The following is a 55712-nucleotide window of genomic DNA, read 5'->3' as shown; positions in this document are numbered from 1 at the left end:
CTCGACCGTACTCGGCAGCACCGAGGAAGAGGCCCGCAGGCGGCGCGAGACGCTCGACGAGATCCTTCCCGACGCCTACGCGCGACGGCGCCTCGCGGGCCAGCTCGGCTTCTCCCTGGAGGGTCTGTCGGACGACGAACCCATCCCGCGCGAGCTGCTGGTCGAGCCGGACCGGGCCGGTGGCTCGCAGACCTTCTACCGGGTCGTGAAAGCCATCATCGACAAGGAGAATCCCACGCTCGGCCGGCTGCTGCGCAAACTGAGCGGCGGTGGCGGCCACCGGATCGTGGTCGGCACTCCGGAGCAGGTCGCCGACGACATCGAGCTGTGGTTCCGGCAGGGTGCGGCCGACGGCTTCAACGTCATGCCCGATGTGCTGCCGTCCGGATTCGACGACTTCGCCGACCAGCTGATTCCCGAGTTGCGGCGTCGCGGTCTCTTCCGCCGTGAGTACGACGACACCACACTGCGCGGCCACCTCGGCCTCGGGACGCCCGGTCCGCCGCGCCCGTCCTACGTGTCCGCCGCACCCGGAGCCACCCGCTAGGCCAGGAGGGCCGGAACATCTCATGACCAGAACCATCGTCCTCGACCTCGCGGTCGGATCCTCCCGCTCCGCCGCCGACGCGATCGAGATCGCCGCGGTGGCCCGTGATACGGGCGTCACCGCGGTGCGCCTCCTCGACGGCGATCCGGATGACGTACTCGACACCACGGTGGTCGCCGCCCACCTGGCCGGCCGATTCCCCGAGTCGCACTGGATCGTCGACGCTCCGACGACACACAACGCGCCGTACAACCTCGCCCGCCGGGTGCTGTCACTGGACCGGGCCACCGGGGGCCGCACCGGCCTGGCCCTGCGAGCGGGAGACGGTGACGAGGTCAGTGAGGCGACGGTGCCCGACCGGACGGCCACGGCGCGGCACCGGCGGTGGGCCGAATACGCGGGTGTCCTGACCGGTCTGTGGGAGAGCTTTCCCGCCGCGGCGTTGCTCGGCGACCAGGCCACCGGCGTCTTCGCGGAGGACACTCTCATCAAGCCGATCGACCACGACGGCCGGTTCTACCGCGTGGCGGGGCCACTCGACGGACCGTCCTCACCGCAGGGGCGGCCGGTGCTCGTCGCCGACGCCCGCGACGATCTGGACTGGGCCGATGTCGTGGCCCTGGCCGATGCCGTCGTCATCTCCCGGGCCCAGGCCCCGGAGGCGGTCGCACGGCTGGCCGAGGCGTTCGAGCGCGTCGGCCGGCGGCGCGCGGACATCGCGGTGCTCGGCCGGGTCGAGCTGCCGGCGGACGACACCACCGCGGAGCGGACCGCCGCCCGGTTGGCCGACTGGGCCGAGCGGTACGGCTTCGACGGGCTGGAACTCGTCCCGACGGGTGACCACGACCGCCTTCTCGCCCTGCTGCGAGCACTCGTGCCACGTCTCGGGCCCTCCGACGGAGCGACCCTGCGCGCCGCGCTCGGCCTGCCCGAACCGATCGGAGCCGGTTCATGACCTGGACGCTCCACGCCACCGGCCGGGCCACAGACCCGGCCGCCCCGCCGACCGTGGCGGGCATCCGCGCCGCGATCGCGCCGGTCCTCGCGGAGCTGGCCGCGACCGCCCGCCGCCGTGAAGATACCCGGGACCACCCGTTCGGGCAGGTACGCGCGCTGGCCGAGGCACGGTTGCTGCTGATCGGTATTCCCTCCGAGGACGGCGGCGCGGGCGGGACACCGCGCGATGTCGCCGAGGTGGTCATCGACCTCGCGCGGGCCGATTCCAGCGTCGCCCAGGCACTGCGGTCGAGCTTTCTCATCGCCAACCGCGTCGCCGTACGCCGTGACCTGCCCCACCGGGAGCGCTCACTGGAGCGACTGCGACACGGCGACCTCTTCGCCGGCACCGGCAATGAGCGAACCGGCGGCGCGAGCGGCTCCGTGGCCACCACTCTCCGCCGTGACGGCTCCGGCTATGTGCTCAACGGCACCAAGTACTACAGCACCGGCGGCCTGTACGCCGCATGGTTCGGCGGCACCGCGGTCGACGAGAACGGCGACATCGTCCAGTTCACCGTTCCCACCGATCGGGAAGGCGTCGAACGGCTCGACGACTTCGACGCCGTCGGCCAGCGCCTCACGGCCAGCGGAACCACCCGGCTGACCGACGTCCGCGTCACCGATGACGAACTCGTCCGCATCGACAGGAACGAGCTGCGCAATCCGTGGCTGGGATCATTCGCCCAGCTCTACCTGGCCTCGATCCAGGCCGGTATCGCCGCCGCGGCGCTCGACGACGCGGTCTGGTTCGGCCGGGAGAAGGCCCGCCCGATCAAGCACAGCACGGCGGGCAGAACCATCGACGACCCGTATGTCCGGCATGTCGTCGGTCAGATGGCGGCCCGCGCACACGCCGCCCGCGGTTCCGTCGTCCTCGCGGCCGAGACACTGGAGCGGGTCCGGCACACCCCGGACGACGAGGTCCGCACGGCCGGCGCGACCGCGGCCATCGCCGTCGCCCAGGCGCAGTACATCGCCATCGAGTCGGCTCTCAAGGCGGGGGAACTGCTCTTCGACGTCGGCGGGGGCTCCGCGACCGACCGGGAGTACGCCTTCGACCGGCACTGGCGCAACGCCCGGACCGTCGCCAACCACAATCCCCGGGACTGGAAGGCAGCCGTGGTCGGCGCCTACCACCTGGCCGGTGAGGAACCACCGACCACCGGGCTCTTCTGAAACCACACCCGGCCCGCGACCCCTACCCAGTCTTCCGACGTCCACGAAAGGACACCCGTTCATGCCGGCCTTCGGACCCTTCGAAACCACTCACCACGCGGCGGACGACCGCTACACGAAGCAGGAGTACCGCCGTACCGGTGACTCGGGCCTCGACCTGCCCGCCTTCTCCTTCGGCCTCTGGCAGAAGTTCGGGACCGACTACCCCTACGAAACCCAGCGCGAGATCGTGCTGCACGCCTTCGACCTCGGAATCACCCATTTCGACAACGCCAACCGCTACGGCCCGCCGCACCGCGCCGCGGAGAAGTTCTTCGGGACGGTGCTGAGGAAGGACCTCGCACCCCACCGGGACGAGCTGATCCTGTCGACCAAGGCCGGCAACCCGATCGGCCCGAGCCCCTACCACAAGGGGGGCTCGCGCAAGTCGCTGCTGACCTCGCTCGACCACAGCCTGTGTGACCTCGGCACGGACTACGTCGACATCTTCTACAGCCACAGCCCCGACCTCGCCACCCCGCTGGAGGAGACGGTCGGCGCGCTGGTCACCGCGGTCCGGTCCGGCAAGGCGCTCTACGCCGGAATCTCCAACTACACCCCGGAGCGCGCCCATGAAGCGGCCGAGTCGCTCCGCCAGGAAGGGGTTCCGCTGCTGGTGCACCAGCCGCGGTACTCGATCTTCGATCGTCGCCCGGAAATCAACGGTCTGCTCAAGCTGGCCGCCGAGGACGGCTTCGGCCTCGTCGTCTACAGCCCGCTGGCCCAGGGGCTGCTGACCAACAAGTACCTCGACGGCGCGATCCCCCCGGGCGCCCGAGCCCGGAACAGCGCCTTCCTGTCGGCCGACGACATCGACGACACCTACCGCGAACGAGCCACGGCGCTCCATGAGATCGCCCAGCGGCGCGGACAGTCACTGGCGCAGCTCGCGCTGCAATGGGTGCTGCGGCAGCCGCAGGTGACCAGTGCGCTCATCGGCGCGAGCTCGACCTGGCAGCTGGACCACAACACCCGAGCGCTGGACTTCCCACCGCTGACCGATGAGGAACTCGCGCTCATCGACCGGCACGGCGTCCACGGGACCGGCGTCCGTGTCTGAGGGGACCTCCGAGCGTACCGGGGCGGTCGGAGCCGGAGTGGCGGACGGCCGCCCCTTCCGGCTCGCCTTCCTGCTCCACCTCGACTCGGACCTCGCCCCCGCCTCGGCCTACCGACAGGCCATCGAGCTGTTCGTCGCCGCCGAGCGACTCGGCTACGACTCGGGCTGGGTGATACACCGCCACTTCCGCCAAGGCAACGAGCATGTCTCCGCCCCACTGGTCCTGCTGGCCGCGATCGCCGAGCACACCACCCGCATCCGGCTCGGCACCGGTGTGCTCGTCCTGCCGCTCGCCGACCCGCTGGCCGTTGCCGAGGACGCGGCCGTGCTGGATGAGCTCAGCGGCGGGCGGGTGGAACTGGGCGTCGGCTCGGGGCCGTTCCCCACGGCCTGGGAGGCGTTCGGCCGCAGCCTCGATGACAAGCGGACCCTCTTCGACCGGAACGTGGCGAAACTCCATGAGGTCCTGGAGGGCCACCCGGTGAACACCGTCGGAGAGGTGCTGCACCCTCCGGGCACCGGAGTGCGGCAGCGGGTGTGGCAGGCGACCACGAGCGACCCGGGGCGGGCCGTCGACGCGGCGATCGCGGCCGCCGGGGCCGGCGACGGGTTGCAGCTTTCCCGGGCCGGCGACTGGACCGGCCGGCAGACCGTCGAGCAGCAGGCGGCTGTCGTCGCCGCGTATCGCGAAGCCGCGGCCGCAGCCGGGTACGAACCGCGTGTCCAGGTCTCGCGCGCGGTCTATCCGCACCCCGACAGCGCCGGTGCCCTCCGCGCTGTCGCCCCCGGTGTACGCCGCTGGCAGTCATGGGCGTCCAGGCGCCGTGCTGACACCGAGGCCGGCGTCGAGGAGTACCTCGAGCGCGACCGGGCACTGCTCGGGCCGGCCGGGGCGATCGCCGAATCCCTCGCCGCCGACCCGTCCCTCGCCGGAGCCACCGACCTGCTCGTCAGCTTCGTCCCCGGCGTGCCGGGGTTCGACGAGCACATCCGGCTGCTCACCGCCACCGCGCGGGAGGTCGCACCGCTGCTCGGATGGCATCCGCTTCAGGAGCCGTGCGCCACCGTGTCCGAACCACCGATCCCCCGGAGGGGAGCCCCGCGGCCGTGACCGGCTTTCACCTCAACCTCTCACTCCTGACCCCTGGCCACTTCCGCCAGGCGTGGCGACTGCCGCATGCCGATCCGCTGACCTACTTGGACGTCGACCACTTCAGCCGACTCGCGAAGGCCGCCGAGGACGCCAAGATCGACGCGGTCTTCCTCGGCGACGGTCCCGCTCTGGGAGCCGGTATCGAGCACGCACCGGACACGGGACTGGACCCGCTGATCCTGCTGGCCCATCTGTCCGGGAACACCGAACGTATCGGATTCATCATCACCAGTTCGACGACCTACAACTCGCCCTACAACCTCGCGCGCCGCTTCAACGCGCTGGATCATGTGAGCAAGGGACGCGCCGCGGTGAACATCGTGACCACCGGAACCACCGCGGCCGCGGCGAACTTCGGTCTGGAGGATCACCCGGACAAACCCACGCGATACCGCCGGGCCCATGAGTTCCTCGATGTGGTGACACGGCTGTGGGACGCGTGGGAGCCGGGAGCCGTCACCGGCGACAAGACGAACGGCAGATACGCCGACCCGAGCCGGATCCGCCCCATCGACCACCGCGGCGAGTTCTTCTCGGTTCGCGGCCCACTGCCCGTACCCGCCGGACCCCAGGGACGACCCGTGATCGTCCAGGCCGGAGGCTCGGAAGGCGGGCTGGGACTCGCGGGTGACTTCGCCGATGTCGTCTTCACCGTGGCGCAGACCCAGCCGAAGGCGGTCGCCTTCCGCGATGACATCCGCCGGCGCGCCACGGCGGCCGGGCGGCGACCGGATGATGTCAAGGTCTCACTCGGCGTGGTCGTCCTCGTGGCCGAGACCGAGGACGAGGCCCGGCGACGGGAGCGGGAGCTGTATGGAACGCTCCCGCTGGAGAGGCTCGCGGCGGCCGTGGTCACCGGTCTCGGTCTGCCCGCGGACAGGTTCGGGCCCGACGACACCATCACGATCGACGATCTCCCGGACGCTCCTGCGGAGGGGGCGTTCTCCGTCGGCTTCACCCTCTCGACGCGCGCCCTGATCGCCGAGCGCCCCCGCACACCGCGGGAACTCGTCCAGCGGTCGGCCGGTGGAGCGGGCCATCGGCTCCTGGTCGGCTCCGCGACACAGGTCGCCGACGACCTCGAGGACTGGTTCCGCGGGGGCGCGGCCGACGGCTTCACCATCATGCCGGCCGACTCCGCCGTGGACTTCGAGAACTTCACGCGCCTGGTGGTCCCGATCTTGCAGGCACGTGGACTCTTCCGGAAGGAGTATCCCACCGGCACACTTCGCGAACGCTTCGGGCTCCCATGGCCGCGGCACGCCCGCGCCGCCGCCGAGCGGCCGGACCCTCGCGCGCAGCGGCTCACCGAATTCGGCTGACTCGCCCCGGCGTCCGAGACCTGCGCCGGGGTGCCCGCCTACCGTCAGAACAGCTTCCGCAGGATCAGCTCCAGGGAGAACTCCACGTGTTCGCGTGCGGTCGTCGCCGCCTGTTCGGCGTCACGGGCGCATACCGCCGTGATGAGCTCGTCGTGCTGCCGGGAGGAGCGGGCGAGCTCATCGGGGCTGTAGAGGGCCGCCAGCCGGGTGTTGAAGTGGAACAGACGGTTGGCCCGGATCGCCGCCAGCAGCCGGAGGTTGCCCGATGCCGCGTTGATCGCGTCGTGGAAGCTGTCGTTGTTGCGGGCGCGGTCGTTCAGTACCGCCGGGTCGTGGGCGGTCATCCTCGGCCGCCAGCCCTCGATCACCTTGAGCTGTTCCGGTGTGGCTCGTCGGCCGGCCAGGCGGGCGGCGTGGCTTTCGAGCCCGCACCTGACCTCGTACAGCTGGACGATCTCGTCCTGGGTGTGCTCATGGACGATCCAGCGCCGTCGATGGGAGTCGATGAGCCCGTCCGCCTCCAGCCGCTGCATGCTCTCGCGCACCGGCGTACGGGAGACACCCAGCCGGGCGGCGATCTCGTCTTCGACCAGCGCGGCGTTGGGCCGCAGCACACCGGCGGTGATCTCGCGGCGCAGCGTCCAGTACACCTCCTCCGAGCGCCGGGTACGCGGGCGGGGCGGCGGAGCGGCGTCCCGTGCGCGGCCCTCGGCGGGCGCGCGCTCCACGGGTTCCGACTGCGCTGGATTCTGGGTCATCCGTTCCGATTCCTCATCGCCTGGGGACTGGTGTGCGGCGGCTCTAGTAAACCGGTCGTTCACCGGTGCCCGCCCGGCCCGTGTCCCAGGCGGGCACCGGAGGAGTGTGGTCGATCAGGTGCGGGACCTCGATGTCGAGGTAGAGCGGACCGCCGTCCTCGTGGAAGGAGCGCAGCCTCCGGGTCAGTTCGGGCAGTGACCGGACACGGTGGGCCCGCATTCCGCAGGCCCGCGCCACGCCGACCGCGTCGATGGTGCCGGGATCGACGCCGAAGTAACGCCGTCCGGTGTACAGATGCTGGAGCATCTTGATCCAGCCGAGGCTGTGGTTGGTGAACTGTAGGTGCACGATGGGCAGTCGCAGCCGCACGGATGTCTCCAGCTCGCCACAGGCCATGGCGAAACTGCCGTCGGCGGCCAGCCCGGCGAACTGGCCCTTCTTCGCGGCGTCCGCGAAGACGTCGATCCCCTTGGACAGATCCGCCTCACCACCGCCTTTGAGCTTGTTGACGACGGGCACGGCGTTGACGGCGAAGGCGGGGGCGTCCCAGGTGGTCACCTTGGAGCGGTACTCGGGCTTGAACAGATCGAGCCAGGACTTCGGGGGACTCTTGACGACGTTGGTGTTGTAAAGGATGCCCATGGCGTCCATCACCGTGTACACCCCCAAGCCGTCATCGCGGCGGAACTCCGGCAGCACCTTGGCCGCGTTGGGGACCAGTTTGGAGTCCACCGGGGCCCACAGGCCCTCGGCGGCCCCCTGGGCGAAGCTCTGGGCGTTGAAGAAGCCGAGGTTCAGCAGGGGCCGGTGCGCGTTGACCTGTACCGAGGAGACGAGTTTCGGGAAGGTCTCGGCATTGGTGCCCTCGATGTACCGGACCGTGACGCCGTATCTCTTCGCGAAGGCGTCCCCGACCTCCTTCGGCACCTCCCCCTGGGCCCCGGCCCAGCGGAACATGGTCAGCCGGGTCCCGCCGCCGGACGAGCCCCCGGGCGCGCCACAGGCGCTGAGGAGCCCTCCACCCAGGAGGGCCAGTCCGGCCGCTCCGGTGGACCGCAGAGCGTCACGGCGACTCACATGGTGCGTCATAGGGCTCTTCTTCCTCAGGTGCGATGCGTCCGGGCTTTCCTCCCGTGAAGTGCTCCCGATACTGCTTCGCATGCGAAGTCGGATGCAAGGGGCGGAAGATTTGTTCACGCGCCTGCAATAGAACAAGCCGTATGACCGGATCCCCGTCCCTCGGAGTCGTCGGCCTGCTCAGGAATCCGAGACGATTCGTCTCGGATGCTGATACGCTATTGTCTCGCGCGACACGCTCGTACAGTCTTCTCCCCATGTCGAGTCACCGCGTCCCCGTGCACGCCGGCTTCCGCCTGGCGCTCATCGGTGTGCACGCACACGCGGTGTCCGACGTCGACTGTCGCTGAGCCACGGGCTCGAAGAGGCGCTGCCCGCCTCGCGTCGTCATCCCACCGAGCCCGATCCGGCGCAACACTTCTCTCGCCCGTCGGTGCGGTTCGCGCGCTCAGCGCCCTTCCTCAGCTGTTTCCGCTGCCTTCCGACGGCGCCCTCCGCCCCGAAAGGCATCCATTCCCCATGCGTGAACCCAGACCGTTCGCCCAGCGCGCCGCCGTGGCCGCCGTCAGCCTGGTCCTCCTCGGAGGGGTCGCGGCCTGCTCCGGGCCGCAGGACGGCGGTGCGAGTTCCGGAGGGGGCGACGGGAAGGCGGCCAAGGGCGGCAAGCTCACCGTGCTCAACTCCGAGGCCCAGTCGGACTTCGACCCGGCCCGCCTCTACACCTCCGGCGGAGGCAACATCCCCTCGCTGGTCTTCCGTACGCTGACCACCCGCAACCGGGCGGCCGGTGCCGCCGGCACGAAGGTGGTCCCCGACCTCGCCACGGGCCTCGGCACCCCCAGCAAGAACGCCACGGTGTGGACGTACACACTCAAGAAGGGGCTGAAGTTCGAGGACGGCTCCGCCATCACCTCCGCCGACATCAAGTACGGCGTGGAGCGGTCCTTCGCCGCCGAACTCTCCGGCGGGGCCCCGTACCTGCGCGACTGGCTGATAGGCGGCGACACCTACCAGGGCCCCTACAAGTCCGGCAAGGGCAAGAAGACGCTCGACTCCATCGAGACGCCGGACGATCGGACCATCGTCTTCAAGCTGAAGAAACCCGTCGGCGACTTCCCCTACCTGGCGACCCAGACCCAGTTCGCGCCCGTGCCCCGGGACAAGGACACCGGCACCACCTACGAGAAACACCCCATCTCCTCCGGACCGTACGAGGTCGTCAAGAACACCAACGACGGTGAACGGCTCCAGCTGAAGCGCAATACGCACTGGTCCCAGAAGGTCGACGACCAGCGCAAGGCATACCCGGACACCATCGATGTGCGCTCCGGGCTCGACCCGGCGGTCATCAACCAGCGGCTGTCGACCAGTTCGGGCGACGACACCGCGGCCATCACCACGGACACCAACCTCGGCCCCGCCGAACTCGCCCAGATCGGCCAGGACAAGGCCCTGAAGTCACGGGTCGGGATCGGGCACTTCGGCTACACCGACTATCTGGCGTTCAACCCGAAGGTGAAGCCGTTCGACCGGCCCGGGGTACGCCGGGCGATCTCGTACGCGATCGGCCGCAGCAGCGTCATCAACGCCGTGGGCGGCTCCTCCCTCGCCGAGCCCGCCACCACCTTCCTGCCGAACCAGAAGGCATTCGGCTACACGCCCTACGACCACTTCCCGGCAGGCGGGAACGGCAACCCCGCGAAGGCCAAGGAGGAGCTGAGGAAGGCCGGTTACCCGGACGGCCTCACCGTGACCCTCACCCACTCCACCGCCGAGGGCGAGATGGGCCCCAAGGTCGCCGCGGCCGTCCAGCAGTCCCTGGCCAAGGCCGGCATCACGGTGAAGCTCAAGGGCCTGGAGACCAACGCCTACAACGAGAAGCGCTGGGACACCGACGACACCCCGGGGTTCTTCCTGAGCCGCTGGGGCGCCGACTGGCCCGCCGGCTACCCGTTCCTCGCCCCCATCTTCGACGGACGGCAGATCGTCAAGGACGGCGCCAACTTCAACCACGCCCAGCTCGACGACCCCGCGGTCAACAAGGAGATCGACGAGATCAGTGGGCTCACCGACCTGGACGCCGCGGCCGAGCGCTGGGGCGCCCTGGACAAGAAGATCGGTGAGCGGGCCCTCACGGTGCCGCTCTTCCACCCGGTCTACCAGCGCCTGGTCGGCAAGAACATCCAACACGTCGTCATCAGCGACTGGACCGGCGTCCTCGACATCTCGCAGGTGGCGGTCAAGTAATGGCGGTGCAGGACGTGTTGGCACCCGGGGCGGGCGATCCGCCCGCCCCGGGGCCGGCGGCCGGGGCCCGCGGTGTGTGGCGCAGGCTGCGCACCCGGCCCTCGGCCGTCGTCGCGGGCGCGGTGCTCGCCGCGCTGCTCCTGGCCGCACTCGCCGCGCCGCTGCTCACGGCGGTCAGCGGGCAGGACCCGTACACCTACCACGACGAGCTGGTGAACTCCGCGAGCGGCGGCGCACCGCACGGCGCGTTCGGCGGCATCAGCGGCACCCACTGGCTGGGTGTCGAACCCGGCACCGGCCGCGACCTCTTCGCCCGGCTGGTGTACGGCGCCCGGGTGTCGCTGCTCGTGGCGGCGGGGGCGCTGCTGCTCCAGGTGCTGATCGGGGTGAGCGTGGGCCTGGCCGCGGCGCTCGGCAACAGATGGGCGGACCAGGTCCTCAGCCGGATCACGGATGTGATGGTGGCGCTGCCGATGCTGGTCCTGGCGATCGCGCTGACCACCGTGGTACCCGAGGACTTTCCGCGCCCGCTGCTGCTCATCCTGGTCATGGGCGCCCTCAACTGGGGCGGTACCTCCCGGCTGGTACGGGCCCAGACCCTGACCCTGCGCCGCCTCGACTTCGTCGCCGCGGCCCGCCTCGGCGGCTCGGGCCCCCTGCGCGTGGTCCGGCGGGAGATGCTGCCCTCGCTCGCCGCGCCCGTCATCACCCACGCCGCCATCCTCCTCCCGTCCAACATCGTGCTGGAGGCGTCGCTGTCGTTCCTCGGCATCGGCGTGAAGCCGCCCACGCCCGCATGGGGCCAGATGCTGTCGACGGCGACCACATGGTTCCGTGCCGACCCGATGTACGTTCTGCTGCCGTCCGGGCTGCTGTTCGTCACGGTCCTCGCCTTCACCGTGCTCGGCGACGCGGTGCGCACCGCACTCGACCCGCGGGAGGCCAGCCGCCTGCGGGTGGGCACCCGCAAGGAGAAGACCCGTGACTGAACGATTTACGGGCCTGCGCTTCGCGGCGAAGCGCCTGGTGGGTGCCGTGACGGTACTGCTGGTGCTCTCCGTCGTCCTGTACGCCCTCTTCTACCTCGTCCCCGGCGACCCCGCCCAGCTCGCCTGCGGGGAACGCTGCAACCCGGCCCAGGTGGCGCAGGTGCGCGGCCAACTGGGGCTCGACGAACCGGCGTACGCCCAGTATCTGCACTTCCTCCAGGGCGTGTTCGCGGGCCGCGACTACTCGACGGGGACCTCGCTCCAGCACTGCGCCGCGCCCTGCCTGGGGCTGTCCCACCAGAACGACCAGCAGGTCACCGCGTTGATCGTGGCGGGGCTCCCGGCCACCACCTCGCTCGCCATCGGCGCGCTGGTGGTGTGGCTTGCGCTGGGTGTCGGCACCGGTCTGCTGTCCGCGCTGCGCCGCGGCGGGGTGACCGAACGCGTGCTCACCGTCCTCACCCTGGCCGGAACCGGCACCCCCGTCTTCATCCTGGGTCTGTTGCTGCTCATGGCGGTGTGCGCCTATCTGCGGTGGCTGCCGTTCCCGTCGTACGTCCCGCTGTCCCAGGACCCCGAGCAGTGGGCCTGGAACATGCTGCTGCCCTGGCTGACCCTCGGCCTCTTCGAGAGCGCGAAGTACGCCCGGCTCACCCGCTCCGCCACCCTCGAGGTCCTCGCGGAGGACCACATCCGCACCTTCCGCGCCTACGGAGTGAGCGAACGCGCCCTCGTCACCCGGCACGCGCTGCGCGGGGCGCTGCCCCCGGTGATCGCCCTGAGCGCGCTGGACCTGGGGCAGGTGATGGGTGGCGCGATGCTCACCGAGCAGCTCTTCGGCCTCCCGGGCCTGGGCCGGCTCCTCGTCGACAGCGTCCGCTCCGTGGACCTGCCGGTCGTCGTCGGTGTGGTGCTCGTCATCGGGACCGCCGTGGTCATCGCCAACGCCGTCGCGGACGTCCTCTACGCCCTGGCCGACCGAAGGGTGGTCCTGTCATGACACCGCATCAGCCGACGGATCCGGCGGCCGGGACGGCCGAACCCCTGGTCGAGGTCCGGGGACTGACGGTCGACTTCCCCATGGGCGAGGAGACCGTCCGCGCGGTCGACGACCTGTCCTTCCGGCTCACCGCCGGGCAGGCACTCGGCATCGTGGGGGAATCCGGCTCCGGGAAGAGCACGGTCGCCGCGGCGCTGCTGGGCCTGCACCGCGGCACCGGAGCACATCTGACCGGCACCGTACGGGTCGGCGGCATCGATGTGGCGACCGCGCCGGTACGGGAGCTGCGGCGTCTGCGCGGTGGCATCGCCGCCATGGTCTTCCAGGACCCGCTGTCCTCCCTCGACCCCTACCTGCCCATCGGCGACCAGATCGCCGAGGTCCACCGGATTCACACCCCGCAGGTGTCCCGGCGAGACGCCCGGCAACGTGCGATCACCGTGCTGGACCGGGTCGGCATCCCCGACGCGGCACGCCGCTCCCGGTCCCGGCCGCACGAGTTCAGCGGCGGTATGCGGCAGCGCGCACTGATCGCGATGGCGCTCGCCTGCGCGCCGCGGGTGCTGGTGGCCGACGAGCCGACCACCGCCCTGGACGTGACCGTCCAGGCCCAGATCCTCGACCTGCTCCACGACCTGCGCGCGGAGACCGGCATGGGCCTGGTCCTGGTCTCCCACGACCTGGGCGTGGTGGCGAGCAGTGTGGAGGACATGCTGGTCATGAGGGGCGGGCGGGCCGTGGAGCGGGGTCCGGTGGGCACCGTTCTGAAGTTCCCGCGGCAGCCGTACACCCGCGAACTGCTGGCCGCCGTGCCCCGGGTGGAGGCCCGGCGTGCGCCGATGGCCGCCGCGTCCGCCCTCTCGTCCGCGTCCACGGGCGATGTCCTGCTGGAAGCGGCGGAGGTGCGCCGGGAGTTCGGGCGCAGGAAGGACCGCACGGTCGCCGTGGACGGTGTGTCGCTGACCGTGGCGCGAGGCGAGACCCTCGGCATCGTCGGCGAGTCGGGCAGCGGCAAGACCACACTGGGCCGGATGCTGGTCCGCCTGCTGGAACCCAGTGGCGGCTCCGTCCGCTACCGGGGGCACGAGCTGACCGGTGTCCACAGCGACCTTCAGATGGTGTTCCAGGACCCGGTCTCCTCGCTCAACCCACGCCGCGGCATCGGCGAGTCCGTCGCCGACCCGCTGCGCGCGGCGGGGAACCTCACCGACATGGAAATCACCCGGCGAGCGCGGGAACTCCTGGAGCGCGTCGGACTCGACCCGCGCTGGTACCACCGCTATCCGCATGAGTTCAGCGGTGGTCAGCGCCAGCGCGTCGGCATCGCCCGTGCGCTCGCGCCCGGACCGAAGCTCATCGTGTGCGACGAGCCCGTCTCCGCGCTCGACGTCAGCACCCAGGCACAGGTCCTGTCCCTCCTGGCAGAACTCCAACGCGACCTCGGGCTCGCCCTGGTGCTGATCGCCCACGACCTCGCGGTGGTGCGGCAGGCCAGCGACCGGGTGGCGGTCATGCGCCAGGGCACCGTCGTGGAGGAGGGCCCGGCGGACACGGTCTACGACGCCCCCGACAACCCCTACACCAAGGCCCTGCTCGCGGCCGTCCCCGTACTCGACCCGGCAGAGGCCGCACTGCGCCGCGAGGCCCGCCGAAACGGCGGCGGGCTCCTCAGGGCGAGTGCCGGCTAGAAGTGTCCTTCGGAGCGGGGCCACCGCGCCGGGTGGGCCGCCGGGGTGGCCCCGCTCCACGACAACCGCACCCGCCGCGGACCGCCGTCTTCCGGTCTGCTCGGCACCCTCGGCTATCCCACCGGCGCCCACGAGCGGCAACCTCACCGGACGTCGTCAGGATCGGGGCCCGCGCACCGGCTCCACTCCGATGACCTTGCGGTAGACGCGGGCGCCGTCGCCGTAGTCGTCCACGGCGTAGTGCCAGGTCGCCCTGTTGTCCCAGAGCACGAAGTCACCGGCCTGCCAGCCGAAACGGATCGTGTAGTCGGGCGACGAGGCATGCCTGAGCAGATGGTCGAGCAGCACCCTTCCCTCCTGCGCCGTGACACCTGTCAGACCGAGCGCCGAGGTGCTGATGAACAGTCCCTTCCGGCCGGTCTCGGGGTGTTTCAGAACGACCGGATGCTCGGTGGTCTCTTCGACCCCGCGTCGCCTGCTGCCCTGTGCGTAGTTCTCCGCATTGGCGTCGTAGACCGCGTTGACCGATTCGAGCAGCTCCTTGAAGGGCTCGGACAGGTCGTCGTACGCCGCCTGAAGATCGGCCCACAGAGTATGACCGCCCAGCGCGGGCACGACCTCGTACGTCAGCGACTCGATGGCGAAGACCGGGTTCCGCCACAGCCCGCCGATGTGCCAGGTGCTGGCCTTCCCGGTCCGCTGGACGTTGTACGGATAGACCAGCGGATTGGCGGGGTCCTTCACCGCGGTCGGGTGGGCGAAGGGCTCCGCGAAGGCGCGTACGGCCTCGACGTGCTGATCCGGTGTGAGGTGCTGGCCGCGGAACACCAGCACCTTGTGCTCCCGGAACGCCCGGCGCAGATCCTCGGCGGTTCGCTCGTCGACGCCGGTCCTCAGGTCGATGCCGGTCACCTCCGCGCCGAACCGCGGACCTGCCCGCCGTATCTCGAAGCCCGTGGCAGTGGTGGTCATGGTTTCTCCTCAGGTGTTCCAGCGCGCAGTAGCTGTATCTGCGCCGGGTCCGCTGCTGTCGGAAGCCGTTCTTGTACCGCCGCTCGTAGCGTTTCGGATCGACGGTGAAGTTCTCCGGGAAGCGCTCGGGCGGAGTGCCGCCCGCCGGATGGGGTCCGGCGGGCGGCTGGTGTGATCAGGGAAGGCGGGGTACGGCGATCAGGGGGTCACTGCACGATCTTCAGCAGCTTGTTGGGGGAGCCCGAACCGATGCCGGAGAGCGCCCCCGAGGTGGCCCCGTCCACCAGCGCGCTCCCCACCTCGGACGGGGACGCCGTGGTGTGCCCCGAGAGGTAGATCGCCGCGGCGCCCGAGACATGCGGGGCGGCGAAAGAGGTCCCGGAGCCCGTGTAGGTGGCGGTGTCGGAGGTGTTCCAGCCGGCCGTGATGTTCGAGCCCGGGGCGAAGAGGTCCACGCTCGAGCCGTAGTTGGAGTAGCTTGCCCGCGCGTCCGTGTTGGTGGTGGCGCCCACGGTGAGGGCGGTGGGTACCCGGGCGGGGGAGTAGTTCGCGGCGTTGGCGTTGGAATTGCCGGCCGCGATGGAGTAGGTCACCCCGGAAGCGATCGACTTGGTCACCGCGTTGTCGAGGGAGGTACTGGCGCCACCGCCCAGTGACACGTTGGCGACGGACGGGCCCGAGTGGTTGGCGGTGATCCAGTCCACGCCCGCGATGACGCCTGCCGTGGTACCGGATCCGTCATTGCCGAGCACCCGGACGGCCACGATGTTCGCCTTCTTGGCCACGCCATAGGTGCTGCCCGCGACGGTCGTGGCGACGTGCGTGCCGTGGCCGTAGCCGTCCTGCGCGGTGGTGTCGTTGTCCACGAAGTCGTAACCGTACGACGCCCGGCCGCTGAACTGCGCGTGGGTGATCCGCACACCGGTGTCGAGGACGTAGACGGTCACGCCGCCGCCGGCACTGTCCGGATAGGTGTACGTGCCGCTCAGCGGCAGGTTGGACTGGTCGACGCGGTCCAGGCCCCAGGGTGCGTCGGTCTGGGTCGCGTCGGCGTGGACCTGCTGGTCCTGCTCGACGGAGGCGACCGCCGGATCGGCGGCGAGTCTCCGGGCCTCGGCGGGCGCCAGACGCACCGCATAGCCGTTCAGCGCGGCGGTGAAGGTCCGCTTCACCTGGCCGCCGTATCCGGATATGAGGTCCTCGCCCCGGACGGAGGACGCCGTGAAGCCGGCCGTCTTGTTCAGGGTGACGATGTAGCTGCCCGGGACCGCTTCCGCGGCTCCGGCGTTCAGGACCGTGCCTTCGGCCGGTGCGGCGTGGGCGGGGAGCACCGTAACTGCTCCGATGGCCGCCGCGGCGGCCATTCCTGCGGCGATCCGCCGCTTGGTGGTACGCATCACTGCCATCGCGAGGGAGTCCTCCTCGGTCGGTGGCGCGCTGCGGTGCGTGCGCGCTCTGCGGGTTGTGGGGCTTGCGCGTTCGCGGGGAGCGCATGGTCACGCTTCCGGCTCGTCGAGGATTCGCCGGGTCGTGTGCGGGTGGCAATGGATGACATAAACATGACATGCAGCCGTGGCGGTGCGTCATATGGCGTTACGGACGGTAAAATCCGTGTCATCACACGTACATACACGGCGGGTGACAGCCGTTTCATCCTCGCTCCGGGCCGGAGCCTTATCGGGGGGCCGCTGCGGTCGGCGGGAGCGGCGGGCCACGCCGCTCACTGCCCCAGGATCCGGTCGACATCGGCCAACTGTCCGGCGGTGAGCGGCCCCTTCGCGATCGCGCCCGCGTTCTCCTCGGCCTGGAGGACCGTACGGAAGCCGGGGATGGGGATCGTCCGCGGGCTGCGGGCCCAGATCCAGGCGAGGGCGCCCTGTGCGAGGGTGCGACCCTCGCTGGTGAGGATGTCCCGCAGGGCGTCGACCCGCCGGAGCCAGGCCGGGTCCGCGCCCGCGTCCGCGATGAACCCCGGCAGCCAGGCCGGGGGCGCGTTGCGGATGTCCCCGTTCTCCAGGGAACGCCCGGCGGTGTGCTTACCGGTGAGCAATCCCATGGCGAGCGGGCTGCGGTTGATGCTGGCGAGGTCCGACTCCGCGCAGAGCGCCAGGAGTTCGTGCGCGTCCTGGAGGACGTTCAGACGGTGCTGGACGGCCGTGCAGTGCGGGCCCTCGGCGAAGACCGCGGCCCGGGCGGGGTCGTCGGTGCTCCACGCGTACGCGCGGATGAGCCCCTCGCGTACGAGTTCCTCGCAGACGTCGCGGAGTCGGGCGGCCCGTTCGGGGGCGGCGTCGGAGATGTGGAGCTGGTACAGGTCGACGTGGTCCGTGTCCAGGCGCCGCAGTGAGGCGGTCAGGGCGCGGCGTACATGGTCCGGGGAGTCGTCCTGTCCGTGGCGGATCCGGGTCCGCTCGTCGAAGAGATTGCCCCATTTCGTGGCGACGACGACGTCGGCGCGGTGCTTGCCGAGGGCGCGGCCGAGTACGCGTTCGCTGTGGCCGGTGCCGTACACATCGGCGGTGTCGAAGAAGGTGACGCCGAGGTCGAGTGCGCGCCGAATCGCCCGCACCGAATCGTCGTCGTCAACCCTGCCCCAGCCCAGGGGCTCCCCGTCGGCGGACCGCCACTCACCGCCGATGGCCCAGCAGCCGAAGCCGAGGGCGCTCACTTCGATGCCGCTACGGCCCAATGTCCTGTTGTGCGCCGTGGTCTCCATGCCCGTGGACAGTAGGAGCTGGAGCGCGCACGAGGACAAGCCCCATTGCGACACCGGCGCCCGCCCGTCCGGGGCCGGCAACCTCACCCTCGGCGACAAGGCCGTGTCCCCGGCCGTGAGGGCACGCCGTGGTGGGCTTCAGCCGTTCATGACGCGGCGCCAGATCTCCATGGTGGTCGCGGTCGCGTGGGCGAGGTCTTCCCCGGGCGAGCAGGCGGCGCGGTAGAAGGTCCGTTCCGTCATCCAGCACAGGGCGCCCGCCAGCGCCGCGGCTCCGTCGGGGCCGTGCTCATCAGGGATTCCTGCCCGCTTCAGCACCTGGGTCATGGAGCGGGCGAACGCTTCGACCGTGTCGTTCCAGGCGGACCCGATCACCGGGTGCAGCGCGGAGTAGTCGACGGCCGCCCGCATGACGGTGCCGTGCTCGCGCCAGACCCGCTCCACCCCGTGGACGGCCCGTTCCATGACGTCGACGGGTGGGGAGGCGGCATCCTGCGCCGTGCTGTCGGCCTCGGCCCGAATGGTGCGCATGGTGCGCTCGACGAGAGCGGCGAGGACTTCGTGCTTGTTGCCGAAGTAGAAGTAGAGGGAGCCACGTGAGATCCCGGCACCTTTGGCGATCGCCTCGACCGTGAGCTCCTCGAGACTGGTGTGTTCGAGCAGCGCCTCGGCGGCGTCCAGGAGTGCCTGCTCGCGCAGGTCTCCCTTTCTCGGGGCGGCACCGCGCCTTCCCACTGTGGCCTCCCCTGATCGGCTCTTCCGAGCACTGTACTTCCGCCGGACGAGGGACCGGGGCGTGGCCCTCGTCCGGCTCGGTGCACAACGCGCCGCAGGTCAGTTGCCGGTGAGCTGGGCACCGCCGGGGAAGTCGGTCGTCCGGGACAGCTTCTCCCAGCTGCGGATGTCGTCGTCCACCGACTGCCGGGCCGCCGTGATCAGGCGCAGCGCGTCCGAGCCCAGCACGAGGTGGGCGGGCGGCTCGGGGACATCGAGGATGTGCAGCAGCGCCTCGGCGGCCTTCTCCGGGTTGCCGAGCTGATTGCCACTGGCGCTGATCCGCGCCTCGCGGATCGGTGTGAACAGCTCGTCGTAGTCGTCGATGGCGCGTTCCGCGCGGGTCATCGACCGTCCGGCCCAGTCCGTGCGGAACGAGCCGGGCTCGATGGCCGTGACGTGGATACCGAACGCGGCGACCTCCTTACGGATGCTCTCCAGCATCCCCTCCAGGGCGAACTTGCTGCCGCAGTACGCCGACATGCCGGGCACCGCCATCAGACCGCCCATGGAGGTCACCGCCATCAGATGGCCCGCGCGCCGCCTGCGCATATGGGGAAGGACGGCCTGGAGTGTCGCCGCGGCCCCGAACACATTGGTCTCGAACTGCGCCCGGACCGCCGACAGGGGTGTCTCCTCGAAGATCCCCTCCAGGCCGTAGCCCGCGTTGGCGACGGCCACATCGATCGGACCGACGGTCGCCTCGACCTCGTCGACCACGGCGCGTACGGCCTCGTCATCGGTCACATCCAGCCGACGCGCATGGGCGCGTCCCGGCGCCAGGGCCTCGAACGCCGCCATGTCGGCTTCCCGGCGCACGGTGCCGATCACCGTGTGCCCCGACTCCAGTGCTCCCTCGGCGAACGCCCGGCCGAGCCCGCTGCTCACACCGGTGATCAGGAAGGTCTTCATTTTCGTTCACATCCCTTGGCCGCGGCAGGTGCGCCGCGTCTGCGATTCGGCCTCTCTCTTAAAATCTACACCACGTCGATTTTTTTCTGCGTGGCGTAGATCTGGGGTCGCGGGGCAGGGCATGCTTGAGAGCGCACAGATCGAGGGGGCCGGTGTGATCGAGGTGTTACTCACCGGAGTGGGCGCGGCGCGGCCACGACGGCGCGGAGTATGTGCCGCGGGCGTACGGCGCCATCGCGGCCGACGCCGCGCGCGGCCGGACGCCCGCTGAGCGCGGGCCGGGCCGGAACGCGGGGTCAGCCCAGGAGATCCTTGGCCATCAGCTCGAGACGCTCGGCGAATTCGGTGAGTCCGGCCCCGCTGACGTTGCCGAAGCTGGCCCGGAACATCTGGCGGTCGTCGGGCAGGAAGGCGGTGCCCGGTATGACGAGCGTGTCGTAGCGGATGACGAGGTCGCGCACGACCTCGTCGGTGGGGCGCCCGGCGAAGGGGTGGCGGATCCAGCCGAAGAATCCTCCGCTGCTCATCAGCTCGAAACCGCCCGGCCGATCGGCCAGCGCGGTTTCCAGCCGACGTCGCTTGTCCGCGATCTCGTTCGCACGCGCGCGTCGCCATTCCTGGGCCGAGGCCAGCCCGGCCCAGGCGGCCTCCTGCCCGATGCGCGGAGGGCAGATCGCCACACAGTCGAGCAGCTTCATCACCTGGCGGCTCAGCTCCGGCGAGGCGACGACCGCGCCCACCCGGTAGCCGGGAATCGCCAGGTCCTTGGAGAAGCTGTGCAGGCTCACCAGGGTCCGGTCCCAGTCCGGGTCGGCGAACAGCTCGTGTGCCGGTTGCGCGGTGTCGCGGAACGAGCGGTAGGTCTCGTCCAGGATCAGCGCGATGTCGTGCCGCTTCGCCACCTCGTAGAACCCCGCGAGCACATCAGGCGTCAGGGTGACGCCGCTCGGGTTGCCCGGGGTGACCAGCACGATCGCCCGGGTCCGCGGCGTGATGAGCGCTTCGGCCGCCTCCGGGTCGGGCACGAGGTCGGGGCCGGGCTCCAGGTATCGCGGCACGACGCCGTTCATGCGCAGCCACATGTCGTAGTTGAAGTAGTACGGCAGGACTTCGATGACCTCGTCACCCGGCTCGGTGAGCGACTGGGCGACCAGGCAGAACGCCTGATTGCAGCCCGCGGTGACGACCATCTGGCCGGCCCCCACCGGGCTCTGGTACGCGTGGCCGAGGTCGGCGGCGAACGCCTCCCGCAGCCGGGGCAGCCCGGGAGCCGGTACGTAGGCGGCGCCGTTCGGCTCGTGCGCGACCCTGGCGACGTGCTCGTTCATCTCGATCGCGGGCGGGTAGCTCGGCGCGGCCTGGGCCAGATCGAGTAGCGCACGCTCGCCACTGCGGCCCGCCAGCAGGGCGTAGGTCGCGCCCATCGGCGAATCGATCTCGTGCACGGTTCGCGGGCTGAGTCGCACGTCGGCGCTCCTTCACGGGTTGGCGATTTCACGGGCTGGCGATCCGCTGACCGTCGACCACGATGCTATCGGCGCCATGCCGCTCGGCCTCGGCGCGACGGGGGCGCGGTATCGGCGGCCCGACCGGCGGCCGGGCGCCGATACCTGCCACCTCAGGCCGGTGAGCGTATGGCCCCGCCGAGGTGCCGGGCGAAGAACCGGACCGCGCTGTCGGCCTCGAACCTGGGCACCTCCTTGTGCCTGCTCCCGTTGGTGTGCAGCGTCTTCTCCGTCGAGGCGAAGGCGTCGAACAACGCGAGATCGGACGGGCGCGGGATGTGTTCGTCGTCCCCCTGGAGCACGAACTCGACCGGGATGGTGATCCGCTTCGCCGTCTCGGCCAGGGTCTCGTGCCGGAGGACACCGAAGACCGCGGCGGTGATCCTGGGATCGGCCGCCGCCGGCGGCACCCCGATCGCGGTGCCCATGTTCAGGCCGAAGTAGCCGACCGGCCCATCGGCGCCGATCTCCGGCAGCTCCTGGAGGGCGTCCAGGGTCGCCTGCCACTCGGGCACGGCACGCTCGGCCAGGTGGGCGTTGTACCGGACGACGATCGGGCCGACCGGCTCGTCCGCCGCCATCGTCCGCCGGAGCGTGTCGATCTCCCGCTCGTCGACCGCCGTACGCGCCCGGCCGCCGTGGCCGGGCGCGCTGATGGCCACGACGTGGGAACCGCGGTTGGCCACCAGGAGGTCCGCGCGGCCCACCATCCCCGGCGCCTTCTTGTGTGTGCCGCCACCGTGCCCCAGGAGCACCAGGGGCGCGCGATCGGGGCCGGACGCGGGCGACCAGAGCACACGGTGAAGTCGCGTGCTACGACACCGTTGGGCGGCGGTACGACGTTGCCCCACGGCCATCGACCCCGTCCCCTACCCCGCCCAGGCGAAGGTGGCGGTTCCGCTCACCCCCTCGAAGACGACCGTATCGCCCACGCGGTGGGCGCCCCGGCCCGCGTCCCCCGACGGGCGGCCGTCGTGCCAGGCGATCCGGCCGTTCACGGCGATGGTGCGGTCCTTGCCGAGGAGGGGCACCGCGACCCGGCCGGACGTGCCCTCCGGCGCCCGGACGGTGAGGACGAACGAGTCGTCGCCCGCCCCGCGCCGCCACCGTACGGACACCGTGCCCGCCGGCACCGGCACATCGCCCTGCGCCCAGCGCAGGTCGACCGGGTGGGGTTCCACCGCCCATCCGCGGTAGCCGTCGGTGAGCGGCCGGATGCCGAGCACGTTCATCGACAGCGCGGGCACCGCGGTGCTCCAGGCGTGGGCCATACCGACGTGTCCGCCCCAGGTCAGCGAGGTGCCGGGCCGGGGCACGGCCGGTTTCCCGTCGGCGCCTGCCTCCTCCCACGGCGTTCCGGGGCCGTTGCGGACCATGTGGTCCCACGCGGTGCGGATCAGCCCGAGCGCTCCGGCGCCGTCGCCGTGCCGGAACCGGCCCAGGCTCTCCTGGGCCAGCACATACGGGGAGATGTACCGGGTCATGTACGGGTTGTCGGTGTGCCGGGTGGTGAGTGTGCCGTACGGACTACTGAGGTGCGTGTTCAGATAGGCGATGGCGCGGCGGGCCCGTTCGCGGTCGAGCACCCCGAAGGCGAGGGCGGCGGCGTTGGCATCGGCGGTGGGGTCGCGGCGCGGGTCGTCGGTGTTGAGCGTCATGGCCCCGGCCACCGGGTCCCACAGCCTGGCGATGAGCGCGGCCCGGACCCGGTCCGCCCGGTGGTCGAGCGCCGCCGCGGCGTCCCGGTCGCCCGCCACGGACCGTTCGAGCCGGGCGAGTGAGCGCAGGGCCGCGTAGTAGGCGGCGTTGGTGGTGGCGTCGACACCGGCGGCCCGGTCCGGGGTGTGCCAGTTCTGGGCGGCCAGCCCGCCGTAATCGGCGGTCCGGAACAGCCCGCCGTCGGCGTTCGGGGCATGTTCGGCGAAGAACCGCAGGGCGCGGCGTGCGACGGGCAGCAGCGGCTCCACGAAGGCGCGGTCCCCGGTGAAGCGCAGATAGTCGGCCACGCTGACGACCCACAGGAGGGTGAAGCCGTCGAGCCTGACCTTCCCGGCCTCGCCCGGCGGCTCGAACCCCGGCGGAGACCCGTCCGGGGGACCGGGGTTGCCGGGCTCGCACGGCACGTCGATCAGACTGGTGGCCGGAAGCGTGCCGTCGGGCAGCTGCTGGCAGGCGAACAGGTTGATGGTGTCGCGCAGTACGCGGCGGTACGCGCCGCCCTGCTGGTACGCGGCCAGGGCCACGAGCTGGAGGTCGCCCGCGTAGACGGTTCGGTCCCGCTTGGGACCGTCCATGACGACCCACGGCCGGTCCCGCCCCGCGCCGGTACGGCGTCCACGGGCCGTCGACAGGTCCAGGCCGTACGCGCTCGCGTACCAGGCCCGGTTGAGCACCGGGTCGCTGGAGAGGAAGTGCCCGTCGTACGCGCCGGGGAAGGTGGTCTGCCGCACCCGTACGAAGTCCAGGGTGAGCGAGCCGGGTCCGTCCAGCGTGATCGCGATGTACCGCTGGGAGCCGCGCAGACCGGGGCTGCGCAGCACGGTGGGTCCGCGCGGCGGTGCGTGGACGTCCGCCCGTCCGTCGGGATCGTCGTCGGTGCCCAGGGTCCGGCCCTGGTGGAAGAAGCCGCCGGGGTCGGGATCGGCGTCCCCGTCCGGGCCGAGGTACTGGCGCGCCTCCGCGTACGACGCCCTGATCGGCGCGCCCGACGCCCGCCGGATCCCCAACTCGACGTATCCTCCGGCCAGTACGCCGAGGTCGATCACCAGCCGCGCGCCGCGCGGCGCGGTCGTAGCGAGGGTCGCCGCCGCCCCGCCCTCCCGTAACACCCCGTCGGCGCCGGTGACGGTGCCACCGTCTCCCTCGGCCGTCACCGATGTGGGCCGTACGAACGTGCCGGGGACGTCCAGCACTTGCTGTCGCCAGGCCGGGTCCATGGCGACCGGCTTCCGGGACATCGCCACTGCCCGGTCCTGAGGTCCGGCGGCGTGCGTCCCGGGGAGAGCGGCGGCGAGGGTGGCGGCGAGACAGCCGAGAACCACGGTCGAACGAGTCATTCGGTTTGATTTCATTGTTTATGCTGTACGCATACGCTGAGTGGTGGTCAACGTTTGGCGGGGTGATGGCGGATGGAATCCGGCCACGGCGGGGAGGCGGGCGCCGTGCGCGGCCTGGAACTGCTCTGGGGCCTGGGCGAACGCCCCAACCGAGGCCGGCGCCCCGCCTTCACCGTCGACCAGATCGTGCGCACCGCGGTCGGGCTCGCCGACGCGGAAGGGCTCGCCGCCGTCTCCATGCGCCGGATCGCCGAAGCGCTCGGCTGCACCACGATGTCGCTCTACCGCTACGTGCCCGGCAAGGCCGAACTGCTCGACCTCATGACGGACGCCGTGATGGGCGAAGTCCCGCCGGCCGACGCCGCTCCGGGCGACTGGCGGACCAGACTGGAGCTGTCCGCCCGCGCCGACTGGGCCCTCTACCACCGTCATCCGTGGATCCTGCGGCTCCCGGCCGGGCGTCCCGCCCTGGGGCCCAACGGCTTCGCCTGGTACGAATCCGTCCTGCGGGTGCTCACCGCGACCGGTCTGCCCCCGGAGGCGCTGGTCAATGTGTTCGACCTGGTCGACGCGTACGTTCGGGGCGCGGCCCGCGACGCCCTCGACGCGGCCGCCGTCGAGCGCCATTCCGGCCTCACCGACGAGCAGTGGTGGGCCGCCCGCGCCCACTTCTGGGACGCCGTCTTCATCCCGGCCCGCTATCCGGTGGTGGCGAGCCTCCGCGCCGCCGGTGCCCTGCGCCACCCCCGCGACCGGGGCTTCGAGTTCGGCCTCCGGCTCGTGCTGGACAGCATCGAGACGTTCGTCCGGAACCAGCCCCGGCGCCGTGACGGAACGTCGGCACGTTACGAAACTCCCTGCCCGCAGTGCGGCGACCCCATCTCACACTCCAGTCCCACCGGCCGCCCCCGTACCTACTGCTCCGACGCCTGCCGCCAACGCGCCTACCGCGCCCGCCGACCCCGCGACCGCTCTGAGGGGAAGTCCGGCCAGGGGTAGAGGGGAGCGAGGCCGGATCGGAGCGAGGCCGGATCGGATCGCTCCCAAAAGGTCTGTGTTCCCATTTCTGCGCCTATTTCTCTGCTCACCGCTACGCTCGTCCCGTGATGCAGCCGTGGAAAGACCACGTCATCCGTCATCCCCTGTGGGGCGCACTGGAGTTGACATTTGCCTGGCATGCCGTGCTGCTGCTGTTCGCCGAGGTGATCCTGCCTCCACTGGCTCCCTCGTGGTATCCGGACCTCGGCGCCACCCTGGTCAACGCCATCTGCGCCACGGGGGCGTGGCTCGTCCTGTGGCGCTGGGGCTGGCTGCGAGCCTCCACGGTGGCCGCGCTCGGCCGTCCCCGCCGCTGGTGGCCGGCCGCGCCGATGCTGCTGATCGCCTGCTCGTACGCCGTGGCGGGACTCGACGGCAGCGCGACACTTGTCGCCAGCGGCCTCATCTCGCTGCTGTGGGTCGGCGTCAACGAGGAGATCTACAGCCGGGGACTCGTCCAGCAGACCCTCCGCCCACTCGGCCCGGTCCGCGCGGCCATCGGCGTCGCCATCCTCTTCGGAGCGGGACACATCCAGAACTTCCTGTTCTTCGGCGACCCGCTCGACGACACGCTGTGGCAGATGCTGTCCGCCGGCCTCTTCGGCTTCACCTGCGCCGCCCTGCGCTATGCCATCGGCTCGATCTGGCCGATGGCGGTCGTCCACGGACTCGACGACTTCTTCCAGATCCGCTCTCCCGGCGCGGCCCCCGACTGGTGGCAGGCGAGCGTGTACGCCTTCCACGCCGCGTACGGTCTGTGGCTGCTGCGCCGGTACGGGGCCGAGGAGGCCCCCTCACCTGTCGAAACCGTCCCGGCCGACCCTGGTGGGACGCCGCCCGGAACGGAGGCGCGCCGGACCGGGCCGCGCTGAACGGGCCCTGCCCGTATGGCTGTTGGCCCGGCCCGTATGACCGCTCATGAATCAGCGTGTGCGAGCTTCGCCCGACGCACCCGGTGGCGGTATCGCAGCGGTGACTCGCCCACCTCCCGTTTGAACGCGGTGCTGAACGCGCTCACGGACGCGTACCCCAGGGTGGCGGCCAGCGACTCGACGGGATCGTCCCCGTCGCGAAGAGCGCGCTGCGCCAGGAGCATCCGCCAGCGGTTGAGATAGGTGAGCGGCGGCATGCCCGCCACGGCCCGGAAGTGCGTGGCGAACGACGTCCGTGACATCGCCGAGGCGCTCGCCAGCGTCTCCAGCCGCCAGGGTTTCGCCGGTTCGGCGTGCATGAGGCTGAGCGCCGGATGCAGCCGATCGTCGGTGAGGGCCCGTAGCCACCCCGGAGGGAGCTCGGCCTGGTCGATGTAGGCGCGCAACATGTCGAGCAGGAAGAGCTGCCCGTGCTGCCGGATGGCGAACGCGGAGCCGACGCGGTCGCCGGTCAGCTCGTCGAGGAGCGCGTCGAGCCGGTCGCGCAGATGGATCGCGGCGGGGGAGGCCCGGACATGCCCCACCGGTGGCAGCGCCTGGAGCAGCAGGGTCCGGCCGACCGAGTTGAGGGCGATATGGCCGCCCAGGATCACATCCGCTCCGTCGTGGTCGGCATCGTCTTCGCGGATGGACGTGTAGCTTGCCGTTGTCACATCGATGTCGCGGGGCGGCCCGTCGCCGGTGCCTCCCCTCAGCTCCAGCCACGCCCGATTGTTCAGGATGGCCACGTCGCCCGGTACGAGGGCGAGGGGACTCTCGGTGCTGTCGGTGGTCAGCCGGGCCCGGCCGCGCGCCACCGCGATGAACTTCAGGGGGTGGCTGAGGGCGCCACGCGCCACCCAGGACTCGCGGGCCGCGAAACCACTCGTCATCAGTCCCTGGATCTCGATGTGATCGAACACTTCGGAGAGCTGATCGTCGACCATGCTCGTACGATCGAGCAAAAAACTCGAACGCGCAAGTATTCAGAGTACGAGGGGTACCCGCGAGAGTGGCCACATGGATCACAAACAACACCCCCTCGGATCCGGCTTCACCGCGGCCTCGACGGCCCGTGAGGTCCTCGCGGGCATCGATCTGTCCGGTGCCCACGCCGTCGTCACCGGCGGCCACAGCGGACTCGGCCTGGAGACCACCCGGGCACTCGGCGAGGCCGGTGCGTCCGTCACCGTCGGCTCGCGCGACCCGGATGGCGCCGCTGCCGCGCTGGCCGGGATCGAGGGTGCCGAGGTCAGCCGGCTGGACCTGCTCGACCCGACGTCGATCGACGCCTTCGTGGCCCGGTACCTCGACTCCGGCCGCCCGCTCCACATCCTGGTCAACAACGCCGGTCTGCCGCTCGGTGACGGCCCGGTGCGAGACGCACGCGGCTACGAGTCGCAGTTCGCCACCAACCACCTGGGCCACTTCCAGCTGACCCTGGGCCTGCTGCCCGCGCTGCGCGCCGCCCACGGCGCCCGCGTCGTCAACGTGTCATCCGGTGGCCACCGACTCTCCGACATCCGCTGGGACGATCCGCACTTCACCACCGGCTACGACCACTACCTCGCCTACGGCCAGTCCAAGACGGCCAATGTGCTGTTCGCCGTCGAACTCGACCGCCGCTGGGCCCAGGACGGTGTCCGCGGCTACGCCGTGCACCCGGGCGTCGTCGTCGGCACGAAACTGAACAGCTCGGTCGGCGAGGAGCAGCAGCGGGCCATGGGACTGCTCGACGAGTCCGGTCGGCCCATCGTCGACCCGGACCGCGGGCTCAAGAGCCCGCAGCAGGGGGCCGCCACCATCGTGTTCGCGGCGGCAAGCCCACTGCTCGCCGAGATCGGCGGTGTCTACCTCAAGGACAACGACATCTCACCACTGGACGAAGACCCGGCCCCCCTGACCTTCGGCACCGAGCAGGACCCTCCGTCCGACGTCGTACCGCACGCCATCGACCCCCGGTCCGCCCAGCGTCTCTGGGAGGTGAGCGAGGAACTGATCAAGGTACGGGCCCCACTCGCCTGAGGTCGCGGAATCCGGCTCGGCGCATAGCCGTGGCCTGGGCAGACGCCGATGAGAGCGCGGATGTCCTCGACGACGGCGGCTTCGGCGGGCGGCTGCCTACGGTGGGCGGATCAGTTGCGGTGGGGTTCCGCTCACCGCAACTCGTTCCGCATGGACCGCGTACGCGTCACACTGTCGCGGTGACGAATTGCGTCTGGATCTGGACGGACTGGCCGGCTACTGGAAGCTCGAAGTGATTGACTGCCGTCACCTCGTCGGCGTCCTCGATCTGCCATCCGTTCTGCTGGAAGAGTGCCGACCAGGCGTCGCGGGATCGGATCGTGTGCAGGGGACCGGCACCGCTGAACATCACATCGTCCACGGTCGAGACGACGAGGCCGGACTCGAGTCCGGCAGGATGCACTTCGGCGGTGATGGCCAGGGCGCTCCCACTCGCGGCGCGGCTGGAAACCCCGGCGAGGAGGCGCTCGACGCCGCCCGGTTCGAGGAACAGAACAAGATGTTCGGCGATGAAGAGGGTCGGCTGCTGGGCGTCGTGCCCCGCGTGAGCCAAGACCTCGGCGACATCGGCGGTTCCGAAGTCCACTGCGGCCAGGGTGATGTGCGTGGTGTCGGTGTCCATCACTTCGAGCCGACGAGCCTTGTCGGCAACGACGTCAGGCAGATCGAGGTCGAAGAACCGCACACCGGAATGCCGGAACCGCAGAGCGCGGTCATCGTAGCCGGCACCGAGGTTTACGACCTGGAGGATCCCCGCCTCGACAGCGTCCAGCACCAGCTGGTCGAAGTACGGGGCGCGGGGCGCCAACAGTCCCAGTGACAGGGAGATGTCACTGGGCTCGCCGCCCGGCCCGATCGCTTGCAGCCCCTGTACGAGCGTACGCCCGGCGTCGGGGTCGCCCTCGGCGGTGTGCGGTCGTTCGAACTCGACGCGCCCGAGGGCGCACACCACGCGGATCATGGTCAGTGTCCTGTCTGCTTGCGTCTTGATGAGGGCACCTTTACTTGCTGGACGCGCTTGTCCGGGCGGGTTCGAGCGCGCGTCGGCCGATGCCGACACGGTGGGGAACGGGATGTGGTTTTGGCGTCTCGGCCGGGCGCGTCACGAGTCGCCCAGGATCGGCAGATCAGCGGTGATCTTGTCGAGCAGTGTCTGGAGGGCGGCGCGCTCCGACCTGGTGAGCGGCGCGAGGATCGACTCGTCCACAGCGATCATCGCCTCCTCACGTCCAGCCACGAGCTCAATGCCGGCGTCGGTGGCGAAGACGCGTTTGCTGCGTTCATCGCCGTCTTCGAAGCGGCGTTCAACGAGATCCCGCGCTTCGAGCCCACGCAGGACGCCGGAGACATTCGCCGCGGTCGTACGTGTCGCCTGCGCGATGTCGCGCTGGATGGCCCCGGGGCTATCGGCGAGGTAGCTGAGCACAAATGCTTGCTGCATGGTGAGTCCTCGGGAGCGAATCCAATCCTGTCCGGCCCGCACCTGAGCCCAGTTGATGATCTTGAGCTGTTCAAGCGGACGGGTAGGAGCGTGTTCCGGCTGGTCCATGCCTCGACAGTAACAGTTAACGCCTTAATGGTGAACTCCCTAACCGGGTCTCCTCCGTCCTGGGCAAGACCGAGGAATCGTCCCCCCCCGGGCGTCCGCCGCAGCGTGACGCCGCGTCGGACTGGTCGGCTCACATCGAGCGGATCCGTATGAGATGGCGCGGTCGGCCTGGGTGGGGACATACGATCAGCTGCTATGAGCATCACGCGTAGGCCGCTCGGTCACGGTCCGCAGCCTCAGCCCTCTGACGCTGCCCAGCTTGAGACGGACAGCGTCCACCGGGTGAGCGCTGCTGAGGCCGGCATCGAGGCGGCGCCGCTGTACCGGCCCGGTGGGTTGGAACACCTCGCCCAACTGCGCGAGCGTGGCGTGCTCCGCTCGCCGGATCAGCCCGCCTGACTGCTGTGGGCGCGGGCGGCCGGGATGCCCGGTGAAGAGACGATCCGCCGGTCTCAGTCAGCCGTGCGGGCGGACAGCAGCGTCGCGGTCTCGTCCCGCAGTCGCTTCTGCGCGCGAGGATCCCGGCCGGGCTCGGGGCACTCCAGCGGCCGGGCATCGCGTACGGAGAAGTAGCCGCCACTGGTGTGTGCGAACGCGGGGTCGGTGGCCAGCCGAACGATGATGCCGGCCCCCTTGCGCGGGTCACCGATGCGCAGAGTGTTCAAAGCGCGTTGCAGGATCCCGGAGCCGGGCAGGTCACGCCCCAGACCGGTGGCGTTGAAGCCGGGATCACAGCAGTTGACGGTGACCTTCGCGGGATCCAGGTGCCGCGCCAGTTCCTGCGTCCACATGATGGTCATCAGCTTGGTCCGTCCGTACAGGGCCATCGACTCCCGTCGGGTGTAGGGGTCGACGCGGCGCAGGTCCTCGGTCGGCGTGATCGTCTTGGCCTGCCGGGACGCCTCGGAGGCGACGTTGACGATCCGCGCCGGCGCCGACGCGAGAAGCCTGCCGGTCAGTGCGTGGGTCAGTGCGAACGGGCCAAGGTAGTTGACCGCGGTCATCTCCGCGAAGCCTTCGGCGGTGGTGCGCTGGGAGAAGGCGTGCAGCCCGGCGTTGTTGATCAGCACGTCCACCCGCGGATAGTGCGCGGCGATCTCTTCGCCGACCCGATGGGCGTGCGAGATGAGGCTCAGGTCCGCGTGGAAGACGTCGACCGGAGCGTCACCGAGCGCCGCCTCGAGTTCGCTCACGAGCGCGTCGGCCCTGACGCGGGAGCGGGCCACCACGCCGATGCGGTAGCCGCGGCCGGCCAGGTCCAGAGCGGCGATACGGCCCAGGCCGGAGGTGGCTCCGGTGATCAGGGCGACGGGACGGTTCATGACACGCTCCATTCATGAGGTACCTCACTACTTCTTTGTGGGAGGCTACCTGACACCATGAGCGAGCATGAAGCGATCACCGTCGGCGGTGGCCCTGAACAGGTAGGACTGTCCTTTCTCACCGCGGCCTACGGCGTACGGGAAGAAGTGGACAGATCCATGCTGTCGGCCGCGGGACTGTCCCTGTCCCGTACCAAAGTCCTCCAGGTGCTGGCCGCACGCGGCGCACTGCACCAGGCCCAGCTCGCCGATGCCCTCGGTCAGGCACCGCGTTCCGTCACACAGATGGTGGCGGGCCTCGAACGCATCGGCCTGGTTGCCCGCGCCGAGGACGCCGACGACCGCCGCCGCAAAACCGTGTCCCTGACGGACCAAGGCCGCACAACGCTGGCGGCCGCGGAACAGGCAGGAACACACACCCTGCGCCGGCTCTTCGGCTCACTCGACTCGCAGCAGCTGACAAGCCTGAGGGCACTGCTTGCCCACCTCGATGCGGCACTTGAGCGCTGAACCGTCACCTCGGCGTGTTCGCCGCCCGGTCGTGGGCGTCGAACACGCCTGAACGGCCCGAGGTCAGGACAGCGGCTTCGAGGGGGCTGGGGCGCAACTGCGACGCCGCTGCGCTGGAGACCGACACAGCGTCTCGACGCCCGTTCTCGATTGACGGGCAGTGCGTCGACCGGGTTCAGGGCCCGAGGCGTTGGCCGAGATCATCCTCGCGAACCGCACGGTGGACTCGCGTGCTGGCGTCGGCCTGGTCCGGTGGGCTACGCTGCGCGGCGATGAATACCGGGACGGCCTCGCGCCACACACGGATTGGTGACCCGGTGCTCTTCTGAGCGCCGAACGGGCCGATGCGGGCCCGCTGTTCGATCGAGGGCCTGGCGCTGCCGCGCGGGCTCCGCCTCCGTCGCGTTGATCACAGGTTCGACAGATCAACCACGACAGGAGGATTCATGCCCACCAAGACGCTTCGGATTCCCACCGCGGACGGTCAGGCCGACGCATTCGCTGCCCTCCCCGACCACGGCGAGCGGCACCCAGGGGTGCTCATGTACGCGGACGGCTTCGGCATCCGGCCCGTGCTGCGGGAGATGGCCCACGAACTGGCCGGGCACGGCTACTACGTGCTCGTCCCCAACGTCTTCTACCGGCACGGCCCGGCACCGGTGATCGAACTTCCCGAGCACATCGGAGCAGAGACCCGGCCCCAGGTCATGGCCCAGTTGATGCCCTTGATCGAGGCGCACACCGCGGAACGTGTCCTGAGCGACGCCGATGCCTACCTCCGGTTCCTCACCACCCAGCCCGAGGTCGCCGCCGGCCCGGTCGCGGTGACCGGTTACTGCATAGGTGGCCTTCTGGCGATGCGCACCGCCGCGGCCCACCCCGGCCAGGTGGCCGCCGTCGCCGGATTCCACGCCCCCGTGGACACCGACAGGCCCGACCTTCTCGCCAAGCTCACCGCCCAGGTCCACCTCGGCCACGCCGAAAGCGACATGACACCCGAAGCCCTCGGCGAGCTCAACCGGGCCCTGGATGCCGCGGGTGTCGACCACACCTCCGAGATCTACCCCGGCACCAGCCACGGCTTCACCATGTCCGACACCGACGCTTTCAGCGCCTCCGGGCTGAAGCGCCACTGGGACCGCCTGCTTCCCCTCCTGGACCGCACCCTGGCCAACAGCTGAGGCTCCGGCTCGGCCACCGGCGCTGAACCGACCACGGACGACTGGCTGCCCGAGCCGATGCCCCTCGAGGCCCGTCGCCGCGGCGATGGCGGGACCCCGATCTCATGTGAGTGAGAGGGCTGTCGTCGCGTCGTGGCTGCCGCCCAGCGCGCCGAGCGCGGTTCGGACGAGCAGATCGACCTTCGCCTCGGTCTCGTCTCCGGTGGCCGAGGAGGCCAGGGTCGTGGAGTCCGCGGGCAGGTCATGGACCTCGTGGAGAAGGGCCAGATAGACCCGGCGACACCAAGCGGGGTCCACCGCGGTGATCGCTCCTGTGTCGCGCAGGCGGGCGAAGAGCAGGTCGAGGCCGTCGAGAACGGCCGGCGTGATGGCCGCGCTGAGCTGGACGGCGAAGCGGTGGCTGAGCTTGAGGTCGAAAACGATCTCCGTGAGTCGGTGCAGCGCGATAAGGGGCGGCGCGGTCTCCACCCGTGCTTCTGCCAGACCGAGCAGGTAGCGCCGGCTGAGCTGCTCGGCCAGCGCGTCCAGCAGCGCGGTGCGGGAAGCGAACCGTCGGTGGACGGTGGCGCGGGCGAGCCCGGCGGCGTCCGCGATCCGCTCCAGGGACGCGTTGGCGTCCTCGGCGAGCACGGTCTCGGCTGCTTCCAGGATGCGGGCCGTGCTGCGTTCGGCGTCCGCGCGTATCCGCCGGGAAGGGGTGTTCCCGCCCATGCAACCTCCTCCTTCGTCGGAGTGTCACCCTACCCTCGGCGACGGTAAACGAGACATCGATGGCGCAGTTATTGACGAAATGAGGCAGTGGTGTTTCAGTTATGGCGCTTGAGTCTTCTCGCACAGGAGCACGTCATGGATCTTCAGTTCGCGGGCAAGCGCGTCCTGGTCACCGGGGCGAGCAGGGGCATCGGCCTTGCGATCGTTCGGGCGTTCCAGGAGGAAGGGGCCTCGGTGACCGCGACGGCGCGAAGCATCACGCCCGAGCTCGAGGCCACCGGAGCCGCTTTCGTTCCCGCCGACCTCTCCACGGCTGACGGCCCGCAGCGCATGGTCGAGGCCGTCCTGGCCGCCCATCCCAGGCTCGATGTCCTGGTCAACAACGCCGGCGGCGGCGTCGTGCCGGACGAGGCGTTCGGCGATCCGCTCGACGGCGGGGACGACGTCTGGGCGGCCGGGTTCGCGCTCAACTTCGACGCGGCGGTATGGACCATCCGCGCCGCCCTGCCCTCGCTCATCGAGGCCAGGGGCGCCGTGGTCAACATCAGCTCCGACAGCGCCCGCCGGCCGGGGGCGGAGCCGCTGCCCTACACCACCGCCAAGGCGGCCCTCAACGCCTTCACCCGACAGCTCGCCGAGCGCGTGGCGTCCTCCGGGGTACGCGTCAACGCGGTGTCGCCGTCAGCCACGCGCACCAACCTGGTGACGGGTACGGACGGATACATCGCGCAAGTGGCGGACAGGGCGGGTATCGACCACGACATGCTGGTGGCAAGCCTGCCGAAGCAGAACGGGATGCTCACCGAAACCCTGATCGACCCCGCCGAGATCGCCCGGGCGGTGCTTCTGCTGGCCTCCCCGACCATGCCGAGCGCGATCGGCGCGAACTGGTTCGTCGATGCGGGGGCCGTCAAGACCATCTGAACGCGCCACTCAGCTGTGCCGGCGGGCGGATGAGGAGTGGGTGCCGGCTGCCGGTGCATGGTGCTCGGTGCACGGCGCCGACCGCGTGCGGCGCCGTGCGGCTATGCGTCAGCCCTGCTGTCGTACGCCCGCCGGCAGTTCTGGATTTCCTCGCTGTGCTCGACAGTCCAGCTGTAAAGATGCCCGAAAGGCTCCCGCAGGGACTCACCCAGCGCCGTGAGCGAGTATTCGACGCCGACCGGTGAAGTCGGCAGTACTTTCCGCTGAATCATGCCGTTCCGCTCAAGACGGCGCAGTGTCTGAGTGAGGACGCGCTGCGTCACACCTTCCAAGCGGCGCTTCAGCTCGTTGAACCGCATGGGCTGCTCCAGAAGCGCCATGACCATCATCGACCACTTGTCCGCTATCTGGTCGAGGATCGGCCGGCTGGGGCAGTCCGCCCGGAAAACGATGCGTGTTCCCGCGTCAACGCCGTGCGGGTCGGTATCCCTCATGATCCTTGGTTCTCCCAAAGTGCGTTCTTGACGGTCCCAGTGGCGTCGCCGACGGTAGGTATGCATCGCAAACCTACATCCCTATCGATTACTGATGGAGAACCTCTTGACCACCCATGTCTACTCGACCCTGCATATGGGCATCGAAGACGGCGTCGCCCGGATCGTCCTCGACAATCCACCGGTGAACGTGCTCGACGCGACGATGATGCGCGAGCTCCGCACCGCGCTGGACGCCTTGAGGGGCGATTCATCGGTTCGGGTGGTCGTCTTCTCCAGCGCCGACCCGGAGTTCTTCCTCGCGCATGTGGATATGCGGATCGGGGAGAAGATGGACGTTCTGGAGCAGCTCGCCGCGTCGGCTCCGGCGGACGTCAATGTGTTCCAGGCCCTGGGCGAGCTCCTCCGCCATCAGCCCCAGGTGACCATCGTGAAGCTGGCCGGGAAGGCCCGTGGAGGCGGGGCGGAATTCGTAGCCGCGGCGGACATGGCATTCGCCGCTGCCGAGACCGCCGGAATCGGCCAGATCGAAGCACTCATGGGCATCGTCCCCGGCGGAGGCGGAACGCAGTACCTCCGTAACCGCGTGGGCCGCAACCGTGCGCTGGAGGTGGTGCTCACCGCAGACCTGTTTGATGCCGAGACCGCAGCGTCCTACGGCTGGATCAACCGGGCTCTGCCGGCCGACCAACTCGATGATTACGTCGACCGTATCGCCCGCAATATCGCTGCCCTGCCCGATGGTGTCATCGAAGCGGCCAAGCGCGCATTGCCTGCCGAACACATCACGGACGGACTCCTCCGCGAGAACGAGGCGTGGGCCACTCAGATTGCTTTGCCCGCTGTTCAGCATTTGATGGGCCGAGGACTGCGCGACGGGGCGCAGACACCGGCAGGCGAACGCGACCTCGAGGAGCTGATGCGTGCTGCCATGCGCCAATGAGCCGGAACCAGTGGCTGATCTCCCACTTCGTCGATGGTCAGGGTGGCGGTGTGAGCGAAGCCAGTGCGGCGGGAGGCACCGCACCGGCCGCGCTCGAGCCGAGCAGCAGGTCGGTCAGGACATGGGGCTGTGCCTGCTCGCCGGTCGGAGCCGCCGTGGTGATCCGGTCCAGCCGGAAGCCTCGGCCGGCGCGCCGTGTGCGACACCAGGCGATGAGGTACCAGCGGCCTTCGGCGGTGAGCAGTCCGGCCGGTTCCACGATGCGGTTGCTTTCGCGTCCCGCCGCGTCGGTGTAGGACAGCCGTAGCACCGTGTTGTCGGTGAGGGCCTGTTCCACCGCGGCACGGACCTCGGAGTCCGTACGCGTCGGCAGTGCGACGATCCGTGCGGCGAGTTCCCGCGCCGCCGCCGAGGCGGGGCCGGTCATCGAGGCCGCGATCTTCTGGGCCGCGGTGCGGGCCGCACCGGCGTACGGGGCGGAGGCGCCGGCCGCGGCGAGCGCTGCGGTCAGTGCCGCGGCTTCATCGGCGGTGAAGTGGATCGGCGGCAGGGTCATCTTCGGGTCGATCGACCAGCCCCCGCCCCGCCCGGTCGTGGTGCGCACCGGGACACCGGTTTCCATCAGCGCCTGGAGGTCGCGCTGTACCGTGCGGGTGCCGATCTCGAATCGCGCGGCGAGCGTCGCGACCGTCAGCGGCCGTGGCGCCGCCGCGCGCAACTCCTCCACCAGTGCGTAGAGCCGGGCAGTGCGGTTCATCAGGCCGACGCTACCGTCACGCGGTGGCCAGGAAGTCCCGCCCCCGCCGCTGTTCCCGCTCGGTGATGGTGAGGGGGAACAGGGTGAAGCCGTGCATCGCACCGGCGACGACGCCGAGCTGCACAGGAGCGCCTGCCGCCTGCCACCGCTGGGCCAGGAACAGGGAGTCGTCCAGCAGCGGATCCTCGGTGCCGACGACCATACGGGCGGGTGGCAGACCGGTCAGGTTCGCGAACAGGGGCGAGACCTCGGGGTCCCGGCGCTGCTCCGCCTCCATCTGCGGTGTGAACTGCTCATAGTGGCCCCGAAGCGACTCGGTGTTGCTCAGCAGCGGCCGTGGGCCGAACGACCGCTGGCTCGGCGTCATCGACAGGTCGTAGACGCCGAAGAGCAGATGGGCCGCCCGGAACGCGCCGGTGATGCCATGCCGGTCCCGAAGGCGCAGCAGCGTCATGACGCTGAGGTGGGCACCGGCCGATTCACCGCCGATCAGCAGCCGTTCGGTACCGAACTCGGCCACGGCGTGCTCCACCAGCCACCGGGCGGCCGCCTCGCAGTCATCGGGCCCGGCGGGGAACGGGTGTTCCGGGGCAAGCCGGTAATCCACGCTCACCACGGCCAGCCGCGCCTCCACGGCCAGCCGCCAGAGCTTTTCATCCTGGCCGTCCGCGGAGCCGAGCACCCAGCCACCTCCGTGGATGTGCAGATACACACCGTCGATCCGGTCCGGCACGAACGTCCGGACTTTCACCCCGCCCTCGATGACGCGGTCCTGGCCGTGCTCCAGTCGCACCGGTGGGGTGTCGCCGCCCAGCCGGTTACGCCGCAGGAGCGCCGGCGTGGCCGAGCTCGGTGTCTGTTCGCGAGGCGGACGGCTCGCCGCGGCCGCCTCGAATTGCTTGTTGAAGGCCAGGGTCTCGGTGAGGCAGTCCTCATCTGTGATCGTCATACCGTCGACAGTCGCAGCTGCCCGCGACAACATCCTGTCACCCTTTCTCTGTGATCTACGGCACGGTCCGATGGCAGAGCCGGGCGCATGCTCGTCCGTGGCCCCGGGCGCGCCCAGATGCCCCTTGCGCCTGTCGGCGGGACCGCTGTGGGTGCTGAGGGCGACGATGGCGTGTCCGTCCGGCTCGGGTGCCGGCGGTTGCGATTCTGGGCGCATGGAGCGTGGGACGCCGATGGGCCCGTTCGACTACGTCATCGTGGGGGCGGGGAGCGCCGGGAGCGTCCTCGCCGCCCGGCTGACCGAGGAGCCCGGCGTCCGGGTGCTTCTTCTCGAGGCCGGGGGAGCGGACACCAACGAGAACATCAAGGCGCCGGCGGGGCTCGGGCTGCTGTTCCACTCCGAGGTCGACTGGGACTATCGGACCGTCGAGCAGGAGGCGGCCGGGCGGACGTTCTACTGGCCGAGGGGGAAGACACTCGGGGGTTCCTCGTCGACCAACGTCATGCTCTACGCCCGCGGCACCACCGGAGCACCATCAACGACGTCCTCAGCACGGACACCTTCACCCGCGTGCGGTGCGGGTACCGTTGGGCAACTCCCATAGGACGTGGGTCACTTCTCGGGTCGAGCCCAGGTCACTTGTTCCACGACCGCTTGGAGGTATCGACATGACACGAGACGCGGAATTGCCCGCCGTGGTGGACCGGTACATTGCCGCCGTCAATGCGCGGGACTGGGCCGCGATCGCTCCCTGTTTCACGGACGACGCCGAGTTCTGGACGCTCGGCGTGCGGACGGCGCATGGCTCGGCGCGGATCGCCAAGCAACTGCGCGAGTCCATGGGGGCGTTGCCCGAGACGTACGACGAGGTTGTGCGGGTGGCTGTCGACGGCACCATCGTGTTCGTGGAGATGGTGTTCCGAGGTCGCACCACGGCGGGCAACGCCTTCGAGGTCAACGCAGCCGATGTTATCGAACTCACCCCCGACGGCAGCGCCATCACCCGCGTCGCGGCGTGGTTCGACTCCGCACAACGACCGACATGACGCTTCCGGAGGGGGGATCCCGCCACTTGGAGTCTCAGGGGCGCCGTCGGTGGCGGGCGTAGGCGTCGGCCAGGGCGGTGAATGATTCCTTGGGCTCCCAGTGCCAGGCGGAGTCCGGATCCGCCGGGTGGTCCGGGATCACTTTCACCAAGCTGTAACTGGCCATATCCAGGTCGAGTTGTCGCTCACGGCGGTGTGGGGCGTCGGGTGTGATGAAGGTGTAGGCCATGGCCGCGTACAGGTTCATCGACTCGAACACGTCCAGCACATCCGTCAGGTAGGCGGCCTGGGTGCGCTCGCTGCGCACCAGTTCCTTCTTCACCCGCGGCGGTGTCGTGGTGTAGTCGACGACGTCCCAGGCCATGCCGCCCAGGCGCGGCGCGCCCTCGAAGGTGCAGGAGCCGAACTCGGTGATCGCCAGCGGCTTGCCGTCACGCTGATACCGGCGCAGCTCCCGGACGTGTCCGGCGCGGTGGGGAAACCAGCCGTAGTAGTCGATGCACACCAGGTCGAACAGGTCCCAGTCCACGTCCTCGTCCTGCGCGGCCCCGTACGACAGAGGCCCATGGAAGACCGAGCGGCCGACGGCCGCGGCGCGGGTGGTGAACCGGTGCAGCCGCTGGGCGGTCTTCACCGGGTCGTAGTTGCCCTTGACCAGGTTCTCGATCCGTTCGACCGCGGTGGCGCCGGGCACGATCCCGGGCACGAACAACATGAACTCACAGCCCACGTTCAGATGCACCCGCACGCCCTGCCGCCGCAGGTGTTCGGCGAACCGTCCGGTCTCCGCGAGGTGGTCGAGGATGTCCCCGGCGGGCATATCGCCGAGGGTCGGCTCCAGCCATATGTGCAGACCGCTCTCGGCCGCCTCGGCCGCGGTGCGGGTGAGCCGTTCGACACCATCGCCGGTGATCTTCACCGTGTCGGCGTGCAACTCGTGGCGAATCGCCCGCAGATCGGCCCGGGTACGAGCCGGATTCCATGCCGTCGCCGGCGTCTCGCCCTCTCCCACTTCGTAGACGACCCCGCGATATCGCACACCGCCCGGGTCCACGTCTCCCGCCCGCCTCCCATGGACTTTGGTGTGTGTCCCCTCGTACCGCCCCGCCGCGGCGGCGTGCCCGGCGGACAGTGCCGTGCCGACGGCGACGGCCCCTGTGAGCTGCAAAAACCGCGCCCTGCTGATCTGGGCTGCACCCATCTGGTTCTCTCCCGTTCTTCCGGATGGCAGCAGCCTGAAGGGTCACCGCGGTCGGCACCATTCGCCGATGGTCTATGAGGAGACAGGCCCAAGGACCTATCGCCATCGCCGAAAGAACGACCCGGCATGCCCTCCCGGACCGATGGCCTTGACGCCACGCCGACCATCGGCGCCATCCGCCTCGGCCAGGTGGCCGAGGCCGACCTGGCCGGTGGGCCGATACCGCTGCCCTGCGCGGCCCGCATACCCTCACCCCATGACCAACGGCCTCGACCCCGCCCTCCGCGCCGGGCGCACCTGGCGTGACTGGGTGGTGGACGCGGTGCTCTTCTGCGTGGCCGTCTTCCTCGGCATGGTCGTCCTCGGCGTGGTGAAGGAGCAGGGCGAGCTGCCGGGCTGGGCGGCCGAACTGGACCCGCTGCTGGGGCTCGTGGCCTGTCTCGCGCTGTGGTGGCGGCGTGGCTTCCCGCTCGCCGTGGCCCTGATCGGGCTGCCCGCGGTGGCGCTGGCCACCAGCGCTCTGCCCGCGGGCGCGGTGATCGTCACCAATGTCGCGCTCCGCCTCCGCTGGCGGCGGGCGCTGGTGATGCTCGCCGCGTACGTGGTGTGCATGGTGCCCTCCGGCCTGCTGCCGTCGGGGCACGCCGAGGACCTGTGGTTCGACGCCGTGTTCTGCCTGGCCTACCTCCTGGCCTCCTTCGCCTGGGGCCATGCCCTGCGTTCCCGTCGGCTGCTCGTCCAGCGGCTGCGCGTGGACGCCGAGCGGGCCAGGGCCGAACACGAGCGCAGACTCGCCGACGCCCGCCGTGGCGAACGCCAGGCCATCGCCCGTGAGATGCACGATGTGCTGGCACACCGCATCTCCCTGCTCTCCGTGCACGCGGGCGCACTGGCCTATCGCACCCGACAGGCGGAGGCCGGCGCCGGACCCGCGCTCAACAGCACCGAGGTCGCCCGGAGCGCCGAGGTGATCCGGGGAAACGCGCACGAGGCCGTGGAGGAGCTACAGGAGGTGCTGCACCTGCTGCACGCTGAGGGCGGTGGCGAGCCGGTGTCGCTGCTTCCGCGGATCCAGGACATCGACGGTCTCGTGGCGGACGCCCGCGCCACGGGCCAGCCGGTGGACTTCCACACCGAGCTGACCGCCGACGCCGTCCGCGAACTGCGGTCCCAACTGCACCGGACCGTCTACCGCGTGGCCCAGGAGGGCCTGACCAACGCCCGCAAACACGCGCCCGGTACACCCGTCAGCGTGTGCCTGACCGGAGGGCCGGGCACCGGCCTCACCGTCGAGGTCCGCAACGGGCTGCCCACCTCGCCCGCCACCGCCGACACCGGCGAGGCGATCCCGGGCACCGGCGCCGGTCTGACCGGGCTCGCCGAACGCGTCCGCCTCGACGGTGGCACCCTCGACCACACCGCCGCCGACAACACCTTCACACTGCGCGCCCGGCTACCGTGGCCCGAGAGGTGACGCCATGATCCGAGTGCTGCTGGCCGACGACGACCCCCTGGTACGGACCGGACTGACGATGATGCTGCGCGGGGCGGACGGCATCGAGGTCGTCGCGGAGGCGGCGGACGGTGCCCAGGCGGCCGCCGCGGTCCGTGAACACAAACCCGACGTGGTCCTCATGGACATCCGTATGCCGGTCATGGACGGCCTCGCGGCCACCCGGGCACTCACCCGTCACGATGCTCGGGCGCCGCAGGTGATCGTGCTGACCACCTTCGACGAGCACCGCCTGGTGCTGGAGGCGATGCGCTCAGGCGCCGCCGGGTTCCTCGCCAAACACGCCGCGCCCGAGGACATCGTCGAGGCGGTACGACGGGCCGCCCGCGGCGAGCCCGCGCTGTCGCCGTCCGCCGCGCGCGCCCTGATCGAGCACGCGGCGGCCGGACCGGGCGACCGGGCCGAACACGCCCGGCAGCGGCTCGCGTTGCTCACCGCACGGGAGCGTGAGGTGGCCGAGGCGGTCGCCGAAGGCTTGTCCAACACCGATATCGGCGCCCGCCTGCACCTGTCCCTCGGCACGGTCAAGGCACACCTCTCCAGCGCCCTGACCAAACTGCGCCTGGACAACCGCGTCCAGCTCGCCCTCCTCACCCACGACGCCAATCCGCGGCCCTGACCAGGGGGCGAGTGGATCCTGCCGCCGGGCCCAGGAAAGTCGGCGCCCGCGGTCAGCCCTCGCGCCGTCAGCCCTTCGGGTGGGTGACCAGGCGGCCGCGGACCTTGCCGTGGCGGAGTCGGTCCAGTCCCTCGTTGAGGTCGGCGAACGGGATCTCCTCCACGATCGGCTCGATCCGGCCCGCCGCGATGAAGTCGAGGACCTGGCGGTATTCGTCCTTGCTGGCACCGTACGAACCGCGCAGCCGCACGCTCTTGCGGATGAGGCTGCCGTTGGAGAACGTGGTGGTCTTCGTGCCGAGGCCGACCACGACCACCCGGCCGAGACGGCGTACGGCGTCGATCGCGTCGGACGTCGTCGAGCCCATGCCCGCGAAGTCGATGATGGCGTCGGGCCGCAGGTCCGCCAGCGCGGCCACGTCGGTGAAGCACTCACGGGCGCCCGCCGCGCCGGCGGCCTCGAAGGTGTCGGGGTTGATGTCCACGCCATAGACCGTGGCCCCCGCGATCACTCCCGTACGGACTCCATTGAGGCCGAGGCCGCCCAGGCCGACGACGGCGATGACATCGCCGGGTTTGGCCTGGGCCTCGGTACGGACCGCGTGATAGGCGGTCACGACCGAGTCCGTGGCGACGGCCGCATGGACCGTCGAGACGCTGTCGGGCAGCGGCACGAGGGTCGAGGCATGGGCCACCAGTCGCTCGGCGTAGCCGCCGTCCACGCCGATGCCCGGCGCGTAGGACGCCTGGACCTCCGGATGCGCGATGATCGCGACGGCCACGCGGTCGCCGATCGCATAGCCCTCCACCCCCTCGCCGAGCGCGGAGACCATGCCCGCGACCTCGTGGCCGAAGGTGAAGGGCGGGCGGCGCATCGGTTCGATCAGGCCGTCGATCATATGGACGTCGGAGTGGCACAGCCCGGCGACCTCGACATCCACCACGACCCAGCCCGGGTCCGCCACCGGATCCGGCAGCTCGGCAACTTGCAGCGGGGCGCCCTTTGCCACGTACCGGAAAGCCTTCATCGATCATCCAAAACTCTTCAACCGAGGCCACCGCCGCAGCCTACCGTCGGGTCAGCTCGCGTCCAGGAGCGGGGAGTTGGAGCGAGGGCGACTACCCGCTCAGCCGCCCACGTCCCCCATCCGCCTCCGCAACCACCGCAGCGAGGCGAGGCCCAGCGCGGTCATCATGGCGATGAGATGGGGATCGGCGTCCGGTCCGGCCCCGGCAGCGGTCCGCAGGAGGAATCCGGCGTGCAAGGCGAGCACTTCGTTGAGCTGAACGGGGTCAAGGTCGCGGGTCAGCGGGTGGTTCTCGGCTATCGGCTGCGGGTCCAGGCCGCTGAGAGACGCGCTCGAGATCAGTGTGACCGCATCACAGTGGCGGGGGCCGACCCAGGCGTGCGGCCAGTCGACGACGAAGACACGGTCCGCTGTCAGCATGATGTTGAACGGGTACAAGTCTCCGTGCAGGAGCGTGGCGCCATGCAGCGAGGCGTTCTCTTCCAGGGCGGCGAGTCGGCCGAAATGGTGGCCCGCCCACGGTGACAGCTCCCCGACCTTGCCTCTGACAGCGGCATCGTGCGCCATCGCCAGCCATCCTCCGAAGCGCGGCCTGCTCAAGATGGCCTCATTCACGGGCGAGGGCGTCAGGACCTCTGCCATATCGGTGACGGCTGCGAGCACTCTGTTGAGTTCCTCCCGTCGCCAGGGCTGCGCTGGCAGCTGTCCCGGGATCTCCTCGAAGGCCAGCACCACCCAGGTGCCGTCGTCATACGCATCGAGCAGTCGCGGGGCCGGTACCTCCCCGGGAAGCTGCTCGGACACCGCGATCTCACGGCGGTGGAAGTCCGCCTCCGCCGGTGCCATCAGCGAGCTGGCCGCCTTGATGAACGCACGCTTGCCGTTCTCCAGGCGCACGCGTGCGGCGAGCCCTTCGGAAAACCCGCCCCGCTGGCTGATCGCGTGGGCTACGGGACTGCCGAGCATCCGCTCGATCCGAGCCGTCGCCTCGCGTGGCATCGCAGCCCAGTCCATCCTGCGGCTCCCTGTCGCCTCGGGCATGCCAAGGCCCGCCACGGTGAGTCTTTCGCCGGGATCGCGTGTCATGGTGATTCCCCCGTCTTCAGCGGATGGCGGTGACTTTTCGAGAACACGCCGCTGCCACCATGGCCGACCGACCATCGGTCGTGCGTGCCCAGCGCGGCAGTGGCGCCCCGCCCTTCCCTGCCACCGCGTAGCCGGGCACGGACGGCCATCGCACGGTCAGTACCACCGACTCTTCCTCCGCGAACCACGAATGGTCGACGCCGCGCCCCCATACGACGTAATCACCCTGCTCTTCCAGAAGGACGTTGCGGCCGGGGAGCTCGACGCGGAATCGGCCGCTGATGAGGACCAGGAGAGCATTGCGTTCCTCGCCCTCCACCCACTCCAATCGCTTGTCGCCACGCGGGTGGACGCCCCATTTGATCTCTACTTCCCCGCTGTGGCGTGGATCGTCAACGTCCTTGAAGTGTCCGAGGAGCCATCCCCGGTCCAAGGCCGCGTCCTTGCCCGCATTGCCCACGTACACGCTGTCGCTCACGGGCCGGACGCTAGCAGTCGGCAGCGGCCTTGGTCAGGGCGTCCATGAGGAGGTCGATGAGCCGGCGGGTCTGTTCGCGGGTGCTGTACTGGGCAGGCCGTAAGCCAATCTCGCGGCGTCTGTCGCCTTCACCCACTGACCCCGGCTCTCATCCCTCTTACGTGTTCATCGGGAGACGACGGTTTCGGCGGCTCCCGCGTCGTCCGCCGGTACGGGGGATGTGTTCTTCGGGCCGCGGGCGAGGATGTAGAGGAGCAGGGCGCCCATGACGGCGACGCCTGCCCACATGGCCTGCTGCCAGCCGTCGACGAAGGACTGCCGCGCGGCGTGGACCAGCGCCTGCCTGTGGGAGCCCGCGCCGTTGGCGGCCTCGACGGCGTTTGCCACGCCTTCGCGTGCGGCGTCCGCCGCGCCATGCGGGATGCCGTCGAGCCTGTCGCCGATGGCGCCGCGGTAGCCGGCCGACAGGAGCGCCCCGAGCAGGGCGACGCCGAGAGCGGTGCCGAACTCGCGCGTGACGTCGTTGAGCGCGGACGCGACACCCTGGCGCTCGCGCGGCAGGGAACCGGTGATGGCCTCGGTGGAGGGCGTCATCGACAGGCCCATGCCGATGCCCATGGCGAGCATGCCGGGAAGGATGGACAGGTAGCCGCCGTCGACGGAGACGATGACAGCCATGAGCGCCAGACCGATTCCGGCCAGGAGGATGCCCGTGGCCATGGTCGAGCGGGGGCCGATGCGCACGGCCAGCTTGGGAGCGAGGCCGGAGGCCATCATCATCAGCACGGCCATCGGCATCAGCGCCAGTGTGGACAGCAGGCCCGACCACCCGAGCACGGCCTGGAAGAACGGGAAGAGAACGACGAAGATGCCCGCCTGAACACCGAAGACGGTCAGCAGCGTGATCGAGCCGCCGGCGAGGCCGCGCTCGCGGAAGAGGCGTACGTCCAGCAGGGCGGCGTCCCGGCGGCGCAGCTCCCAGGCCACGAAGCAGGCGGTGGCGATGAGCCCGACGGCGAGGCTGACCAGTGTGACAGGGGCACTCCAGCCGCGCTCCGGGCCCTCTTGCAGGACGAAGATGAGGCCGACCACGGCGACGACGGAGGTCAGCGCGCCCACGGTGTCGAAGGGGTGCCCGGAGCGCTCGCGCGAGTTGGGGACCGAACGCAGCGCCATGCCGAGCGCCACCACCACCAGCACGATGGGCAGCACGAACAGGTACCGCCAGCTCGCCACGTCCACGAGCGCGGCGGAGAGGAACATGCCCAGGATGCCGCCACCGCCGGCCACGCCGGTCCACACACCGATCGCCCGGCCGCGTTCCTCCTGGGGGAAGGTGGAGGTGATCACGGCGAGGGTGATGGGCATGATCATCGCCGCGCCCACGCCGCTGAGCAGGCGTGCGGCCAGCATGACCTCGGCCGACGGGGCCAGGACCGCGATGGCACTGGCGACGCCGAAGACGGCGAGGCCGGTGATCAGCATGGGCTTACGGCCCAGCCGGTCGCCGATCGCGCCGAGCGGCAGCAGCAACGCGGCCAGGGTGAGGGTGTAGATGTTGATGATCCACAGAATCGTGCTCTGCGAGGCGTCGAACGCGACGGCCAGATCGGGCTGGGCCACGTTCAGTCCGGACACCGAGGCGATGACGGCCATCAACGCGATACAGACGGCGATCAGAATGGTGCGCAGCTGACGCGCGTCCGGTACACCTCCGCCGTGGGCGGTGTCGCTCGCTTCGGCGGCTGCCGCCCGTGCGGGCTGGTTCGTACTCATGGATTCCTCTCAAAAGGGCATGACGAGTCAAAAGGGCATGACGAGTTCGGCAGTCGGACGTGTCCGGCTGCCGGGACGGGGATGAAAGAAGGGGGTGAAGGGGGGGAAGGCTCGAGCGCGCCCGGCGGACGTCAGACGGCGGTGGCGCCGCTCTTGGCCGCGGCGAGGGCCGCGTCGGTGTCGGCGATGGCCAGGAGGGCGTTGATGTGGGCACCGGCCAGGGCGCCGGCCGCGGCGGCGGCGCCGACCTGGGCGGTTGGATCGGTCGCGTTGCCGGCCACCCACACTCCTGGGACGTCGGTGGCACCGGCCATGCCGGAGGCGAAACGGCGGCCCATGCCATCGGGCAGGTCCTCGATCGGCAGGCCGAGACCCTCCAGGCCCTCGGTGCGGGCCCGCATCAGGGTGGCGACCGCGAGCACACTGCGGGCGACGACCTGGCCGTCCACCAGCCGCACACCCGCGATGCCACCGTCGTCGGCCCGCACGACCTCCACCACCGGGGTGTCGACGATGCGGATGTCGCGTGCGGCGAAGCGCGTACGGGTGTCCTCGTCCAGTTCGGTGCCGCGGGTGAAGTAGATGAGGTCGTCGGTCAGCTGCCGGAACAGCATCGCGTGGTGGACCGAGGCCGGGCCCACCGCCAACACCCCTATGGGTTCATCGCGCACCTCCCAGCCGTGGCAGTACGGGCAGTGCACCACGCCGTGGCCCCAGTGCTCCGCCAGACCGGGAACGTCGGGCAGCACATCGCGCAGGCCGGTGGCCACCAACAGGCGGCGCGCCGTCAGGGTGCGGCCATCGGCCAGGGTGACGGTGAAGCGCGGATCGCCCCCGGCGGGTGGGGTGGCCTCGGCGGACGGGGCGTTCCCGGCGGACGGGTCGCCTTCGGCGGACGAGGCAGACGGGGCAGACGGGGCAGACGGGGCGGCCGGCTCGGCGGAGACGACCTCGCCGGAGACGATCATGCCACCGTAGCGGCGTACCTCCTCCCGGCCCCGCTCATACAGTTCGGCGGGCGGGGTGCCGTCCAGACCGAGCAGGCCGTGCACGCCCTCGGCGGGCGCGTTGCGCGGGGTGCCGCTGTCGATCACGACGACCGAGCGGCGGGAGCGGGCGAGCATCAGCGCACCGTTCAGCCCCGCGGCACCGCCGCCGATCACCACGGCGTCGACGGTTCCGGCCGGCAGTGTGTCGGTCGCGTACGCGGCAGTCGTCACGGGCATGTCCTCGTACCCTCCGTTCAGGTGTGGACCCAGCTGTTCCGGGCCGTCCGCACACGACGCTAAGCACTCTTTGCACCATGCGCATACAATGTTGCCTATGACGCAAGACGAAGGCGATCTGGACAGCCTGGTACGCAAACGGATCCGCGCCCTGAGGGTGGCGCAGGGCTGGTCGCTCGAGGAGCTGGCCTCCCGCGCCAAGCTCAGCCCGTCCACGCTCAGCCGTATCGAGAACGGCCAGCGGCGCCTGGCGCTCGACCAGATGGTCACCCTCGCCCGCGCGCTGGACACCTCCCTCGACCAGCTGGTCGAAACGGCCACGGACGACGTCGTCTCCAGCCCGATGATCGACGCTGCCCACTCGCAGATGCGCTGGCCCATCAAGGCCGAGCCCGGTATGAGCGTCGTGCGTCAGCGGATGACGAACCCGCCGCCGGACAGTCCTTCGCGCATGCGCGCGCACCCGGGCCGTGAATGGTTCGTCGTCCTGTCCGGCACCGCCGTCCTGCTGCTGGGCAACCGCCGCTTCCGGATCGAGACCAACCAGGCCGCCGAGTTCCCCACCATGCTGCCGCACGCCCTCGGTGCCGAGGGAGGGCCGTGCGAGATCCTGGGCATCTTCGACCGCGACACCCGACGCGGTCACCAACGCGACGGCGGTCCCCAACGCTCCGACAACGGGGGCGCGTCAGCCCGTCCCCGTACGTGACCTCCCGCTGCGGTCGGCGCTTGCGCGCTCGGCACCGCCCATGACGATTACTTTGCCGATACGGCAAGAGATCGTGTCGCATACGCATGGACCGTCCTAGCGTGACGACATGCCTCACCCACACACACACCAGCACAGCGCACACCACGGCCACCATCACCAGCACGACGGCCATGGCAGCCAGGACGGCCAGGAGGACCAGGCGGAGATCCTCGACCTGGACGCGGAGGTCCTCGTCGAGCACATCGCCGCCATCACCGCGTGGCTGCCCGTCCGGACACCCCCTCGTCAGATCGTGGATCTGGGCTGCGGGACAGGAGCCGGCACCTTCGCCCTCCTCGACCGCTTCCCCGACGCACACATCACCGCTGTCGACTCCTCGGACCGACACCTTCAGCGCCTGCGGGAGAAGGCGTGTGCCCAGGGTGTGGATGATCGCGTGCGCACCGTGCGGGCCGACCTCGACGACGCCGACTGGCCCGACCTCGGCACGCCGGAGCTGGTGTGGGCCTCGGCCTCGATGCATCACATGGCCCACCCCGACCGCGCACTGCGCAAGGTCCACGATCTGCTCGTGCCCGGCGGACTGTTCGCGGTCGTCGAGCTGGCCGGCTTCCCCCGTTTCCTGCCCGCGAACGCCCCGGAGGACCGGCCCGGTCTGGAAGAACGCTGCCACGTCGCGAGCGAGCGCTTCCACGCCGAGCATGTGCCCCACCGTGGCGCCGCATGGGGACCGAAGCTGACCGACGCCGGGTTCACCCTCGACGGCGAACGCACCCTCACCGTGCACATCGAGGGCTCCCGCAGCGCGGCGGTCGGCGCGTATGCCCTCGGCAGCCTGCGGCGCGTCCGCTACAGCGTCGCCGACGCGCTCCCGGCCGAGGACCTGGCCGCGCTCGACCGGCTGCTCGACACCGACAGCTCCCACAGCATCCTGCGCCGCGGCGACCTCACGGTGCGCACCGAGCGCACCGTCTGGGCCGCCCGCCGCGACAGCTGATCCACCCGCCGTCGGCGAGCGGTCGGCGCACCCGCGCACGGTTGCTCGCCAGGCAGCGCTCACGCCGTTCTCCTTGCCTTAGGCACAATACTCAATGCGCCTGGAGCATGCGGCTCATAGCGTGGGTGTCAGAACTCGCGCAGTCCCGCTCCGCGGCACGGTCGCCGTGCACACCCCATACGACAGGGGGTGTGCACGGCGGTGAGGAAGGAGCGCTCTCATGACCGCACACCGGACATCCGCCGATCGACCGGCCGACAGCTCCGCCGCGGCCGATCCGCCCGGCGAGTACACGGCATGGCGTCAAGGCCGCTGGGAGAAGGTCGCCGGCCCGAACGGCAAAGGCGAAGGTCGTCACCAACGGCAAGATCGTCGGCCGTGGCATGCATACGCTGCCCGGTGTTCCGGGGCGGTGGAGCACCGACGAAACCGGTGCCCTGACCGTGACGGCCACGGCCGCGGACGGCGTGAGGGTCGACGGCGAGACGGTGGCCGGAACGGCCGCAGTGCCCGCCGGCCGCCCCCTGGAATTCCCGGAGGGCCGCGTCGGCTTCGCCGGTGGGGGCAACGGCGCCTACGGACTGGTCGTCATGGACCACGCGGCCGTCGAACGCTCCGGCCTCAGCGGTATCGACACCTACCCCTACGACCCCTCATGGGTGTTCGAAGGCAGCTACCGGGCGGTGCCGGAGGGCCGCCGTATCGAGGTGGGACGGCTGACCGCTCCGCGCAGCACGGAAGCCATCTCGGCGCCCGTCGACCTCGTCGTCACCATCCACGGCATCGAGTACGTGTTGGCCGTGCTCGAGGACATGCCAGGGCAGCGGCTGGTGGTCTTCACCGACGAAACCAACGGCGACGGGACCCCGGAGATCGGCCGCTGGCTGGTGCTGCCCCTCCTGGAGCCCGGCAGCACACTGCCGGTCGACTTCAACAAGGCCACTCTCTCCCACCACCACCTGCGGCCCGCCGTCTTCACCTGTCCGCTCTCGCCTCCCGGCAACCACTTGCCGATGCGTGTCGGAGCCGGAGAGCGGGCCCTGATCTACGACACGACCGGCGCGAAGTAACCCGACCACCGGACAGCCCACCTCCTCAGAAGGACGAAAACCGTGAGCCAGGACCTCAAGGACAGGGGCCATCACCTACCTCCGCGCCCTGGAGAAGGCCGACTGGGCGATGTGCGCGCCCACAGCCACCGTCTGGCACAACGACGGAAAGGGCGAGCAGACGATCGAGGAGAACATCAAGGGGATGGAGGGGCAGATCGACGCCATCGAGTCGATGCGTTACGACATCACCCGCCAGCTCTCCCGGCCCGGCGATGTCCTCCAGCAGCACGTCGTGCACGTGACCACCAAGAACGGTATGCGCGGCCAGGTCCACGCGGCCGTCTACTTCCGCTTCGAAGACGACCTGATCACCCGTATCGAGGAGTACTCCAACTTCATACCGAGCGACGGCGGCGTCTGACATCCGCGGTTGCCCAGGCCGCGCTCGCGCGGGCCTTCCCGGCGGCGACGGCGACATCGGCTCCGGGCACCGCGGACCGTCCCGTGGCGAAGGCGCCGAACACCAGCGCGACCAGGGCGGCGGCGAGTGCGACGACGGCCGTGGCGGAGATCTGGAGCAGGGTCGCGGCGAGCGTGGCGCCGGTGAGCATCGCGGTGATCGGCCGTCAGCGCCCGCCGCCGTCCCACGGCGGCCGCTGAGGCCCTGCTCGAGGCGCTCACCGCCGCCGCGCACGATGCCACCGGCCCTCGCCGCACCTGATCCGGTGCGCCGGGGGCTGTCTCTCGTCGCCACCGGATCTCGGGCGCCGGTGATCCGGACACGGTCCGCCCGCGGCGGGCCACCGCAGGTGGCCTCAGGTGGCCTCAGGCGGCGGTGGTTTCGTGGAAGCTGCCGAGCCGCCCGCCGTGGAAGATCAGCGGGTCGCCGCTGCCGGCGGCGGTGATGTCGCGAACGGCCGCGATGATCAGGTGGTGGTCGCCTCCGTCGAGTTGGTGGAGAAGTGTGCAGTCGATCCAGCCGAGGGATCCGTGGATATGGGGTGTGCCGTACGCGGACATCTCCCACTCCAGGGACCGGAATTTGTCGGGGTTCTTGCCGGCGAGGGCGGTGCAGACGGGCTGTTGTCCATCGGCGAGGAGGCTGACGCCGAAGTGTCCGTTGCGGGCGATGGCGGGCCAGCTGGTGGAGGTGCGGGCGACGCTGAAGGTCACCCATGGAGGGTCCAGGGACAGGGAGGCGAAGGTGCCGACGATGAGGCCGCAGGGTGTGGCGGTGTGCGGGTTCGTGGAGCACACGGCGGCGACACCGGTGGGCAGGTGGCGCATGACGGAGCGGAAGTGTGCCGGGTCGATGGTGGACACGGAGGTTGCGGCGGTGACGGCGGTGCTGGTCATGAGGGCTCCTGAGCGCTGGGCACGAGGGTTTCTGGAAGGAGTGGCTCAACCGGTGGCGGGCTGCTGGTCCCAGCCGGTGTGGATCTGGCGGGCGGTGCGGGTGCCGCTTTCGACGGCGCCGTCGATGAATCCGGCCCAGAGGTTGGCGTGGTCGCTGCTGGCGAAGTGCAGGACACCGGTGTTCTCCTGCTGGGCGCGGTGGTAGCGGGTGAGCTGGCGTGGCTGCTGGATGAGCCAGGTCTGCTGGGCGTAGGGGTCGGTCATCCAGTCGTGCCCGTCGGCCTCCAGTACCTCCAGGTCCGCACGCCAGACCTTCAGCGCCGCCTCGATGGCGTGCGGGTCGGTGACGTCGATACGGGTGGCGTCGGCGCCGAAGGCCACCAGGACCGCGTCGTGCTCGCCGGCGTACTCGGTGCGTACCACGGAGAGGGGGTGGTGCTGGGAGGAGTAGGCGAAGAACGGCTTGACGGGGCCGCGGACGCGGATCCACGCCTTCACACCTCGGGAGGCGGTCTTCTCCCGGCTGGGGCGGAGTTTGCCCTCAGGGAGGGCGGGGGTGATGTCGAGCTGGTGCAGGATGTTCTGGGGGACGGTGATGACCACTCGGCGGGCGCTGAGGGTCTGCCCGTCGGCATAGGTGATCTCCGCGCCATGTGGGGTGTGGGTGAGGGAGCGCACAGGTGAGGACAGGCGGACGTCGGCGTGGGCGTCGGCGGCGATGGCTTCCGCCAGGGCGCGTGTGCCGCCGGTCAGCCGGAAGATCGCCGATGCCTGGTGCATCAGGTGCCAGGATCCGGCGGTGGCGGCGGTCCAGCGCAGGGCACTGGTGTAGGCGCACAGATGGAGCGGGGCGTTGAAGTGGCCGACCCAGGCCGCCTCGTTGGCGTTCTTCTCTCCGACGGGCAGGTCGAGTTCGTCCAGCATCTCCTGGAGGTTGAACTGATCGACTTCCGCCAGCCGGGGGACGGTCAGTGGCGCGTCGGGCCGGGGGATCCACTTCATGGTGTCTTCCAGCAGCCGGGTCATGCCCGGGTCGATCATCCGCATGAAGTCTTCGGCGGTGCCGCGGCGCACGTCGTCACCGGCGAGCCAGTAGGTTTCCTCGGCCCGGGGGCCGCGGGTGACGGCCAGTCCGTAGCGGGTGATCTCGGCCCAGACGTGTGGCTGGACCCAGTGCACCCAGGTGCCGCCCATCTCCACATCCCGGCCGAGACGGTGAGCGGTCCAGGTGCGGCCGCCGATCCGGTCGCGTGCTTCCAGGACGACGGTGCGCAGTCCGGTGCGGTTCAGTTCGCGGGCGGTGATCAGGCCGGCGATGCCGGCTCCGATGATGACGACGTCTGTCTGCTCGTGCATATGCGGCCCTTTCCGTGTGCGGCTTGGGTGCGCGGGTCCGTCCCGGGTGGCGGTGTGCGGGTCCGTGTGTGGCGGGGGATGCGTGGTCCGTGTGCGGCAGAGGGCGCGGGGGCTGATCAGTACCCCGCCCGGCCCGCGGCCACGGCAGGGGTGTGGTGTGTTGCGCGATGTCCGGTGGCGGGGTGTGTTTCGGCGGTGTGCCTGGCGCCAGGTCCGAAGAGCTTCTCGCGCAACGTCACGGCCTGCCCGGTGGCGCGGGTGGGGGAGACGATGCCCTGGCGGCGCAGTTCGGGAAGGGCGAGGTCGATGAACCTCCGCCAGCTGCCCGGTTTGGTGGCGTAGCTGAGGTTGACGCCGTCGATATCGGCCTCGTCCCGCCAGCGCCGCAACTCGGCGGCGACGGTCCGCGGGGAGCCCACGACGATGGATCCGGTGCCCCCGATCCCCAGGAACCGCGCGATGTCACGGACGGTCCAGGCACGTTCCGGGCCGGCGGTGGCGAACATGTCGATCAGGGACTGCACGCCGCGGGTCTTCATGCTCTTCAGCGGTGTGTCCAGATCCCAGGCGGACAGATCGAGCCCGGTCCAGCCGCCGAACCGGGCCAGGGCGCCCTCGACGCTGACGTGGCGCAGATGGGCCTCGTACGCGGCTTCCGCTTCCTCGTCGGTGGGCGCCACGATCACCGTGAGCAGGACGATGACCTTGATGTCGTAGGGGTCCCGCCCCGCCTCCATGGCCGCCTTGCGGATCCTGTCCACGCCGCGCCGGGCCTGTGCGGTGGAGACGGCGTTGATGAAGACCGCCTCGGCGTGCCGGGCGGCGAACGCCACTCCACGCGAGGACGCGCCGGCCTGGAACAGGACGGGCGTGCGCTGCGGAGACGGCTCGCACAGCGCGAATCCCGGCACGCTGAAGTACCTGCCGCGGTGCCCGATCGGATGGACGCGGGAGGGCTCCACGTAGGTGGCCGCGGCCGTGTCGCGCACCACCGCGTCCGCCTGCCAGGACCGCTCCCACAGTTTGTAGACGACCTCCATGTACTCCTCGGCGAGCGCATACCGCTCGTCGTGATCCAACTGCCGCTCCAGCCCCAGGTTGCGGGCCGCGGACTCGGAGTAGGAGGTGACGATGTTCCACCCCACCCTGCCCCTGGTGAGGTGGTCCAGTGTGCTGAAACGGCGCGCCAGCAGATACGGCTGCTCATACGTCAGCGAACAGGTGACCCCGAAGCCCAGGTGCTCGGTCACCGCCGCCATTCCGCTGACCAGCAGGAGGGGATCGTTGACCGGGAACTGGGCCGCGTCGCGCAACGCCCAGTCGGGACGCTGCTGGTACACGTCGTGGTAGCCGACGGTGTCCGCGAAGAAGATGCCGTCGAAGCCCGCCTCCTCGAGCATCCGGGCAACGCCCTTCCAGTACTCCAGATCGGTGTACCGATGCCCTTCATCCCCGTCGGCGCGCCAGGAACCGGCCGTCAGGTGAGCGGGGGCGACGATGTCGAAGGCGAACAGGCGCAGAGGGTGGTTCTTCATGAGAGTGCTGCTCCCTCGCATACAGGGGGGCGTTCATATAATGAACGTGACGTTCAAGCTAAATCCCCCGCGGATGACCGTCAAGAGGTGCAGCTCCACAGGATTTTCGCGACGTGGATCCTTGGGGTCACACATGAGTCATCCAACAACACGTTCAGTATGTGAACGTCGTGCGGTATGCGTAGCGCCTCCGGCGGGCGCACGCCGGGCCGGGCTCTTCGGGGACCGGCCGACCATGTGCATCGTCCACCGAGCGTTACGGTGGTACCCGCCGCTTCCCGGTCCGCCCGCAATGCGGACGACCGGACCGCAGACAGACGAAAGGCCCACGCACTGTGCCCGATGGCAGCAGCACCGACGAGGTTCCGGAAACGCCGGACCTCACCAACAAATCTGTCATCAAGGCAACCGTGCTGCTCAGCGAATTGGGGCGGCATCGCAGTGGCATCACGGTGACCGAACTCGCGCAACGTGTCGGCATGACCCGGCCCACCGCCTTCCGGCTCCTGCTCAGCCTGGAACAGACCGGGTTCGTCGAGAGAACCGACAGCAAGTACACGCTGGGATGGGAAATCGCACGTCTGGGAAGGCTGGCCGACCCCTATCGAGGCATCATCGCCCGGGTACAGCCCACCCTGGACACACTCGCGACGCAGCTGAACGAGACCATCGGCTACGCGGTGGTCAACGGCGAAACCGACTTCGACCTCGTCGCCGAGGCGGCCGGATCCCGCATGCTCACCGTGTCACAGCCCTACGTCGGCCAGGACTACCCCCTGCACGCCAGCGCCACCGGCAAGATGCTGCTCGCGGAACTGTCCGACGAGCGGCTCGAGTCGCTGCTCCCCGAGAAGCTGCCCGCCCTGACCCGCTACACGATCACGGACCGGGCCGAACTCCTCCGCGCCCTCCATGAGACCGAAGAGCTGACCTACACCACCATGGACAACGAAGTCGAGGAGGGCTTGTTCGCCGTGGCCGTGGCCGTACGGGACGAAGCGGCCCGGCTGATCGGTGTGATCAGCGCCAACGGCCCCAGCGAACGGATGAAGTCCGGTCGGCTGCCGTACATGGTCGAACGCCTGCAACGAGCCGCCGGCACCATCGCCACCAACCTGACCCAGGGCCCCAGCCCAAGGTGACGCCCGAAGACCGCGAGGATGCGTCAGCCGTCCGGTCAGGCGGCGCGTTCGGTGTCCGGGGGAGCGGGAGGCTCGACGGCAGCCGACGTGGCCACGTGTTCCACTTCCACGCGGGCGCCGGTACGGGTGGCACCCATACCGGCGGTGACGACCAGGGCGACCCCGAGGGCCGGGCCGGGGCCGGGGATCTGGTGGAGGACGAGAAGGCCGACCAGGAGGGCCATGGCCGGTTCCAGGCTCATCAGGGTGCCGAAGGACGACGCCGTCAGACGGCGCAGGGCCAGG

At 70.2% G+C, this 55712-nt stretch carries 54 protein-coding genes and 1 pseudogene (2 of these 55 only partly in view); 26 read left to right on the top strand and 29 right to left on the bottom strand.

Annotation, left to right across the window (positions count from 1 at the left end):
• The 6 genes from NQU54_RS03665 to NQU54_RS03640 all read left to right on the top strand — a co-directional run.
• Positions 1-547 carry the 3' end of an LLM class flavin-dependent oxidoreductase gene (locus tag NQU54_RS03665; RefSeq protein ID WP_257629725.1) on the top strand. Its footprint begins 698 nt before the window's first position, so 547 of the gene's 1245 nt are visible here — the last part of the coding sequence; the start codon falls outside the window, past its left edge; the stop codon is at positions 545-547.
• Between the two features lie 22 nt (positions 548-569).
• Entirely contained in the window at positions 570-1502 is a 933-nt protein-coding gene (locus NQU54_RS03660; protein WP_257629724.1) for an LLM class flavin-dependent oxidoreductase, read from the top strand.
• Positions 1499-2722, top strand: a complete 1224-nt coding sequence (locus NQU54_RS03655; RefSeq protein WP_257629723.1) for an acyl-CoA dehydrogenase family protein — start codon at positions 1499-1501, stop codon at positions 2720-2722. The genes NQU54_RS03660 and NQU54_RS03655 overlap by 4 nt, the downstream gene beginning before the upstream one ends.
• Before the next feature lie 61 nt (positions 2723-2783).
• Positions 2784-3821 carry an aldo/keto reductase gene (locus tag NQU54_RS03650; protein WP_257629722.1) on the top strand — a complete coding sequence of 346 codons (1038 nt, stop codon included), beginning with the start codon at positions 2784-2786 and terminating at the stop codon, positions 3819-3821.
• Positions 3814-4932, top strand: coding sequence for an LLM class flavin-dependent oxidoreductase (locus NQU54_RS03645; RefSeq protein WP_257629721.1), 1119 nt, complete (start codon positions 3814-3816; stop codon positions 4930-4932). Before NQU54_RS03650 ends, NQU54_RS03645 begins: the two co-directional genes overlap by 8 nt.
• The gene (locus tag NQU54_RS03640; RefSeq protein ID WP_257629720.1) at positions 4929-6296 is read left to right on the top strand and encodes an NtaA/DmoA family FMN-dependent monooxygenase; all 1368 of its coding nucleotides are present in this window, start codon (positions 4929-4931) and stop codon (positions 6294-6296) included. The genes NQU54_RS03645 and NQU54_RS03640 overlap by 4 nt, the downstream gene beginning before the upstream one ends.
• A gap of 44 nt (positions 6297-6340) precedes the next feature.
• Here the strand turns inward: NQU54_RS03640 and NQU54_RS03635 are convergent, their stop codons facing one another.
• Positions 6341-7054: a GntR family transcriptional regulator gene (locus NQU54_RS03635; RefSeq protein WP_257629719.1), complete on the bottom strand. Its 714-nt coding sequence runs from the start codon at positions 7052-7054 to the stop codon at positions 6341-6343.
• Between the two features lie 43 nt (positions 7055-7097).
• Positions 7098-8144 (bottom strand): extracellular solute-binding protein, encoded by a 1047-nt coding sequence (locus NQU54_RS03630; protein WP_257629718.1) that lies wholly within the window; start codon positions 8142-8144, stop codon positions 7098-7100.
• 507 nt (positions 8145-8651) lie between these two features.
• Between NQU54_RS03630 and NQU54_RS03625 the strand changes: the two genes are divergently transcribed.
• From NQU54_RS03625 to NQU54_RS03610, 4 genes are read left to right on the top strand one after another with little or no spacing between them, the layout of a single operon-like run.
• Positions 8652-10379, top strand: a complete 1728-nt coding sequence (locus NQU54_RS03625) for an ABC transporter substrate-binding protein (RefSeq protein WP_257629717.1) — start codon at positions 8652-8654, stop codon at positions 10377-10379.
• Positions 10379-11368: an ABC transporter permease gene (locus NQU54_RS03620; RefSeq protein WP_079152924.1), complete on the top strand. Its 990-nt coding sequence runs from the start codon at positions 10379-10381 to the stop codon at positions 11366-11368. Before NQU54_RS03625 ends, NQU54_RS03620 begins: the two co-directional genes overlap by 1 nt.
• Positions 11361-12368 (top strand): ABC transporter permease, encoded by a 1008-nt coding sequence (locus NQU54_RS03615; RefSeq protein ID WP_231981620.1) that lies wholly within the window; start codon positions 11361-11363, stop codon positions 12366-12368. Before NQU54_RS03620 ends, NQU54_RS03615 begins: the two co-directional genes overlap by 8 nt.
• Positions 12365-14056: a dipeptide ABC transporter ATP-binding protein gene (locus NQU54_RS03610; protein WP_257629716.1), complete on the top strand. Its 1692-nt coding sequence runs from the start codon at positions 12365-12367 to the stop codon at positions 14054-14056. The genes NQU54_RS03615 and NQU54_RS03610 overlap by 4 nt, the downstream gene beginning before the upstream one ends.
• 156 nt (positions 14057-14212) lie before the next feature.
• Here the strand turns inward: NQU54_RS03610 and NQU54_RS03600 are convergent, their stop codons facing one another.
• The 8 genes and pseudogenes from NQU54_RS03600 to NQU54_RS03560 all read right to left on the bottom strand — a co-directional run bounded on the left by NQU54_RS03600 (position 14213) and on the right by NQU54_RS03560 (position 23991).
• Positions 14213-15028 carry a TauD/TfdA dioxygenase family protein gene (locus NQU54_RS03600; RefSeq protein WP_257629715.1) on the bottom strand — a complete coding sequence of 272 codons (816 nt, stop codon included), beginning with the start codon at positions 15026-15028 and terminating at the stop codon, positions 14213-14215.
• A gap of 206 nt (positions 15029-15234) precedes the next feature.
• Positions 15235-16434, bottom strand: coding sequence for a S8 family peptidase (locus NQU54_RS49080; protein WP_306278318.1), 1200 nt, complete (start codon positions 16432-16434; stop codon positions 15235-15237).
• 314 nt (positions 16435-16748) lie between these two features.
• Positions 16749-17744, bottom strand: a complete 996-nt coding sequence (locus NQU54_RS03585; protein ID WP_257629714.1) for an aldo/keto reductase — start codon at positions 17742-17744, stop codon at positions 16749-16751.
• 138 nt (positions 17745-17882) lie between these two features.
• On the bottom strand, positions 17883-18479 hold the full coding sequence (locus NQU54_RS03580; protein ID WP_069862670.1) for a TetR/AcrR family transcriptional regulator: 597 nt from the start codon (positions 18477-18479) through the stop codon (positions 17883-17885).
• Between the two features lie 99 nt (positions 18480-18578).
• The gene (locus tag NQU54_RS03575) at positions 18579-19430 is read right to left on the bottom strand and encodes an oxidoreductase (protein WP_257629713.1); all 852 of its coding nucleotides are present in this window, start codon (positions 19428-19430) and stop codon (positions 18579-18581) included.
• A gap of 296 nt (positions 19431-19726) precedes the next feature.
• Entirely contained in the window at positions 19727-20896 is a 1170-nt protein-coding gene (locus NQU54_RS03570) for an aminotransferase (protein WP_257629712.1), read from the bottom strand.
• 152 nt (positions 20897-21048) lie between these two features.
• A pseudogene (locus tag NQU54_RS03565) lies at positions 21049-21732 on the bottom strand (dienelactone hydrolase family protein); the annotation flags it as partial.
• 72 nt (positions 21733-21804) lie between these two features.
• A complete protein-coding gene (locus NQU54_RS03560; protein ID WP_257629711.1) occupies positions 21805-23991 on the bottom strand; it encodes an alpha-L-rhamnosidase C-terminal domain-containing protein in 2187 nt (728 codons plus the stop codon).
• Positions 23992-24063: 72 nt separating this feature from the next.
• Between NQU54_RS03560 and NQU54_RS03555 the strand changes: the two genes are divergently transcribed.
• Together NQU54_RS03555 and NQU54_RS03550 are read left to right on the top strand one after the other, a co-directional pair.
• A complete protein-coding gene (locus tag NQU54_RS03555; RefSeq protein ID WP_257629710.1) occupies positions 24064-24990 on the top strand; it encodes a TetR/AcrR family transcriptional regulator in 927 nt (308 codons plus the stop codon).
• A gap of 107 nt (positions 24991-25097) precedes the next feature.
• Entirely contained in the window at positions 25098-25901 is an 804-nt protein-coding gene (locus NQU54_RS03550; protein ID WP_257629848.1) for a CPBP family intramembrane glutamic endopeptidase, read from the top strand.
• Positions 25902-25945: 44 nt separating this feature from the next.
• On the opposite strand, the gene NQU54_RS03545 is transcribed toward NQU54_RS03550, so the two are convergent.
• Complete coding sequence (locus NQU54_RS03545; protein ID WP_257629709.1) at positions 25946-26887, bottom strand: AraC family transcriptional regulator; 942 nt, start codon at positions 26885-26887, stop codon at positions 25946-25948.
• A gap of 73 nt (positions 26888-26960) precedes the next feature.
• On the opposite strand from NQU54_RS03545, the gene NQU54_RS03540 reads away from it, so the two are divergent.
• On the top strand, positions 26961-27965 hold the full coding sequence (locus tag NQU54_RS03540) for an SDR family NAD(P)-dependent oxidoreductase (protein ID WP_257629708.1): 1005 nt from the start codon (positions 26961-26963) through the stop codon (positions 27963-27965).
• 166 nt (positions 27966-28131) lie between these two features.
• Here the strand turns inward: NQU54_RS03540 and NQU54_RS03535 are convergent, their stop codons facing one another.
• From NQU54_RS03535 to NQU54_RS03525, 3 genes are all read right to left on the bottom strand, one after another.
• Positions 28132-28926 carry a class I SAM-dependent methyltransferase gene (locus NQU54_RS03535; protein ID WP_257629707.1) on the bottom strand — a complete coding sequence of 265 codons (795 nt, stop codon included), beginning with the start codon at positions 28924-28926 and terminating at the stop codon, positions 28132-28134.
• 141 nt (positions 28927-29067) lie between these two features.
• Entirely contained in the window at positions 29068-29514 is a 447-nt protein-coding gene (locus NQU54_RS03530) for a MarR family winged helix-turn-helix transcriptional regulator (RefSeq protein ID WP_257629706.1), read from the bottom strand.
• Between the two features lie 452 nt (positions 29515-29966).
• Complete coding sequence (locus NQU54_RS03525; protein WP_257629705.1) at positions 29967-30836, bottom strand: SDR family NAD(P)-dependent oxidoreductase; 870 nt, start codon at positions 30834-30836, stop codon at positions 29967-29969.
• A gap of 57 nt (positions 30837-30893) precedes the next feature.
• On the opposite strand from NQU54_RS03525, the gene NQU54_RS03520 reads away from it, so the two are divergent.
• Both NQU54_RS03520 and NQU54_RS03515 read left to right on the top strand, forming a co-directional pair.
• Positions 30894-31346 (top strand): MarR family winged helix-turn-helix transcriptional regulator, encoded by a 453-nt coding sequence (locus NQU54_RS03520; protein ID WP_102933322.1) that lies wholly within the window; start codon positions 30894-30896, stop codon positions 31344-31346.
• A gap of 446 nt (positions 31347-31792) precedes the next feature.
• Positions 31793-32527 (top strand): dienelactone hydrolase family protein, encoded by a 735-nt coding sequence (locus NQU54_RS03515; RefSeq protein ID WP_257629704.1) that lies wholly within the window; start codon positions 31793-31795, stop codon positions 32525-32527.
• A gap of 102 nt (positions 32528-32629) precedes the next feature.
• Here NQU54_RS03515 and NQU54_RS03510 read toward each other — a convergent pair whose 3' ends face one another.
• Positions 32630-33238, bottom strand: coding sequence for a TetR/AcrR family transcriptional regulator (locus NQU54_RS03510; RefSeq protein WP_257629703.1), 609 nt, complete (start codon positions 33236-33238; stop codon positions 32630-32632).
• A gap of 135 nt (positions 33239-33373) precedes the next feature.
• On the opposite strand from NQU54_RS03510, the gene NQU54_RS03505 reads away from it, so the two are divergent.
• Entirely contained in the window at positions 33374-34162 is a 789-nt protein-coding gene (locus NQU54_RS03505) for an SDR family NAD(P)-dependent oxidoreductase (RefSeq protein WP_257629702.1), read from the top strand.
• A gap of 101 nt (positions 34163-34263) precedes the next feature.
• Here NQU54_RS03505 and NQU54_RS03500 read toward each other — a convergent pair whose 3' ends face one another.
• The gene (locus tag NQU54_RS03500; RefSeq protein WP_257629701.1) at positions 34264-34656 is read right to left on the bottom strand and encodes a winged helix-turn-helix transcriptional regulator; all 393 of its coding nucleotides are present in this window, start codon (positions 34654-34656) and stop codon (positions 34264-34266) included.
• 94 nt (positions 34657-34750) lie between these two features.
• Between NQU54_RS03500 and NQU54_RS03495 the strand changes: the two genes are divergently transcribed.
• Positions 34751-35599, top strand: a complete 849-nt coding sequence (locus NQU54_RS03495) for an enoyl-CoA hydratase/isomerase family protein (protein WP_257629700.1) — start codon at positions 34751-34753, stop codon at positions 35597-35599.
• 37 nt (positions 35600-35636) lie between these two features.
• On the opposite strand, the gene NQU54_RS03490 is transcribed toward NQU54_RS03495, so the two are convergent.
• Both NQU54_RS03490 and NQU54_RS03485 read right to left on the bottom strand, forming a co-directional pair.
• Entirely contained in the window at positions 35637-36356 is a 720-nt protein-coding gene (locus NQU54_RS03490; RefSeq protein WP_257629699.1) for a helix-turn-helix transcriptional regulator, read from the bottom strand.
• A gap of 16 nt (positions 36357-36372) precedes the next feature.
• Positions 36373-37305, bottom strand: a complete 933-nt coding sequence (locus tag NQU54_RS03485) for an alpha/beta hydrolase (RefSeq protein WP_257629698.1) — start codon at positions 37303-37305, stop codon at positions 36373-36375.
• Between the two features lie 214 nt (positions 37306-37519).
• On the opposite strand from NQU54_RS03485, the gene NQU54_RS03480 reads away from it, so the two are divergent.
• A complete protein-coding gene (locus NQU54_RS03480; RefSeq protein WP_257629697.1) occupies positions 37520-37909 on the top strand; it encodes a GMC family oxidoreductase N-terminal domain-containing protein in 390 nt (129 codons plus the stop codon).
• Positions 37910-37973: 64 nt separating this feature from the next.
• The gene (locus NQU54_RS03475) at positions 37974-38351 is read left to right on the top strand and encodes a nuclear transport factor 2 family protein (RefSeq protein ID WP_257629696.1); all 378 of its coding nucleotides are present in this window, start codon (positions 37974-37976) and stop codon (positions 38349-38351) included.
• A 34-nt stretch (positions 38352-38385) separates the two neighbouring features.
• Here the strand turns inward: NQU54_RS03475 and NQU54_RS03470 are convergent, their stop codons facing one another.
• Complete coding sequence (locus NQU54_RS03470) at positions 38386-39552, bottom strand: glycoside hydrolase family 113 protein (protein WP_257629695.1); 1167 nt, start codon at positions 39550-39552, stop codon at positions 38386-38388.
• A gap of 256 nt (positions 39553-39808) precedes the next feature.
• Here NQU54_RS03470 and NQU54_RS03465 point away from each other — a divergent pair, with 256 nt between their 5' ends.
• Together NQU54_RS03465 and NQU54_RS03460 are read left to right on the top strand one after the other, a co-directional pair.
• Entirely contained in the window at positions 39809-41026 is a 1218-nt protein-coding gene (locus NQU54_RS03465) for a sensor histidine kinase (protein WP_257629694.1), read from the top strand.
• Between the two features lie 4 nt (positions 41027-41030).
• Positions 41031-41684 carry a response regulator transcription factor gene (locus NQU54_RS03460; protein ID WP_257629693.1) on the top strand — a complete coding sequence of 218 codons (654 nt, stop codon included), beginning with the start codon at positions 41031-41033 and terminating at the stop codon, positions 41682-41684.
• Between the two features lie 67 nt (positions 41685-41751).
• Here NQU54_RS03460 and NQU54_RS03455 read toward each other — a convergent pair whose 3' ends face one another.
• The 5 genes from NQU54_RS03455 to NQU54_RS03435 all read right to left on the bottom strand — a co-directional run bounded on the left by NQU54_RS03455 (position 41752) and on the right by NQU54_RS03435 (position 47277).
• A complete protein-coding gene (locus tag NQU54_RS03455) occupies positions 41752-42711 on the bottom strand; it encodes a zinc-binding dehydrogenase (RefSeq protein ID WP_257629692.1) in 960 nt (319 codons plus the stop codon).
• Positions 42712-42810: 99 nt separating this feature from the next.
• The gene (locus NQU54_RS03450) at positions 42811-43725 is read right to left on the bottom strand and encodes a phosphotransferase (RefSeq protein WP_257629691.1); all 915 of its coding nucleotides are present in this window, start codon (positions 43723-43725) and stop codon (positions 42811-42813) included.
• Between the two features lie 88 nt (positions 43726-43813).
• Positions 43814-44275: a cupin domain-containing protein gene (locus NQU54_RS03445; RefSeq protein WP_257629690.1), complete on the bottom strand. Its 462-nt coding sequence runs from the start codon at positions 44273-44275 to the stop codon at positions 43814-43816.
• A gap of 165 nt (positions 44276-44440) precedes the next feature.
• Entirely contained in the window at positions 44441-46051 is a 1611-nt protein-coding gene (locus tag NQU54_RS03440; RefSeq protein ID WP_257629689.1) for an MFS transporter, read from the bottom strand.
• Positions 46052-46182: 131 nt separating this feature from the next.
• Positions 46183-47277 (bottom strand): NAD(P)/FAD-dependent oxidoreductase, encoded by a 1095-nt coding sequence (locus tag NQU54_RS03435; RefSeq protein ID WP_257629688.1) that lies wholly within the window; start codon positions 47275-47277, stop codon positions 46183-46185.
• 97 nt (positions 47278-47374) lie between these two features.
• Between NQU54_RS03435 and NQU54_RS03430 the strand changes: the two genes are divergently transcribed.
• From NQU54_RS03430 to NQU54_RS03415, 4 genes are all read left to right on the top strand, one after another.
• Positions 47375-47986, top strand: a complete 612-nt coding sequence (locus tag NQU54_RS03430) for an XRE family transcriptional regulator (protein WP_257629687.1) — start codon at positions 47375-47377, stop codon at positions 47984-47986.
• Between the two features lie 109 nt (positions 47987-48095).
• Positions 48096-48986 (top strand): class I SAM-dependent methyltransferase, encoded by an 891-nt coding sequence (locus NQU54_RS03425; protein WP_257629686.1) that lies wholly within the window; start codon positions 48096-48098, stop codon positions 48984-48986.
• 383 nt (positions 48987-49369) lie between these two features.
• The gene (locus NQU54_RS03420) at positions 49370-50056 is read left to right on the top strand and encodes a DUF1684 domain-containing protein (protein ID WP_257629685.1); all 687 of its coding nucleotides are present in this window, start codon (positions 49370-49372) and stop codon (positions 50054-50056) included.
• 109 nt (positions 50057-50165) lie between these two features.
• On the top strand, positions 50166-50459 hold the full coding sequence (locus tag NQU54_RS03415) for a nuclear transport factor 2-like protein (protein WP_257629684.1): 294 nt from the start codon (positions 50166-50168) through the stop codon (positions 50457-50459).
• Here the strand turns inward: NQU54_RS03415 and NQU54_RS03410 are convergent.
• The 4 genes from NQU54_RS03410 to NQU54_RS03395 form a co-directional block, all read right to left on the bottom strand.
• Positions 50434-50649, bottom strand: coding sequence for a hypothetical protein (locus NQU54_RS03410; RefSeq protein ID WP_257629683.1), 216 nt, complete (start codon positions 50647-50649; stop codon positions 50434-50436). The genes NQU54_RS03415 and NQU54_RS03410 overlap by 26 nt on opposite strands.
• Positions 50650-50863: 214 nt before the next feature.
• The gene (locus NQU54_RS03405; RefSeq protein WP_257629682.1) at positions 50864-51394 is read right to left on the bottom strand and encodes a flavin reductase family protein; all 531 of its coding nucleotides are present in this window, start codon (positions 51392-51394) and stop codon (positions 50864-50866) included.
• A 45-nt stretch (positions 51395-51439) separates the two neighbouring features.
• Positions 51440-52750: a flavin monoamine oxidase family protein gene (locus NQU54_RS03400; RefSeq protein ID WP_257629681.1), complete on the bottom strand. Its 1311-nt coding sequence runs from the start codon at positions 52748-52750 to the stop codon at positions 51440-51442.
• Between the two features lie 116 nt (positions 52751-52866).
• The gene (locus NQU54_RS03395; RefSeq protein ID WP_257629680.1) at positions 52867-54285 is read right to left on the bottom strand and encodes an LLM class flavin-dependent oxidoreductase; all 1419 of its coding nucleotides are present in this window, start codon (positions 54283-54285) and stop codon (positions 52867-52869) included.
• A 335-nt stretch (positions 54286-54620) separates the two neighbouring features.
• On the opposite strand from NQU54_RS03395, the gene NQU54_RS49690 reads away from it, so the two are divergent.
• Positions 54621-55427 carry an IclR family transcriptional regulator gene (locus NQU54_RS49690; protein WP_257629679.1) on the top strand — a complete coding sequence of 269 codons (807 nt, stop codon included), beginning with the start codon at positions 54621-54623 and terminating at the stop codon, positions 55425-55427.
• 35 nt (positions 55428-55462) lie between these two features.
• Here the strand turns inward: NQU54_RS49690 and NQU54_RS03385 are convergent, their stop codons facing one another.
• Positions 55463-55712 carry the 3' end of an EamA family transporter gene (locus tag NQU54_RS03385; protein ID WP_257629678.1) on the bottom strand. 716 nt of this gene lie beyond the right edge of the window, so 250 of the gene's 966 nt are visible here — the last part of the coding sequence; its start codon lies off the right edge, out of view — the gene reads right to left on this strand; the stop codon is at positions 55463-55465.

The organism is Streptomyces malaysiensis subsp. samsunensis (assembly GCF_024519315.1).
In the GTDB taxonomy this organism is placed as follows: Bacteria; Actinomycetota; Actinomycetes; order Streptomycetales; family Streptomycetaceae; genus Streptomyces; species Streptomyces malaysiensis.
Note: the sequence above shows the minus strand (reverse complement) of the source record. Positions and strands in the feature narration are given on the sequence as shown.

Excerpts from the sequence above, each read along its gene's own strand:
- NQU54_RS03415 (WP_257629684.1), top strand. The coding sequence starts at position 50,166 with ATGTGCGCGCCCACAGCCACCGTCTGGCACAACGACGGAAAGGGCGAG.
- NQU54_RS03515 (WP_257629704.1), top strand. The coding sequence starts at position 31,793 with ATGCCCACCAAGACGCTTCGGATTCCCACCGCGGACGGTCAGGCCGAC.
- NQU54_RS03520 (WP_102933322.1), top strand. The coding sequence starts at position 30,894 with ATGAGCGAGCATGAAGCGATCACCGTCGGCGGTGGCCCTGAACAGGTA.
- NQU54_RS03395 (WP_257629680.1), bottom strand. The coding sequence starts at position 54,285 with ATGAAGAACCACCCTCTGCGCCTGTTCGCCTTCGACATCGTCGCCCCC.
- NQU54_RS03655 (WP_257629723.1), top strand. The coding sequence starts at position 1,499 with ATGACCTGGACGCTCCACGCCACCGGCCGGGCCACAGACCCGGCCGCC.
- NQU54_RS03600 (WP_257629715.1), bottom strand. The coding sequence starts at position 15,028 with ATGACCACCACTGCCACGGGCTTCGAGATACGGCGGGCAGGTCCGCGG.
- NQU54_RS03460 (WP_257629693.1), top strand. The coding sequence starts at position 41,031 with ATGATCCGAGTGCTGCTGGCCGACGACGACCCCCTGGTACGGACCGGA.
- NQU54_RS03575 (WP_257629713.1), bottom strand. The coding sequence starts at position 19,430 with ATGAAGACCTTCCTGATCACCGGTGTGAGCAGCGGGCTCGGCCGGGCG.
- NQU54_RS03585 (WP_257629714.1), bottom strand. The coding sequence starts at position 17,744 with ATGGAGACCACGGCGCACAACAGGACATTGGGCCGTAGCGGCATCGAA.
- NQU54_RS03480 (WP_257629697.1), top strand. The coding sequence starts at position 37,520 with ATGGAGCGTGGGACGCCGATGGGCCCGTTCGACTACGTCATCGTGGGG.
- NQU54_RS49080 (WP_306278318.1), bottom strand. The coding sequence starts at position 16,434 with ATGGCAGTGATGCGTACCACCAAGCGGCGGATCGCCGCAGGAATGGCC.
- NQU54_RS03620 (WP_079152924.1), top strand. The coding sequence starts at position 10,379 with ATGGCGGTGCAGGACGTGTTGGCACCCGGGGCGGGCGATCCGCCCGCC.
- NQU54_RS03410 (WP_257629683.1), bottom strand. The coding sequence starts at position 50,649 with ATGCTCACCGGCGCCACGCTCGCCGCGACCCTGCTCCAGATCTCCGCC.
- NQU54_RS03490 (WP_257629699.1), bottom strand. The coding sequence starts at position 36,356 with ATGAACCGCACTGCCCGGCTCTACGCACTGGTGGAGGAGTTGCGCGCG.
- NQU54_RS03465 (WP_257629694.1), top strand. The coding sequence starts at position 39,809 with ATGACCAACGGCCTCGACCCCGCCCTCCGCGCCGGGCGCACCTGGCGT.
- NQU54_RS03650 (WP_257629722.1), top strand. The coding sequence starts at position 2,784 with ATGCCGGCCTTCGGACCCTTCGAAACCACTCACCACGCGGCGGACGAC.
- NQU54_RS03625 (WP_257629717.1), top strand. The coding sequence starts at position 8,652 with ATGCGTGAACCCAGACCGTTCGCCCAGCGCGCCGCCGTGGCCGCCGTC.
- NQU54_RS03440 (WP_257629689.1), bottom strand. The coding sequence starts at position 46,051 with ATGAGTACGAACCAGCCCGCACGGGCGGCAGCCGCCGAAGCGAGCGAC.
- NQU54_RS03540 (WP_257629708.1), top strand. The coding sequence starts at position 26,961 with ATGGATCACAAACAACACCCCCTCGGATCCGGCTTCACCGCGGCCTCG.
- NQU54_RS03505 (WP_257629702.1), top strand. The coding sequence starts at position 33,374 with ATGGATCTTCAGTTCGCGGGCAAGCGCGTCCTGGTCACCGGGGCGAGC.
- NQU54_RS03485 (WP_257629698.1), bottom strand. The coding sequence starts at position 37,305 with ATGACGATCACAGATGAGGACTGCCTCACCGAGACCCTGGCCTTCAAC.
- NQU54_RS03495 (WP_257629700.1), top strand. The coding sequence starts at position 34,751 with ATGGAGAACCTCTTGACCACCCATGTCTACTCGACCCTGCATATGGGC.
- NQU54_RS03550 (WP_257629848.1), top strand. The coding sequence starts at position 25,098 with ATGCAGCCGTGGAAAGACCACGTCATCCGTCATCCCCTGTGGGGCGCA.
- NQU54_RS03420 (WP_257629685.1), top strand. The coding sequence starts at position 49,370 with ATGCATACGCTGCCCGGTGTTCCGGGGCGGTGGAGCACCGACGAAACC.
- NQU54_RS03455 (WP_257629692.1), bottom strand. The coding sequence starts at position 42,711 with ATGAAGGCTTTCCGGTACGTGGCAAAGGGCGCCCCGCTGCAAGTTGCC.
- NQU54_RS03660 (WP_257629724.1), top strand. The coding sequence starts at position 570 with ATGACCAGAACCATCGTCCTCGACCTCGCGGTCGGATCCTCCCGCTCC.
- NQU54_RS03545 (WP_257629709.1), bottom strand. The coding sequence starts at position 26,887 with ATGGTCGACGATCAGCTCTCCGAAGTGTTCGATCACATCGAGATCCAG.
- NQU54_RS03425 (WP_257629686.1), top strand. The coding sequence starts at position 48,096 with ATGCCTCACCCACACACACACCAGCACAGCGCACACCACGGCCACCAT.
- NQU54_RS03470 (WP_257629695.1), bottom strand. The coding sequence starts at position 39,552 with ATGGGTGCAGCCCAGATCAGCAGGGCGCGGTTTTTGCAGCTCACAGGG.
- NQU54_RS03400 (WP_257629681.1), bottom strand. The coding sequence starts at position 52,750 with ATGCACGAGCAGACAGACGTCGTCATCATCGGAGCCGGCATCGCCGGC.
- NQU54_RS03610 (WP_257629716.1), top strand. The coding sequence starts at position 12,365 with ATGACACCGCATCAGCCGACGGATCCGGCGGCCGGGACGGCCGAACCC.
- NQU54_RS03430 (WP_257629687.1), top strand. The coding sequence starts at position 47,375 with ATGACGCAAGACGAAGGCGATCTGGACAGCCTGGTACGCAAACGGATC.
- NQU54_RS03555 (WP_257629710.1), top strand. The coding sequence starts at position 24,064 with ATGGAATCCGGCCACGGCGGGGAGGCGGGCGCCGTGCGCGGCCTGGAA.
- NQU54_RS03535 (WP_257629707.1), bottom strand. The coding sequence starts at position 28,926 with ATGATCCGCGTGGTGTGCGCCCTCGGGCGCGTCGAGTTCGAACGACCG.
- NQU54_RS03450 (WP_257629691.1), bottom strand. The coding sequence starts at position 43,725 with ATGGACTGGGCTGCGATGCCACGCGAGGCGACGGCTCGGATCGAGCGG.
- NQU54_RS03500 (WP_257629701.1), bottom strand. The coding sequence starts at position 34,656 with ATGAGGGATACCGACCCGCACGGCGTTGACGCGGGAACACGCATCGTT.
- NQU54_RS03560 (WP_257629711.1), bottom strand. The coding sequence starts at position 23,991 with ATGACTCGTTCGACCGTGGTTCTCGGCTGTCTCGCCGCCACCCTCGCC.
- NQU54_RS03405 (WP_257629682.1), bottom strand. The coding sequence starts at position 51,394 with ATGACCAGCACCGCCGTCACCGCCGCAACCTCCGTGTCCACCATCGAC.
- NQU54_RS03530 (WP_257629706.1), bottom strand. The coding sequence starts at position 29,514 with ATGGACCAGCCGGAACACGCTCCTACCCGTCCGCTTGAACAGCTCAAG.
- NQU54_RS03435 (WP_257629688.1), bottom strand. The coding sequence starts at position 47,277 with ATGCCCGTGACGACTGCCGCGTACGCGACCGACACACTGCCGGCCGGA.
- NQU54_RS03635 (WP_257629719.1), bottom strand. The coding sequence starts at position 7,054 with ATGACCCAGAATCCAGCGCAGTCGGAACCCGTGGAGCGCGCGCCCGCC.
- NQU54_RS03510 (WP_257629703.1), bottom strand. The coding sequence starts at position 33,238 with ATGGGCGGGAACACCCCTTCCCGGCGGATACGCGCGGACGCCGAACGC.
- NQU54_RS03630 (WP_257629718.1), bottom strand. The coding sequence starts at position 8,144 with ATGACGCACCATGTGAGTCGCCGTGACGCTCTGCGGTCCACCGGAGCG.
- NQU54_RS03475 (WP_257629696.1), top strand. The coding sequence starts at position 37,974 with ATGACACGAGACGCGGAATTGCCCGCCGTGGTGGACCGGTACATTGCC.
- NQU54_RS03525 (WP_257629705.1), bottom strand. The coding sequence starts at position 30,836 with ATGAACCGTCCCGTCGCCCTGATCACCGGAGCCACCTCCGGCCTGGGC.